Source organism: Mycobacteroides sp. PCS013, assembly GCF_049532645.1.
GTDB lineage: Bacteria > Actinomycetota > Actinomycetes > Mycobacteriales > Mycobacteriaceae > Mycobacterium > Mycobacterium gwanakae.
Window position 1 is genome coordinate 115,343 of sequence record NZ_CP150131.1, and the last position, 56,919, is coordinate 172,261.

General features: G+C 60.4%; 57 protein-coding genes, 1 tRNA gene and 3 pseudogenes (1 of these 61 running past the window's edge). 30 read left to right on the top strand and 31 right to left on the bottom strand.

Features of this window, described 5'->3' with window-relative positions:
* Positions 1-193: 193 nt before the first annotated feature.
* The 3 genes from RHO23_RS00525 (at position 194) to RHO23_RS00535 (ending at position 2,058) form a co-directional block, all read left to right on the top strand.
* A complete protein-coding gene (locus RHO23_RS00525; RefSeq protein WP_101312398.1) occupies positions 194-997 on the top strand; it encodes a GAF and ANTAR domain-containing protein in 804 nt (267 codons plus the stop codon).
* A gap of 185 nt (positions 998-1,182) precedes the next feature.
* Positions 1,183-1,743, top strand: a complete 561-nt coding sequence (locus RHO23_RS00530; RefSeq protein WP_423488519.1) for a hypothetical protein — start codon at positions 1,183-1,185, stop codon at positions 1,741-1,743.
* Positions 1,744-1,899: 156 nt separating this feature from the next.
* Positions 1,900-2,058 carry a DUF6307 family protein gene (locus RHO23_RS00535; RefSeq protein ID WP_193606334.1) on the top strand — a complete coding sequence of 53 codons (159 nt, stop codon included), beginning with the start codon at positions 1,900-1,902 and terminating at the stop codon, positions 2,056-2,058.
* Here RHO23_RS00535 and RHO23_RS00540 read toward each other — a convergent pair.
* Complete coding sequence (locus tag RHO23_RS00540; protein ID WP_423488520.1) at positions 2,055-3,326, bottom strand: fatty acid desaturase family protein; 1,272 nt, start codon at positions 3,324-3,326, stop codon at positions 2,055-2,057. The two genes, RHO23_RS00535 and RHO23_RS00540, sit on opposite strands and share 4 nt — an antisense overlap.
* A 942-nt stretch (positions 3,327-4,268) precedes the next feature.
* On the opposite strand from RHO23_RS00540, the gene arsC reads away from it, so the two are divergent.
* Entirely contained in the window at positions 4,269-4,610 is a 342-nt protein-coding gene (arsC, locus tag RHO23_RS00545) for an arsenate reductase (glutaredoxin) (protein ID WP_030094406.1), read from the top strand.
* 278 nt (positions 4,611-4,888) lie between these two features.
* Here arsC and RHO23_RS00550 read toward each other — a convergent pair.
* Positions 4,889-6,018, bottom strand: a pseudogene (locus tag RHO23_RS00550) (FUSC family protein); the annotation flags it as partial.
* Between the two features lie 171 nt (positions 6,019-6,189).
* Between RHO23_RS00550 and RHO23_RS00555 the strand changes: the two are divergent.
* The 4 genes and pseudogenes from RHO23_RS00555 (at position 6,190) to RHO23_RS00570 (ending at position 10,311) form a co-directional block, all read left to right on the top strand.
* Positions 6,190-7,080, top strand: coding sequence for a LysR family transcriptional regulator (locus RHO23_RS00555; protein WP_423489140.1), 891 nt, complete (start codon positions 6,190-6,192; stop codon positions 7,078-7,080).
* 156 nt (positions 7,081-7,236) lie between these two features.
* Entirely contained in the window at positions 7,237-8,421 is a 1,185-nt protein-coding gene (locus RHO23_RS00560) for an NAD-dependent formate dehydrogenase (protein WP_423488521.1), read from the top strand.
* A 144-nt stretch (positions 8,422-8,565) separates the two neighbouring features.
* Positions 8,566-9,020 (top strand): annotated as a pseudogene (locus RHO23_RS00565) (DUF4345 family protein).
* 10 nt (positions 9,021-9,030) lie between these two features.
* A complete protein-coding gene (locus tag RHO23_RS00570; RefSeq protein ID WP_423488522.1) occupies positions 9,031-10,311 on the top strand; it encodes an acetyl-CoA C-acyltransferase in 1,281 nt (426 codons plus the stop codon).
* Positions 10,312-10,379: 68 nt separating this feature from the next.
* On the opposite strand, the gene RHO23_RS00575 is transcribed toward RHO23_RS00570, so the two are convergent.
* From RHO23_RS00575 to RHO23_RS00620, 10 genes are read right to left on the bottom strand one after another with little or no spacing between them, the layout of a single operon-like run.
* A complete protein-coding gene (locus RHO23_RS00575) occupies positions 10,380-11,153 on the bottom strand; it encodes a mannan-binding protein (RefSeq protein WP_057966544.1) in 774 nt (257 codons plus the stop codon).
* Between the two features lie 20 nt (positions 11,154-11,173).
* Positions 11,174-11,842, bottom strand: a complete 669-nt coding sequence (locus tag RHO23_RS00580; protein WP_423488523.1) for a DUF3329 domain-containing protein — start codon at positions 11,840-11,842, stop codon at positions 11,174-11,176.
* A 46-nt stretch (positions 11,843-11,888) separates the two neighbouring features.
* Complete coding sequence (locus RHO23_RS00585; RefSeq protein ID WP_046252672.1) at positions 11,889-13,139, bottom strand: MlaD family protein; 1,251 nt, start codon at positions 13,137-13,139, stop codon at positions 11,889-11,891.
* Complete coding sequence (locus tag RHO23_RS00590; protein ID WP_423488524.1) at positions 13,136-14,461, bottom strand: MlaD family protein; 1,326 nt, start codon at positions 14,459-14,461, stop codon at positions 13,136-13,138. The genes RHO23_RS00585 and RHO23_RS00590 overlap by 4 nt, the downstream gene beginning before the upstream one ends.
* Complete coding sequence (locus RHO23_RS00595) at positions 14,461-15,579, bottom strand: MCE family protein (protein WP_046252674.1); 1,119 nt, start codon at positions 15,577-15,579, stop codon at positions 14,461-14,463. Before RHO23_RS00595 ends, RHO23_RS00590 begins: the two co-directional genes overlap by 1 nt.
* Positions 15,576-16,622, bottom strand: coding sequence for an MCE family protein (locus RHO23_RS00600; RefSeq protein WP_064407925.1), 1,047 nt, complete (start codon positions 16,620-16,622; stop codon positions 15,576-15,578). Before RHO23_RS00600 ends, RHO23_RS00595 begins: the two co-directional genes overlap by 4 nt.
* The gene (locus RHO23_RS00605; protein ID WP_046252676.1) at positions 16,615-17,673 is read right to left on the bottom strand and encodes an MlaD family protein; all 1,059 of its coding nucleotides are present in this window, start codon (positions 17,671-17,673) and stop codon (positions 16,615-16,617) included. The genes RHO23_RS00600 and RHO23_RS00605 overlap by 8 nt, the downstream gene beginning before the upstream one ends.
* Complete coding sequence (locus tag RHO23_RS00610) at positions 17,670-19,238, bottom strand: MlaD family protein (protein ID WP_046252677.1); 1,569 nt, start codon at positions 19,236-19,238, stop codon at positions 17,670-17,672. The genes RHO23_RS00605 and RHO23_RS00610 overlap by 4 nt, the downstream gene beginning before the upstream one ends.
* Complete coding sequence (locus RHO23_RS00615; protein ID WP_046252678.1) at positions 19,239-20,096, bottom strand: MlaE family ABC transporter permease; 858 nt, start codon at positions 20,094-20,096, stop codon at positions 19,239-19,241.
* Position 20,097: 1 nt separating this feature from the next.
* Entirely contained in the window at positions 20,098-20,955 is an 858-nt protein-coding gene (locus tag RHO23_RS00620) for an MlaE family ABC transporter permease (protein ID WP_046252679.1), read from the bottom strand.
* A gap of 431 nt (positions 20,956-21,386) precedes the next feature.
* Between RHO23_RS00620 and RHO23_RS00625 the strand changes: the two genes are divergently transcribed.
* Positions 21,387-23,777 carry a hypothetical protein gene (locus RHO23_RS00625; protein WP_423489141.1) on the top strand — a complete coding sequence of 797 codons (2,391 nt, stop codon included), beginning with the start codon at positions 21,387-21,389 and terminating at the stop codon, positions 23,775-23,777.
* Here RHO23_RS00625 and RHO23_RS00630 read toward each other — a convergent pair.
* Genes RHO23_RS00630 through RHO23_RS00655 form a run of 6 tightly spaced genes read right to left on the bottom strand, consistent with a single transcriptional unit; the run spans position 23,774 to position 30,071 of the window.
* The gene (locus tag RHO23_RS00630) at positions 23,774-24,919 is read right to left on the bottom strand and encodes a glycosyltransferase (RefSeq protein WP_423488525.1); all 1,146 of its coding nucleotides are present in this window, start codon (positions 24,917-24,919) and stop codon (positions 23,774-23,776) included. The genes RHO23_RS00625 and RHO23_RS00630 overlap by 4 nt on opposite strands.
* Positions 24,920-24,929: 10 nt before the next feature.
* Positions 24,930-25,541, bottom strand: coding sequence for a YdcF family protein (locus RHO23_RS00635; protein ID WP_217340651.1), 612 nt, complete (start codon positions 25,539-25,541; stop codon positions 24,930-24,932).
* The gene (locus tag RHO23_RS00640) at positions 25,528-26,532 is read right to left on the bottom strand and encodes a CgeB family protein (RefSeq protein ID WP_423488526.1); all 1,005 of its coding nucleotides are present in this window, start codon (positions 26,530-26,532) and stop codon (positions 25,528-25,530) included. Before RHO23_RS00640 ends, RHO23_RS00635 begins: the two co-directional genes overlap by 14 nt.
* Positions 26,529-27,827, bottom strand: a complete 1,299-nt coding sequence (locus RHO23_RS00645; protein WP_064407930.1) for a lipopolysaccharide biosynthesis protein — start codon at positions 27,825-27,827, stop codon at positions 26,529-26,531. Before RHO23_RS00645 ends, RHO23_RS00640 begins: the two co-directional genes overlap by 4 nt.
* Positions 27,820-29,004, bottom strand: coding sequence for a glycosyltransferase family 4 protein (locus RHO23_RS00650; protein ID WP_423488527.1), 1,185 nt, complete (start codon positions 29,002-29,004; stop codon positions 27,820-27,822). Before RHO23_RS00650 ends, RHO23_RS00645 begins: the two co-directional genes overlap by 8 nt.
* Positions 29,001-30,071, bottom strand: a complete 1,071-nt coding sequence (locus tag RHO23_RS00655; RefSeq protein ID WP_423489142.1) for a glycosyltransferase family 4 protein — start codon at positions 30,069-30,071, stop codon at positions 29,001-29,003. Before RHO23_RS00655 ends, RHO23_RS00650 begins: the two co-directional genes overlap by 4 nt.
* Positions 30,072-30,875: 804 nt before the next feature.
* Between RHO23_RS00655 and RHO23_RS00660 the strand changes: the two genes are divergently transcribed.
* The 8 genes from RHO23_RS00660 (at position 30,876) to RHO23_RS00695 (ending at position 37,840) form a co-directional block, all read left to right on the top strand.
* Entirely contained in the window at positions 30,876-32,342 is a 1,467-nt protein-coding gene (locus tag RHO23_RS00660; RefSeq protein ID WP_057968823.1) for a sugar transferase, read from the top strand.
* A 285-nt stretch (positions 32,343-32,627) separates the two neighbouring features.
* Positions 32,628-33,476, top strand: coding sequence for a glycerophosphodiester phosphodiesterase family protein (locus tag RHO23_RS00665; RefSeq protein ID WP_064410159.1), 849 nt, complete (start codon positions 32,628-32,630; stop codon positions 33,474-33,476).
* A gap of 201 nt (positions 33,477-33,677) precedes the next feature.
* On the top strand, positions 33,678-33,995 hold the full coding sequence (locus RHO23_RS00670) for a helix-turn-helix domain-containing protein (protein WP_423488528.1): 318 nt from the start codon (positions 33,678-33,680) through the stop codon (positions 33,993-33,995).
* Between the two features lie 760 nt (positions 33,996-34,755).
* The gene (locus RHO23_RS00675; protein ID WP_423488529.1) at positions 34,756-35,559 is read left to right on the top strand and encodes a hypothetical protein; all 804 of its coding nucleotides are present in this window, start codon (positions 34,756-34,758) and stop codon (positions 35,557-35,559) included.
* Positions 35,513-36,448 carry a hypothetical protein gene (locus tag RHO23_RS00680; RefSeq protein ID WP_423488530.1) on the top strand — a complete coding sequence of 312 codons (936 nt, stop codon included), beginning with the start codon at positions 35,513-35,515 and terminating at the stop codon, positions 36,446-36,448. Before RHO23_RS00675 ends, RHO23_RS00680 begins: the two co-directional genes overlap by 47 nt.
* Positions 36,449-36,620: 172 nt before the next feature.
* Positions 36,621-36,965 carry a histone-like nucleoid-structuring protein Lsr2 gene (locus RHO23_RS00685; RefSeq protein WP_423488531.1) on the top strand — a complete coding sequence of 115 codons (345 nt, stop codon included), beginning with the start codon at positions 36,621-36,623 and terminating at the stop codon, positions 36,963-36,965.
* Between the two features lie 43 nt (positions 36,966-37,008).
* Positions 37,009-37,233: a hypothetical protein gene (locus tag RHO23_RS00690; protein WP_423488532.1), complete on the top strand. Its 225-nt coding sequence runs from the start codon at positions 37,009-37,011 to the stop codon at positions 37,231-37,233.
* A 130-nt stretch (positions 37,234-37,363) separates the two neighbouring features.
* Complete coding sequence (locus RHO23_RS00695) at positions 37,364-37,840, top strand: YbaB/EbfC family DNA-binding protein (RefSeq protein ID WP_423488533.1); 477 nt, start codon at positions 37,364-37,366, stop codon at positions 37,838-37,840.
* Positions 37,841-37,871: 31 nt separating this feature from the next.
* On the opposite strand, the gene RHO23_RS00700 is transcribed toward RHO23_RS00695, so the two are convergent.
* Both RHO23_RS00700 and RHO23_RS00705 read right to left on the bottom strand, forming a co-directional pair.
* Positions 37,872-38,168: a WXG100 family type VII secretion target gene (locus RHO23_RS00700; RefSeq protein WP_423488534.1), complete on the bottom strand. Its 297-nt coding sequence runs from the start codon at positions 38,166-38,168 to the stop codon at positions 37,872-37,874.
* Complete coding sequence (locus tag RHO23_RS00705) at positions 38,169-38,471, bottom strand: WXG100 family type VII secretion target (protein ID WP_423488535.1); 303 nt, start codon at positions 38,469-38,471, stop codon at positions 38,169-38,171. It abuts the gene before it with no gap.
* Positions 38,472-38,592: 121 nt separating this feature from the next.
* Here RHO23_RS00705 and RHO23_RS00710 point away from each other — a divergent pair, with 121 nt between their 5' ends.
* Positions 38,593-39,948, top strand: coding sequence for a hypothetical protein (locus RHO23_RS00710; RefSeq protein WP_423488536.1), 1,356 nt, complete (start codon positions 38,593-38,595; stop codon positions 39,946-39,948).
* A 43-nt stretch (positions 39,949-39,991) separates the two neighbouring features.
* On the top strand, positions 39,992-40,882 hold the full coding sequence (locus tag RHO23_RS00715) for a pentapeptide repeat-containing protein (RefSeq protein ID WP_423488537.1): 891 nt from the start codon (positions 39,992-39,994) through the stop codon (positions 40,880-40,882).
* 32 nt (positions 40,883-40,914) lie between these two features.
* On the opposite strand, the gene RHO23_RS00720 is transcribed toward RHO23_RS00715, so the two are convergent.
* The 7 genes from RHO23_RS00720 to RHO23_RS00750 form a co-directional block, all read right to left on the bottom strand.
* A complete protein-coding gene (locus tag RHO23_RS00720) occupies positions 40,915-41,151 on the bottom strand; it encodes a helix-turn-helix domain-containing protein (protein WP_423488538.1) in 237 nt (78 codons plus the stop codon).
* A 788-nt stretch (positions 41,152-41,939) separates the two neighbouring features.
* Positions 41,940-42,437, bottom strand: a complete 498-nt coding sequence (locus RHO23_RS00725) for a hypothetical protein (RefSeq protein WP_423488539.1) — start codon at positions 42,435-42,437, stop codon at positions 41,940-41,942.
* Positions 42,438-42,451: 14 nt separating this feature from the next.
* Positions 42,452-42,907, bottom strand: coding sequence for a hypothetical protein (locus RHO23_RS00730; RefSeq protein ID WP_423488540.1), 456 nt, complete (start codon positions 42,905-42,907; stop codon positions 42,452-42,454).
* Positions 42,908-43,390 carry a hypothetical protein gene (locus RHO23_RS00735; RefSeq protein WP_423488541.1) on the bottom strand — a complete coding sequence of 161 codons (483 nt, stop codon included), beginning with the start codon at positions 43,388-43,390 and terminating at the stop codon, positions 42,908-42,910. It lies immediately after the preceding gene.
* A 441-nt stretch (positions 43,391-43,831) separates the two neighbouring features.
* A complete protein-coding gene (locus RHO23_RS00740) occupies positions 43,832-45,142 on the bottom strand; it encodes a hypothetical protein (RefSeq protein WP_423488542.1) in 1,311 nt (436 codons plus the stop codon).
* 19 nt (positions 45,143-45,161) lie between these two features.
* Positions 45,162-46,610 carry a hypothetical protein gene (locus tag RHO23_RS00745; protein WP_423488543.1) on the bottom strand — a complete coding sequence of 483 codons (1,449 nt, stop codon included), beginning with the start codon at positions 46,608-46,610 and terminating at the stop codon, positions 45,162-45,164.
* Between the two features lie 434 nt (positions 46,611-47,044).
* Positions 47,045-47,191: a hypothetical protein gene (locus RHO23_RS00750; protein ID WP_423488544.1), complete on the bottom strand. Its 147-nt coding sequence runs from the start codon at positions 47,189-47,191 to the stop codon at positions 47,045-47,047.
* A gap of 63 nt (positions 47,192-47,254) precedes the next feature.
* Between RHO23_RS00750 and RHO23_RS00755 the strand changes: the two genes are divergently transcribed.
* The 11 genes and pseudogenes from RHO23_RS00755 to RHO23_RS00805 form a co-directional block, all read left to right on the top strand.
* Positions 47,255-47,617, top strand: a complete 363-nt coding sequence (locus RHO23_RS00755) for a hypothetical protein (RefSeq protein WP_423488545.1) — start codon at positions 47,255-47,257, stop codon at positions 47,615-47,617.
* Positions 47,614-47,859 (top strand): hypothetical protein, encoded by a 246-nt coding sequence (locus RHO23_RS00760; RefSeq protein ID WP_423488546.1) that lies wholly within the window; start codon positions 47,614-47,616, stop codon positions 47,857-47,859. Before RHO23_RS00755 ends, RHO23_RS00760 begins: the two co-directional genes overlap by 4 nt.
* Positions 47,856-48,047, top strand: a complete 192-nt coding sequence (locus tag RHO23_RS00765; protein ID WP_423488547.1) for a hypothetical protein — start codon at positions 47,856-47,858, stop codon at positions 48,045-48,047. The genes RHO23_RS00760 and RHO23_RS00765 overlap by 4 nt, the downstream gene beginning before the upstream one ends.
* 182 nt (positions 48,048-48,229) lie before the next feature.
* On the top strand, positions 48,230-48,526 hold the full coding sequence (locus RHO23_RS00770) for a hypothetical protein (protein WP_423488548.1): 297 nt from the start codon (positions 48,230-48,232) through the stop codon (positions 48,524-48,526).
* Positions 48,523-50,772, top strand: coding sequence for a type IV secretory system conjugative DNA transfer family protein (locus RHO23_RS00775; RefSeq protein ID WP_423488549.1), 2,250 nt, complete (start codon positions 48,523-48,525; stop codon positions 50,770-50,772). The genes RHO23_RS00770 and RHO23_RS00775 overlap by 4 nt, the downstream gene beginning before the upstream one ends.
* 272 nt (positions 50,773-51,044) lie before the next feature.
* Entirely contained in the window at positions 51,045-51,794 is a 750-nt protein-coding gene (locus tag RHO23_RS00780; RefSeq protein WP_423488550.1) for a replication-relaxation family protein, read from the top strand.
* Positions 51,791-52,396, top strand: coding sequence for an MT-A70 family methyltransferase (locus tag RHO23_RS00785; RefSeq protein ID WP_423488551.1), 606 nt, complete (start codon positions 51,791-51,793; stop codon positions 52,394-52,396). The genes RHO23_RS00780 and RHO23_RS00785 overlap by 4 nt, the downstream gene beginning before the upstream one ends.
* A 93-nt stretch (positions 52,397-52,489) precedes the next feature.
* Positions 52,490-52,804 carry a hypothetical protein gene (locus tag RHO23_RS00790; RefSeq protein WP_423488552.1) on the top strand — a complete coding sequence of 105 codons (315 nt, stop codon included), beginning with the start codon at positions 52,490-52,492 and terminating at the stop codon, positions 52,802-52,804.
* A gap of 139 nt (positions 52,805-52,943) precedes the next feature.
* Positions 52,944-53,429 carry a helix-turn-helix domain-containing protein gene (locus RHO23_RS00795; RefSeq protein ID WP_423488553.1) on the top strand — a complete coding sequence of 162 codons (486 nt, stop codon included), beginning with the start codon at positions 52,944-52,946 and terminating at the stop codon, positions 53,427-53,429.
* Between the two features lie 58 nt (positions 53,430-53,487).
* The gene (locus RHO23_RS00800; protein ID WP_423488554.1) at positions 53,488-54,138 is read left to right on the top strand and encodes an ImmA/IrrE family metallo-endopeptidase; all 651 of its coding nucleotides are present in this window, start codon (positions 53,488-53,490) and stop codon (positions 54,136-54,138) included.
* Between the two features lie 25 nt (positions 54,139-54,163).
* A pseudogene (locus RHO23_RS00805) lies at positions 54,164-55,186 on the top strand (recombinase family protein); the annotation flags it as partial.
* Here RHO23_RS00805 and RHO23_RS00810 read toward each other — a convergent pair.
* The 4 genes from RHO23_RS00810 to RHO23_RS00825 form a co-directional block, all read right to left on the bottom strand.
* The gene (locus RHO23_RS00810; protein ID WP_423488555.1) at positions 55,073-55,339 is read right to left on the bottom strand and encodes a hypothetical protein; all 267 of its coding nucleotides are present in this window, start codon (positions 55,337-55,339) and stop codon (positions 55,073-55,075) included. The pseudogene RHO23_RS00805 and the gene RHO23_RS00810 overlap by 114 nt on opposite strands.
* 87 nt (positions 55,340-55,426) lie before the next feature.
* The gene (locus RHO23_RS00815; protein ID WP_423488556.1) at positions 55,427-55,777 is read right to left on the bottom strand and encodes a hypothetical protein; all 351 of its coding nucleotides are present in this window, start codon (positions 55,775-55,777) and stop codon (positions 55,427-55,429) included.
* 100 nt (positions 55,778-55,877) lie between these two features.
* Positions 55,878-55,953: transfer RNA gene (locus tag RHO23_RS00820), tRNA-Arg, on the bottom strand.
* 160 nt (positions 55,954-56,113) lie between these two features.
* Positions 56,114-56,919: the 3' portion of a hypothetical protein gene (locus RHO23_RS00825; protein WP_234798252.1), read on the bottom strand. The gene runs 610 nt beyond the window's last position; the window shows 806 of its 1,416 coding nt (coding positions 611-1,416); its start codon lies off the right edge, out of view; it ends in the stop codon at positions 56,114-56,116.

Below are 56,919 nucleotides of genomic sequence, written 5' to 3' on the forward strand. Positions count from 1 at the left end.
ATTCAGCGCGCTACGTCGATTCCCCGCACACCCAGATGCACTTGGAAGTATCCACTTTCAATGTCCGCGCTCAATGTTGCTAGTTGTTCGCGGCCCTGACGGGTAGTCTTGGAGTGACGAGCTTTCCTGGCGCGGCTAAGGGACCATGCTCTGGGCAGAGCTAGGGCCGAACTATTGAGCATGGGCAAGAGTAGTGGCTGATTTTCGCGAAGGAACGCCCGATCCGGTGATTGGGTCGACGAGTTCGGACCACGTCAGCGCCGACATTATCGATCTACGGAACGCTCTGGGCGATCTGGCGGGTCTGGTGGCAGGCAGCCAAGGGCTGCCTGAATTACTTGCGGAGGTAGCGACTTTCGCAGTGCACGCCATTCCGGGCGCTGATGGTGCCGGGGTGACGCTGTTGCGGGTGGACCATCCGGACAATATGGTCGAAGCGCTGGCAGTAAGTGCGCCGTTTGTCTCTAAGATTGACCATATTCAATACACCATGCTTCAGGAAGGCCCCTGCATCACAGCGGCACTGGAGCGCCGCACGGTACGTTCCGGCTCATTGGGAGGGGAGCGGATGTGGCCACGGTTCGGTCCGCGCGTAGGCAGGCTAGGTGTGCACAGCGCTCTTTCGTTACCGCTGCTCTTGCCGGGCCAGGTGGTCGGCGCGATCAATGTGTACTCCCACGGCAAGGACGTCTTCGATGAGCGGGCGGCGGAACTGGGCGAGCTGTTCGCCAAACCGGCCGCGGTGGCAGTACATAACGCTCAATTACTCGCTCAAGCAAGGGCTTTGGTCACGCAGTTGCATACGGCTTTGTCCACGCGACCGGTAATTGATCAAGCGATCGGCCTGCTGAGAGGGCGCAGCGGACGCAGTGTCGAGGAGGCGTTTACCCAGTTGCGGGCGATCAGCCAAGCCGAGCACCGCAAGTTGGCGGACGTGGCGCAACGCATCGTCGATGAGGCGGTTCGCCGGGCGCGCGCCCGGCGCTCGGCGCGCTGAATTCACCGCCTGTGGCCGGCAGCGGCGCCGCATTGCGTGTACCCGCGCAGGGTTGAGAGTGGAGTACAGCAACGGATACGGGCCCTGACCCGCACGCCCAAGTTCTCCACGGCGCACCAGCAATCGCGATTCACGGTATTGCCCGACTCGACAGCGCTCGGGAGCGCTTAGGGAGTATCCACCTCGTGAAGATCACTGCGGCGATGGCCGCGGATCTGGCGATCCTCACCCAGGCGTTGGATGCACCTGGGGTCAACGTCGCAGATAGTTTGCGTCAGTTGGCCGCAGATGCCGCTGCCGCGATACCGGACTATCTGGGCCTGAGTGTGATTATTTCCGAAAGCGATCTGCCGATCACCTTCACTCTCATGGCCGATGGGCCAGCGACCGTAGACATCCGTGCCTCGCTGCGCATAATGCTGTCGGGCGGACGGAACCGTCTTCCAGTCGCCCTCGTTCTGCGTTCTGGAGTGCCGGGAGCGTTCGTCGAACTCGCTGCAGACCTGGCCTTGCTCGCCACGCAACCACTGACTGACCTCATCTTTGACCAGGATCTCACCGAGGTAGACAGTGCGAGCGCCAACCAACTACAAGCGGCCACCGACATCAACCAGGCCATCGGATTTCTGATCGGCCGTGGCTACACACCCCATGTGGCCCGGCAGCATCTTGACGCCCAGGCCGTCCGCATCAGCACCAGTCGGCACGCCATCGCGCAACTCATCCTCAGCGAGGGAGATGGCTGACGCATGACTCACGCGCGGATTGCTCAAAACATCAGGCGTCACTGACGGTAATGACACAAACGCCTGGGCCCGACCGCGTGAGGAGTAGCGTTGACAGTGTCAGGCGGAGCATCCTTGCGGTGCTCGAAACAAGCCTGACTGAATAGGACAGAGATCATGGATTCTCAGACGACCTTCACCTCTCCTTACCAGAAACGCGTTGAACTGGTTAAGCAAGCGCTGATGTCTGCGTCATCGCTCGACAGTGATACCGCCGGCGAGCTTGCGGTTGAAGTTCTACGTGCCTTGAACTCAATTCCCGAAAAGGTGCGCTAGCGAGAGTATCTCGGTGATCCTCCGGTGTGCGGGCGATGCATCCCTTGATGCACCACCCTGATCGCGGATTTCAACCCCTGCCTGCGGGCCGTACTTGCCTGGCCGTCGGCCGAACCCGACCCGAATTCGGCGAACATCCGCTCGCTTCGGGTCTCTGGCGCGTCATCGGGGGTGTCGCGTAGATACTTGTCGGGCAGTGAGAGCTTAGCGATGGTACGCCACGTCCTGGCGTATTGCATCAGGAATGATCCTGTGGTGTAAGGCAAGTCGTACTTGTCGCATATGTCATTGACCCGGATGGCGATCTCGTGGAGCCGGTTACTTGGCAGATCGGGATACAGATGGTGTTCGATTTGGTGGCAGAGGTTGCCGCTCATGAACCGCAGCGCTGGTCCCGCGTTGAAGTTCGCGGCGCCGAGCAACTGGCGCAGGTACCACTGCCCTCTATGCTCACCGGCCATGTCGGTCTTGGTGAATTTCTCTGCGCCATCGGGAAAGTGGCCGCAGAAGATCACAGCGTTGGCCCAGACATTGCGGATCACGTTAGCGATAGCGTTGGCCGACAAGGTCGAGTTATAGGTCGCGGCGGGCGACAGTGAGGTCAGCGCCGGGAACGCTAGGTAGTCCTTGAATACCTGTCGGCCGGCCTTGATCCGGAACTCGCGGATCTGCTCAAGGGCGATCTTGCGGTTCGACTGGCCTGTGAAGAACTTCTCAAGTTCCAAGGATTGCAGGCCGATTCCCCACTCGAACCCTATCGCCAGGACAGCGTTGACAAAGAGATTGCCGAGGTGCAGCGGTGACCAGCGCTGGTCGCGGGTAACCCGCAGTACTCCGTAGCCCACGTCGTCGTCAACGCCGAGGATGTTGGTGTACTTGTGATGCATGACGTTGTGAGTCAGTCGCCAGTGCTTGGACACCGCGCTCATGTCCCACTCCCATGTTGAGGAGTGGATCTCGGGATCATTCATCCAATCCCATTGGCCGTGCATGACGTTGTGGCCGATCTCCATGTTCTCGATGATTTTGGCGGCGCCGAGCGTCGCCGTGCCAGCCCACCACGCCGAACGATGCGAGCTGGCCGTCAGCAAGACTCGGCCGGCCACCTCAAGTCCGCGCTGCGCGGTAATGGCGCAACGGATGTAGCGAGCGTCCCGATGACCGCGGGACTCTTCAACGTCGAGGCGGATCGCGTCCAGTTCAACGGCCAGGCTTTCGATATCGGCATTGGTCAGGTGGGCGAACGCCGGAACGTCGGTAATCGCCATAGTTCCCTTGCTTTCTGCCGAACCACTGCGCCCATGTGCACCTCCCGGCCCACGTCATCGACCGAAGTGCCGGTTACGTCCTCGGTGCGGGTTGGCGGACTGTTACAGGTTCTGCGCTTCTTTGGGGACGCGCTGAGAGGTTCATCCTCCTGCAGTGGTACCGCGTCTAGCTTTTCTGCTCGGTCTTGCCGCTGGTTGACGTGATCTTGGGTGGTGGTGACGTGGCTATGGATGGTCCCGGTCTTGTTGTGCTGCTGCGTTCGCATCCTTTGGGCCTGCCATGCCATCGCGATAGAGAGCACGAACAGCCCAACCGAGACGACGGCGATAGCAATGGAGATAGTGCTCATGTGGTGTTTCCTTGGATAGGTCGTTCATGGTCATTGATGTGAACGACTCTTCAACAGCCCTTGACTAGCTGCGTTCGCGCACGCCGTGGGTTAGTAGTAGTGGCGCCGGCCGCCAAGTGCGTGTCCTGTCCGTCTCGCGACCATCAAGACCACGCCGGAGCCTGCTGCAGCTTGGGCTTGTAGGTGATCTTCTTGCCGATGCTCATGTGGAGATTCCCTCGTTTGGGTGATCGCGAGCCGCGATGACGGCGCACATGGGTCGCTGGGTGCGTCGTTTCGCAGGGATCATCATGATTTTCAATCACTTCGGTGGCCGAAGGGTAGTCATGGCAGACCTCTGGCGTGCCTACGATCGTCGGAAGTGTTGGGTTGCGGAGCGAACGCTCCCGGAACTCCGTGGCGGACGGCGAAATTCTTCCCAGACCAGCTGAAGTACCCAGCTATCTGTGATGTTACGCCACCTTGGCCCTTCTACACATAGGTGGATCCTGCCGACGAAGTGTTCGAATGCTGCGGTGGGCGCGTTCCCACGTTTGCGTCCGGCCGGCGTTTCAAGGCCGAATTTGTCGGTAGCGCTAGGTAAGTTGACGCTGTGGACGCAACGATTTACCACAATCCCAGGTGCACGAAGTCCCGACAGGCGCTGACACGTCTCGAGGAGGCGGGCGCCACCGTGACCATCGTGAAGTACCTCGATGATGTACTCACCAAGGCGCAGCTGAAAAAGCTGATCAAGGATGCGGATCTCACTGTGCGTGAGGCGGTGCGCACCGGTGAGGCCGAATACAAGGAACTCGGCCTTGCGGACGCCTCCGACGACGCACTTCTTGACGCCATGGTTGCGCACCCCCGGTTGATTCAGCGTCCGTTCGTGGTGACCGCCAAGGGCACTCGCATGGCACGCCCGACCGAGGCCGTCGACGAAATTCTCTAGACCGGATGTCCTGATTCCGAGCACATCTGGCACGCAACGACCGGTTCGATGAATTGGCTGTTGGCACGATGGCCCATATGACTCCAGAATCTGCCAACGGCAGTCTCACGGGTGCACTGCGGGGCCTGGCCATCGGAAGGATCGTGTTGGGCGTCGTCTCCTTGGCTGCGCCCAACGTGCTCGCCAAGGCCAGCCGCGTCTCCGTGACACCCGAACTGGTCTACATGACAAGGATATTCGGTGTTCGCGCGGTTGCTCTCGGTCTCGGCTACCTGACCTCGCCCACCTCTGAGCAATTCCGGTGGCAGCGGCTCGCGCTGATGGTCGATGTCACCGACACCGTGCACGGCACCGCGCATCTGATCCGAGGCGACATTCCTCGCGTCAGTGCTGCCGCGTTGGTAGTGCTGACCGGCGGTTACATGAGCGTCGGTGCCACTCGTCTAGCCAAGGATCTGGCGCGGGTCTAGCGGCGCATGGCATCCCGTCTGCCTACCACCGCGGCGGCTGTCACCCCGGCGGCGACGCCGATCACGGTGTCCAGGCCGCGGTACAGGATCAGGGTGAACGGATCTGCGGGGTCGGCTAATTCGGTCATCAGCATCACCAGCGGAGTGAAGAAGCCAACCGCCAGCGCGTAGTGGCGAGCCATAAACAGCTCGGTGGGGAACAGGAGCGCAATCACCAGTGCGCCTGCCGCGACAGCCGGAAGGCCCAGCGTCATAAGCACTCCGGTGAGTATCAGGCCCGCTACAGTTCCTGCGGTCCGGTGGGCTGCCCGTGCCAGCACTCCCTGAAGTGCTCGATCTGACGGCCGTTCGACGTCGATCGCGGACAGTGGTACGGCAGCGGCGGCCATCGCCCAGTTGGCGTGATCGAAGCCCAGCAGCAGTCCGGTCCCGCCCGCTGCGGCGACCGCCAGCGCGTAGCGCAGCGCATGCATGCCGACATCGGGCGGGAGGCGACGACGCTTCACACGCGGCGTCGGGGTCTCGCCCGATGATCCGATGAGACCGATCAGAATCGACAGCAATGCCGTCGACAGGCACAGTCCGATGGCGCCCAGCGGGGCGATCAGACCCGCTGGCACGGTGGCCGTGGCGCCTGTGGCGAAGAGGAAGAAGAAGGGCCCCGTCGGCCGTAGGCGTAACGCGTCGGCCACCACCGATCCGGCCAGCGCGAATGTCACCTCAACCGCGACCAGCATCCAGGTTCTGGCATGCAGCGACGAAAGCATCACGCCGAGTGCGACTCCCACGCAGAGGAGAGTCCCCGCCTGGATCTGGTGACGTGCTCGGCGCCAGCCGGATTCGGCGCGGCCGTAGATTCCGGTAAAAGAACCGAAGACGATGTACACCAGTAACTCGGGCCGCCCGAAGACCAGCAGCACCACCCCGGGGAGAGCCAAACCTGCGCCTACCCGGAGTGCGTGCCGGTGATCGTGGCGATCCGGACGGGTGTGCTCCCAAGCCTTGGTGGTGATGATGGCAACCAGTGTGTGAGTTCAGCACTGGACCTGTCCAAGAGACATTGCCGCTGAGCCGATAGGCGGTACCGATCGCTGGTGGTAGAACGAGTTATGCAGTTCCGTCAGCTTGAATATTTCGTGGCGCTGGCGCGGGAACGACACTTCGCCCGCGCTGCGTCGGCGTGCTATGTATCCCAGCCGGCGCTATCGGAGGCAATCCGAAAGCTCGAGCACGAGCTGGGTGTCCCGCTGATCCTGCGGGGGTCGAACTTTGAGGGCTTGACTCCGGAGGGAGAGCGCCTGGTCCTTTGGGCACGAAGGATTCTCGCGGACCGTGACGCGCTGGAGCATGAGGTGACGGCCTTGCGCAGCGGACTCACCGGTGAGCTGCGGTTGGGTGTGGTGCCCGGGGCAGCCACCCGTGTGGCGCTGATGGCCGATGCTTTCTGTGCTGAACATCCGCTGGTGCGGGTACGGATCGAGTCCAGCCTGCGCTCCGCGGAGATCTTGGACCGCATCCGCCGGTTCGAACTCGACGCGGGTGTGGTCTACGACGACGGGTTGCAGACCGAAGGGCTCGAGCTAACCCGGCTTTACGAGGAGCGCTATGTGCTGGTGGCGGGCGAGGGGTTGCTGCGTGACGCTCCCGATCCGATCGACTGGTCGGAAGCGCTTAGTCTACCGATGTGCTTGTTGCACAAGGGTATGCGCGACCGCGATCGCATCGATGAGGCTGCTGCCGAGCATGGACTCGCTGTATCGCCTCGCCTGGAGGCTGATTCCGTCGCGACACTGCTGGCCCTCGTCGGGACCGGCCGCTGGGCGGCCATCGTCGCACGGACCTGGTTCGCCACCGTACCTGCGCCGGCAGGTGCGCGAGTCGTGGAGCTGCAGGCACCGCGGCTTGGCTCGCCGGTCGCGCTGGTGCGTACTGCGGGTGAGCCCGCGTCTCTCTTGGCGCGCGCACTGGCGCAGACGGCGGCACCGCTCGACCAGCCCTGATCGGCTCTGCCTATTGGGCGGTCGGAACTTGGTCTTGGACACCTCGCCACAGCGCGCCGGACACTGAAGATGCGTCGAAATGAACGCGTCGGATGACTGGAAAGCCATCTGCATCAGGAGAACTGGCGGCCATACGACCGCCGTGGAGGAGTGGTCATGGCGAAGATCTTGTGTGTGCTCTACCCCGACCCGGTGACGGGTTACTCGCCCGTGTACGCCCGGGATTCGATCCCGGTCATCGGCGGCTATCCCGATGGGCAGAGCCTGCCTACCCCGTCGGCCATCGACTTCACCCCGGGCGAGCTGCTGGGATGCGTGTCCGGGGAACTTGGCCTGCGGCGTTACCTGGAGGCGCAGGGGCACGAGCTAGTGGTTACCTCCGACAAGGATGGGCCCGACTCGGTTTTTGAGAAGGAGCTGCCCGACGCCGATGTGGTCATCTCTCAGCCCTTCTGGCCCGCATATCTCAGTGCGGAGCGAATTGCCAAGGCGCCCAAGCTGAAGCTGGCATTGACGGCGGGTATCGGCTCGGACCATGTTGACCTGGATGCGGCGATCAAGGCGGGTATCACCGTCGCCGAGGTGACGTACTGCAACAGCATCAGTGTGGCTGAGCATGCCGTCATGCAGATCCTGGCACTGGTGCGCAATTACCTTCCGTCGCACCAGTGGGTGGTCGACGGCGGCTGGAACATCGCCGACAGCGTTGAACGCGCCTACGACCTTGAGGGATTCGATGTCGGCATCATCGCGGCAGGGCGCATCGGGCAGGCAGTAATGCGTCGGCTCAAGCCATTTGACGTGCGGCTGCACTACTTCGACACTCGTCGATTGCCTGCCGAGGTGGAGCAGGAGCTGGGGCTCACCTATCACCCAGACGTGCACTCCCTGGTCAGCTCTGTGGACATCGTCGACATCCATGCCCCGCTGCACCCGCAGACCTATCACCTGTTCGACGCAAACCTGATCAATTCCATGCGGCGCGGTTCGTACATCGTGAACACCGCACGTGCCGAGATCACGGTTCGTGATGCGGTGGTCGATGCATTGCGTAGCGGACAGCTGGCCGGTTACGCCGGCGACGTCTGGTACCCGCAGCCGCCTGCCCCCGATCATCCGTGGCGCACCATGCCCCATGAGGCGATGACGCCGCATGTCTCCGGCACCACGCTGTCGGCGCAGGCCAGGTATGCGGCCGGAACCCGGGAAATCCTCGAAGACTTCTTCGAGCGCCGGCCCATCCGTGACGAATACCTGATCGTCGAGGGCGGCCAGCTGGCCGGAACCGGAGCCAAGTCCTACACCGCGGATGGCTCGGCCAGCCCCGGCGCCGGCACCTAGCCGACGCGTGGGCCGCTGTCGGGGACGGATTTCCTGACAGCGGCCCGCGTTCGCATGCACTCCAACACCGACTGGCATGGATCCTGCGGGATCTGGCACCGATTGGCAGTGTCAGGGCCGCGTCATCCTGGCAGCATCGCCTCCATGAGTCACAACGCGTCACTGCGCAAAGCGGCAGCCGGTTTTTATGCGGGAATCGGCATCTTCGCCCTCGTGAAACCCGCACTGGTGCCGCAGATGTTCGGCGGCGACGCACCGACCAGTGAATCGCGTACCGAGGTCCGTGCCGTGTACGGAGGGATCCCCCTGGCCTTCGCGCTGGCTCTGGCGCAGGCCGGTGATGATGGCCCGCGATCAGCGGGTCTTCGTGCCGCGGTTCGTTACGCCAGCTATGGCATGGGGCTGACGCGGTTGTTGTCCGGCGGGTTCGAACGGCGAGTGCAGCCCTGGCCCACAGGGTTTTTCGCCGCGCTGGAAATCGCTGCGGGCGCGGCACTCACCGAGCGGCCCAATTCCTGATGCGACGTGGGGCCATGGCGCAACCCGGGCCGATTTACGAACCTAGTACCCGTGTAAACAAAGAACTGACTCGCGAGTAAGCTCGCGGCCATGACCGCACCTGATCAGCGTCGCGCCGTCATCGTCGCGGGCGCGCGCACTCCCTTCGTCCGTGCTTTCGGTGACTTCACCCGCATCGACACCATTGCATTGGCCGACGAGGCCGTGCGTGGTCTGCTCGACAACACCAAGATCTCCTCGAACGAGATTGAGGCCATCGTCTGGGGCGGGGTGATCCTGCCGGCGGGTGCGCCGAACATCGCTCGTGAGATCGCACTTGATCTCAAGCTTGGGCACGGCGTCGAGGGACACACCGTCACCCGTGCGTGTGCCTCCGGCCTGCAGGCCATCACCACGGCGGCCGCCGCGATCGAGCGCGGTGAGTACGACGTGATGATTGCCGGCGGTTCCGACTCCACATCCAATGCCGGAGTCAACTTGCCGCAGAAGCTCATTCACGCGGCCGCCCCGCTGGCGCTGGGTAAGCCCAAGCCAAAGGACTACCTCGACGCCGCTCTGAGCCTGGCGCCGTTCACCGGACTGCTGCCGCGGCGACCCAAGATCGAAGAGCGGACCACTGGTGAGGTGATGGGGGAGTCCGCCGACAAGATGGCCAAGATCCACGGCATTACCCGCGAGGCACAGGACGAGTTCGCGGTGCGCTCGCACCATCGCGCAGCTGCCGCCATCAAGTCGGGACGCTTCGACCGTGAGGTAGTGCCCGTCAATGGCGTCACCCGCGACGGCCTGGTCCGCGAAAACACCAGCGTCGAGAAACTCGCAACGCTCAAACCGGTGTTCAATCGCGACGGCACGGTGACCGCGGGTAACGCCAGTCCGCTGACCGACGGCGCTGCCGCAGTGCTGCTGATGAGCGAGGAGAAGGCGCGGGCACTGGGCCTGCAGCCGCTGGCCGCCATCCGGTCCTGGAGCTATGTCAGCGTCGACCCGGCCGACGAGGTACTCATCGGGCCCGCCATCTCCATGCCGCGAGCACTGGAGAAGGCAGGGTTGACTCTTGCCGACATCGACTATGTCGACATCCACGAAGCCTTTGCCGCGCAGACTCTTTCGGTGCTGGAGGCCCTCGGTTCCAAGAAATGGGCGGCCGACCGGCTCGGGCGCGCCGAGGCCGTGGGCACACCCGATATCGACAAGGTGAATGTGCACGGCGGCTCGGTATCGATCGGCCACCCGTTCGGTGCCACCGGCGCCCGCATGGTTACCACCATGGCCAACGAGCTCGCGCTCAGCGGGAAGAGCACGGCGCTGTTGGGCATTTGCGCGGCCGGTGGCCACGGCGCCAGCGCCGTACTTGAACGCGTGGAGTAATCCTCCTAAGACGGAAAATGCCCGCCTACAAGCGTTGTCGCTCGTAGGCGGGCATCACCCATTGCGTTCTAGCCGCCGTACCCGGGCTTCAGGATCGGGGCGATGGCGCCAATTGGGATATGCGCTTCCACGGTGCCGCCATCCATCGAGTACACCCGCTGGCCGGGGGAGTAATCGATCGGGTAGTCGTGGGCGACTGGGTAATCCGGCATGTAGATGATCAGCTCGTCCGGTGTCAGCGCCCAGGCCTTGTACGCGCCGGAATACACCTTGTCCGGAGTCCACCGGTCGGGCGTGAACGGATAGGTCTGTGGGGTGTGCCCCGGCGCGGCCCGATCCAGTGCCTCGATGATGAACGGCTCGGCGATCGGCGGAATGGCGTTCAGATCGCCGCCCTTGAGAATATCGGCGAGCACCAGGCGCTTACCGCCGTCGTAGTTGAACGTCCGGTAGGCGTTGTTCACCTGCGGGCCGTTGGCGTGGTAGTCCTCGTGAAACACGATCGATGTGGTGCTGCCGTGGTTGAAGATCTGGAAGTTCTCCTCGCCATAGCTGTCCTGAATCATGTCAGCGCCCTTGGCTTTCCAGTTGTTGTACAAGTTGCGCAGGTACTCACGGATAGCGGGGTTGCTGTCCACCAATTCGGGGATGGCCACCTTGATATCGCGATCTGCCTTACGCGGCGAGGTCACCACGGTGTGGCAGTAGAGCCCGTCGAAATTGCCGCCGAGCTCGCCGCAGAAGGACTGCGCCGACGCTGACGCCAACGGCGCGCTGCTGATCGCCAGCGCGACGGCACACGCCCCGGCAACTCCTCGGACCAAGAGTTGAGAAATCCGCATGATGACCTTTCCTGGCCGACCTAGAGGTACGTCAGGTCGCTTGCGAGCCAGCGACCGTCGATCTTCACCATCGTGATCTTCATTCGATTCTTGTCGACACGTTGATCACGCACATTAACGTTCTTGACGCTCTGATCGACCATCATCAGTATCACGACTTTGTCCGTGGACTTGGACTCGATTGCCGAGTTCACGACTTTGCCCTCTGCTCCCGACTTGTTGTCGATGAGCAGCTGCCGCAATTGGATGCTTGCCTGGGTGAAATCGTCCTTGAACTTGCCGGTGGCTCCGTTGAGGATCTGCCGGAAGTTCTCGTCGATCTTGTCTGACTCGACGCTGGTCAAGACCTCTGTATAGGCGACCGCGACGGCCTGTGCCTGCTCTCCGGCCGCATCGATCTGGTGCTGTCTCCACACCTTCATGCCCACGACACCCGAGAACACCAGAGCCCCGACCAGGATTGCCGCGAAGGCTCCGATCGCGGCATAACGCACCCACGACGACGTTCCGGAAGAATCCGCATCGTCGTCGGCCTTGGGTGCGTCCGAATCAGACTCTTCTGCCGCGTCGACGTCGTTGGCCTCGTCGGTGTCGGTCGGGTCGGTTTCCGCGGAAGTGTCCGCGGCGTCTTTCTCGTCGACCTTGTCCGCCTCGGCGTCGCTTGTGGAATCGACGTCATCTTTGGTCATGGTGACCACGGTAGTAGCTCCTTGAATCTGATTCGCAGGTCAGGTGTCAGTTCGGCGGTTCGATCGGCAGTGTCGGTCCACCATAGGTGGTGGGTACCTGGAAGCGGCCCTTCGGTGTCGGGTCGGCCTTCTTACCCATATCGGCGCCCATGGGAGGTCCGGCGGTGTCGTCCCCAGCAGGTCGCGGCGCATTCTTGGCACCGCGAATCAGGACGGCCGGATCCGTGTCCGCGCAGTAGTTGGCGTAGAGGAACGGCTCGGGGTAGTCGGCGGCCGACAGCGGCAGCCGCGGTGTCGGGTAGTCGCAGACGTAGCGCGGGTACAGATCTGCAGTGGCCCAGATTCCGCCGTCGTGCATGATGCTCATCAGCGCGTCGAACACGGAGGCCCGATAGTTGGGGAACAGGGCGTTGAGGGCAGGAACGCGCAGGTAGAGCAGCCGTGAGGCGGTTGCGAGATTACCCAGCAGGGTCACCATGGTGTCGGAGTTGTCGGCGAACAGGTTGTCGACGGCGCCCAGGGTTTTGGGGGTTTGATCGACGAGGGTGCGGTAGCCGTTTTGCATCTTCTCGATGCCGCGCAGGGTGCGGCCCAGCTCGTTGGCGGTGGCTTGGATGCCCGAGTTCTTGTCGGCGGCCAAGGTGAGCACCACCCGGCTGGTCTTGAGCAGGCTGGTGGTCTCCGGCAGCACCGAATCCAGGGTGCTCAGCAAGAAGGTTCCGCCGTCGATGATCTCGGTGAGCTTGCGCGGGCCTTCCTTGCTCAGGCTCAGTTCCTTCTTGATGAGCTCCAGCTTCTTGGGATCCACCTGCGCCAGCAGACCATCGGCATCGGCCAACAGCTTGGCCAACGTCACCGGCACCTGCGCACCCTCAGAGATCACGGCGCCGTCCTTGAGGAACGGACCCTGATCCGAGACGCCTTCGAAGTTGATGTACTGCTCGCCGGCGGGTGACAGGCCGGTGACGCGCACCTTCGCGGATACGGGAATCTTGTACTTCGACTGGATCTCGGCGACCGCGTCGACACCCTGCGGGGTGATGGCCAACGACTGCACCGTGCCCACCTTGACGCCGCGCAGCGCGACATCCTGGTTGGGCAGCAGACCGCCGGATTCCGGAAGCTGAACCTTGACGCGGTACGTGCCCGAGAACGGGCTGATGCGCAGCGCACCCACCGTGAGGTAGGCGATCGCGACCAACAGCACGGTGGCCAGCGCGATGCCCGAGAGCAGCATTCTCTTGCGATGCCCGGCACGGATGGTGCCGACCAGGCCATTGGCGAGCGCGTTGATCACTGGCCCATCACCTCCGGTCCGGGGGCGGGGTCGGTGGCGGGAACGGGCGCCGGTGCGGTGCCGGGGACGGGGCCAGGAGCGGGCGCCGACGCGGGCTCGGCTTGTCCGGGAGGCGCCGGCACCGGCGCGCCCGGCGGCGGTCCCGGCACGCGCTCGATCACGCCGGGTTCGGTCGGGCTCGGTCGCATCGGGACGTCCTCGCCGTACACGCCCTTGCCCACCACGCGTTCCTGAAGACGCCACAGCGTGTACTTGAAGGAGCCGACCAGCTGAGCCCAGTTGTAGCGCTTGGGGCCGTGCGAACCGATATCGCCCTTGAACCCGGCATCGGGGATCGATCCCAGTACCAATTTGTCGATACTGACGCGTACCGAAATCGCGTTGCTGGGGGTGGATTTGATGAGCGTGGTGATCTGCCGGTTGAGGCCGTTGATATCGATCGTCGGGTCCTGCGCGATGTCATTCCACGACTTGGCAATCGTGTTCGCATCCTTGATGACGCTGTGTCCGCTGGTATCAGTGCCCGCGATCGACGGGAATTTCTGCAGCTGCTTGGTGGTGGCGCCGATCTGAAGCACCAGCTGCGAGAGCTGAGCGGTGTTGGCGGCGAGCGCCTCGGTGGCTGGATCGGCCTCTTTCACGATGTCGGTGAGAGTCTGGTTCTTGGTGTCGAGCTGGTCGGCCAACTGCGAGGTCTGGGTGAGAGCATCAGAGATCTGTGCCGATCGCGTATTCAACGTTCCCAGTAGGCGATTGGAGTCCTTGATCAGATCGCCGAACGCCTGGCCCTGATCGCCGGTTGCCTTACCGAAACCGTTGATGACATTGGTCAGGTTGCGTACCGCGCCCCCGTTGGAAACGAGCGCCGCCGAGCTGAGCACGGATTCCACCGTCGCCGCGGCCATCGTCGAATCGAGGCCGATGGTGTCGCCCTCCTTGAGGATGGGCGAGTCCGAGGTGGCACCGGCCGGGGGGCGAATCGAGACGAAGACGTCGCCGAGCGGTGTCGCGGAACGCAGCTCGGCGGTGCTGCCCTTAGGGAGCCGGACGCCGTGGATGATGCGCAATGTGGTGATCGCGGTGTAGTTACTCACCCGCATGTCGTCGACCTGGCCAACATCCGCGCCGGCCAGCTTCACCTTGGCGTTGTTCGGCAGGTTCAGGATGTTCGAGAACAGGGCGGTCAGATGGTAGCCGCCCGATCCGACGCCGGGGGCGGGCAGCGGGAGATCTCCCAGACCGTTGGTTCCACAGCCGGACAGGACGGTGGCCGCCAGCATCGCTGCCGTGCCCATCGCTGCCAGGCGCTTGCGTGTAGCCATCACTTTTGCCCCATCGCCGCGAGCCCGTCGAGCACATAGGAGAGGCCGAAATCGGGCCCATAGTCCTGCAATGTTCCTGTGCTGCAGCCCAGTTGGCGCAGGCCCATCATGTTGCAGATCTCCTTGGCTGTCTGGCTTTCGAACAGCAGCTTGTCTGTGAGGAATCGTGCGCGCAGCGACCCGTTGTCCTGGTCGATGATGTTGTAGAGGTTCTCCACGGCCAGCGGCGCAAGGTCGAGGGTCTCGGCGAGCTCGCGTTGGTTGTCCGAGACCGTCTTTAGTGCCGTATTGCCGTTGAGGACTGCCGCCTTGATGTGGTCGCGGTTGACTTCCAGGAGGTCGCCGGCCTGCTTCACCAGATCATTGAGCTTGCGCCCGGTGTTGCCGGTGCCGAGCGCCTCGTCGTCGATGATGTTGCTCAGCTGGTGGATGGTGGTGGAGAATTCGCGCAGCTTGCCATCGTTGGCCGCTGCGGCGTCGAACAGTGAGCTGACGTTCTTGATGATGGTCGTCATCTGCTCGCGGGTGGTTACGCCGCCCTCTGAGCTGAGCCGCAACGCTTTTGACAGCTCGTCAAGGCCTGACTTGATCTTGTCGCCGTTTCCGTCGGCGACTCCGGCGGCCGCATTGATGATGTCGCCCACCGGTCCCTGGCCGTTTCCGTCGCCCTTGAGCGATACCGACAATCTGTCGAGCATGCCCAGTACGCGGTCGAATTCCACCGGCGTCTTCGTCTTGTCGAGTCCGATGGTGTCACCGTCCTTGAGTGTCGGCCCACCCCGGTATGGGGGAGACAGCTCGACCTGGCGATCGGTGAGGATCGATGTCGACAGGGTGACGGCCTGCACGTCAACGGGCACCTTGACGTCCTTGTCGACGGTGAACTCCACGTCGACATACCCGGATCGGGGGGTGATCTTCGTGATCTTGCCGACTGGCATGCCCAGTACTGCAACAACATTGGACTCGTACAGTCCGGAAGCGTTGTCGAACTGAGCGGTCAGCGTGATGTGATCCAACTGCGACTTCACGTAGTACGCGCCCGCGCCGACGATCGCGGCGACCACTAACGCGATCGTTGCGATGACGGCGATGGCCTTACCTCTGCCGCTACTCATTTGCAGTCCTTGAAGTACTGGATCATGCCGAATTGCTTTGCGCGACCGCTGATTGCGCACATCCAGGAGTCGACGGCCAGGCCGTTGGGGGCATTGAACTCGATGGCGTTGCCAGTGCCCGTGGCATTGGTTACGCCGCGCAGCGCGACGGGCGCAACCTGCAGAATGCTGCGCAGCAGGTCGTCATGCTGGCCGAGCATGTCGGTGAGCTGATGCAGCGTCTTGAGCATGTCGTCGAGCTGCGGCCGGTTCCTGATGACGATCTTGCTGAGCTGCTCGACCAGGTTGGTGAGCGACTGCATCATCGCGTGGAAAGTGCCACGACGCACCACGAATTCGCCGATCAGGCTCTGCCCCTGATTGATCAGGGTTCCCACGCCCTGCTGCTGACGGTGCAGCGTGTTGGTGACCTTTTCGGTGCTCTTGAGCAGCGTGCCCAACTGGTCTCGTCGTTCGGCGATGATTCCCGACAGTGTCTGGATGTTCTGCATGGCCTGGGGGACCACCTCGGGCAGCCCGTCGAGCTGTTTACCCAGAATGCTCAACGACTGAGCCACCTTGTCGAAATCGACCTGGTCGAAGGTGTTCGTCACGTCCTTCAGGGTCGCCTGCAAGTCGTAGGGGACCTCCGTGTGGGCGAGGTCGATTGTCTTGTTGGGCAACGACCCCGGTCCTTCCGGGCGCAGGTCCAGGTATCGGGAACCGAGGATCGTGGTCACCCGTATCGCGGCCTTGGTGTCCTTACCCAGCTTCACGTCATCGCTGACCGAGAGCTTGGCCTCGACGTGATCTCCGACCAGCTTCATGCTGGTGACCGTTCCCAGCGGGATGCCCGCCACGGTGATGGGCTGACCGGACCGCAGCGATGCCGCCTGCGCGAACTCGGCGGTGTAGGTGGTGTACCCGAAACCGATTGCCTTGACAAGTAGCATCCCGCCCACGAGTGCGCCGATCACCGCGATCGCGATGAACCCGAGCCAGGTCTTGTTGTAGGTCTCGACCGGCCGGTTCTTGATCTTCTGCCATCTCGTTTGTTCAGCCATTGGCCAGGTTCCTGCATCGCGGGGTGTGCTGGGTGACGTTGCCGGGTGTCGCCGCGTTGACGATGATCGGCACCACGTCGTTGAGGCCCGGGAAGAAGCCGGTGATGTTCAGATCGCAGATGTAAGCGTTGCCGTAGGCGCCGTCACCGGTGATACGGGCCAAGCCCTTGAGCAGCAGCGGTAGGTTGCCGCCGAGGAAGGCCAGCTTCGGCTCGATCTGCACCATGTGCTTGGCGAAACCTGGTTGGCGCGTGATGAGTTCATCGAGTGACGGGTAGACCTCGTCGGTGATCTTTGACACCCGCCGCAGGGTCTGTGCCAGTGAGCCCACCGAGTTGACCAGCTCCGGACGGCGGGAGTCGAAATCCGCCACGACCTTCCGGGTGTTCGTGATGGCCTTGTCAAGACTGTCATTCTGCTGCGCCAAGTTTCCCGTCACTGTGCTCAGGCTGGTGATCACATTGCCCAGCACCTGGTCGCGTCCTGCGAAGGTCTTTGTCAGCGTGGAGGTTTGGTCGACCAGCGAGGTGATCGAGGCCTGATCACCCTGCAGGGACTGGATGACGCCCTTGGTGAGATTGTCGGCCTGCTCCGGTGAGAGCGTGCTGAACAGTGGCTCGTATCCGTTGAGCAGCGTGGTGACATCGAAGGAAGGATCGGTGCGCTCCAGCGGAATCGTCGACCCCGCCGCCAGCACGTTGGTGTCACCGGTCTTGCCGAGCGACAGGCCCAGGTACCGCTGACCGACGATGTTCTGATACGTCACGGAGGCAAGGGTGTTGCCGTACAGCTTCTGGTCGTTCTGGACGACGAAGTCGACCTTGGCCTGGTTGTTGTTGACCAGCTCGATCTTCTCCACACGTCCCACGCGTACACCGGCCATGCGGACGTCATCACCGTCTCGCAACCCGTACACATCGGTGAAGACCGCCGAGTACGCCGTGGTCCCGCCCGCCACATCACGGCGCAACGTGGCATACACCAGCCACGTCAGCACCATCGCGACCGCCATGAAGACGACCAGCGCGATCAACGGACCACGGAACTTCATTGGGATCCTTCCTTCGCGAGCGAGACCGTGGTGCCCCGCACGACCGGGCCGAGCAGCAGCTGTGTGGAGGAGCTAGCAGGCTTATCGGTGATGACACTGAGCTGAGTGCGTTCCACCGCGCTACCTACCGGGCCCACCGTCCCGCCGAACGATGCCGGTGCGATCGGTGCGCCGCCACCGTCCCGTGCGCCGGGAGCAACCGGTGCGGCCGGCAGCGGGGGAGGTGGTGGTGGCGGCGGCTCCAGGAGATCGGGATCCGCGGTCCCGGGGACGCGCGGCACCGGCACCGCCTGCCACGGTGGCAGTGGGGGGTTCGGGTCGGTCAGGTTCGGGCCGCCGGGCGGCACCACGTACGGCGGGCCGACCGCGATCAGATTTCCGTTGGGGCCCACTACAGTTCCGCGTGGTGGCTGCAGGTCCGGCGGCACCTTGTAGTTCTGGGGAAGCAGTTCTTCCGGCAGGTCTGGACGCACCACGAGCTCGGGTGCGGTGAAGCAGCTGGGACCCTTGAGCTCGCCATAGCGTGGGCAGTCGGCTCGCGTGTAGCTGTATCCGGGAGTCAGCGAGAGGTTCACCCGCATGTTGCCGGTATCCACGTCGGACAGCCAGGGATTCTCGAACCATTTCTGATTCATCTGGTTGATCTTCTGGAAGATCATCTGGAACTTGCCCGCGTTGTTCGAGAACGTGCCGAGGACGGGCGTCAGTTCTGTGGTGATGCCGATCAGCTGATCGGTGTGATTGTCGAAGGCCTGCCGGGTGGTGCCCACCGTCGTGAGGCCGCCGTTGATCAGGCTGGTCAGCTGTTCGCGTTTTTCGACAAATGTCTGCATCGGTTTGACGGCCTGGTGCAGCGAGTCGAGCAGTTCGGGTGCGGTCTGCTTGAGCCCCTCGGTCGCGTCGAGCAGAGCCTTGACCGTGGACGGGCCGGTGTCGGTCACCACGATGTCGTTGAGCTGGGCGATGAGGCGGTTCAGCTGCGCACCGCCGGTAAGGAGCTTGACGCGGCGGTTGTCGGTCGCGGCTCCCAGCGCGGCCAGGATGCCGGTGGAGTGGTCGTCGCGGCCGCGACCGGTCGCGGTGAGGACATCGCGCAGCTTGCTCACCGTTGTCTGGAACAGAACGGTCGGCAGCTGGGTGTCCTCGGCGATGTGTGCGCCCGCGCGGATCGGAGCACCCTGCCCCCGGTCCACCAGCTGCACCGAGGACACCGCGAAGACGTTGCTGGGGACAACGCGAGCGGTGGCGGTGCTGGGGATGGACTTGGCGTATTGCGGCTTGAGGTTGATGTGCACGAAGTTGGGCTGGCCGTTGGCGGCGGGTGTGACCCCATCGACCTCGCCAACCAGAACACCGTGGTACTTCACGTCGGATTTCTGGGGCAGCCCGTCACCGACGTTGTTGAGATCGGCAACCACACGGACGAAGTCGTTGAGACGCCCCGTGGACTTCAGCATCATCACGCCGGTGACCAGTGCGGCCACCACGATCATCGCGACGCCGGTGCCCAGCAGGAGCTTCTCGGATGGTCCACGGCCGTCCGTCTCAAAGGAATTCGCCGCCATCTAGCCACCCAACCTCGCACCTGCGTCGACGCTCCAGAGCGCCATGGTGAGCAGCATGTTGACGATGATCACGAGTGTGATGGCAGCGCGCATGGCATGCCCCGCAGCTACGCCCACGCCTTCGGGGCCGCCGCTGGCGTAGAAGCCGTAGTAGCACTGGATGGTCGAGGCGAGCCACACGAAGATGATCGCCTTGATGACCGAGTAGAAGATGTCGATGCCACTCACGCCGATACCGAAGTAGTGCAGGTACGAACCGATGGATCCACCGCTCATGATCCCCACCATGATCTGGCAGGACAGGTAGCTGACGGCAAGGCACGCGACGTACAGGGGAATGGTGACCACGGTGGCCGCCATCAGCCGGGTGGTCACCAGGTAGGGGATGGGCCGGATCGCGATGGAGTCCATGGCATCGATCTCTTCGGAGATGCGCATGGCACCGAGCTGTGCGGTGAAGCGGCAGCCGGCCTGGGTGGCGAAGGCGATCGCGGCCATGATCGGGGCGAGTTCACGGGTGTTCACCAAGGAGGAGATGATGCCGGTGGCCGGGCCCAGCCCCAGCAGGTCCAGGAAGTTGTAGCCCTCGATGGCCACCAGTCCACCGGCGATGATGCCGAGGACGATCATGACGCCCGCGGTACCACCACCGACCACGAGAGACCCGTTGCCCCAGGCGATATCGGACAGATGCCGCAGGAATTCTTTCCAGTAGTGGCGCAGCACAATGGGTACGCCGGCGATCGCGCGGAAGAAGAACGCGACCATGTGACCGAGCCGGGTGATCGGCTTCTGCGCCTTGTTGTAGATGCCGACGAAGGGCCGTGCAATCGGGGGCACATAAGTTGATGCGGTCATGTCACAGCCCCGTCCGCGGGAACATCATGATGTACAGCTGGCTGATGGCGAGGTTGACCGTCATCAGCAGCAGGATCGATTCCACGACGGCCGCATTCACCGAGTTGGCGACACCGATCGGGCCGCCCTTGGTGGACAGACCCTTCTGGCAGGCCACCACTGCCACGATGGCGCCGTAGATAACGGCCTTGATGAGGGCCAGGATCATGTCGCCGGGGGTCGCGAAGGCGGAGAAGGTTGTGACGAAGCTGCCCGGGGCGCCGTTCTGCCAGTAGACATTGAATAGGTAGGCGCCGAGGAATCCGACGAAGCACACGACTCCGGTGAGCGCGATACCGATCATGATGGCGGCGGCGAAGCGGGGGACGACGAGTCGCCGGATCACCGAGACGCCCATGACCTCCATGGCGTCGGTCTCCTCGCGCATGGTGCGCGAGCCGAGGTCGGCGGTGATCGCCGAACCCACGGCCGCGGACATCAGGAGAGCGGCCACGAGTGAGGCAGCCTGCCGGATGATGGCGATGCCACTGGCCGCACCGGCCAGTGATGTCGCACCGACCTGCCCGGCGAGCAGTGCGAACTGGATGGAGAGCGTGACACCGATGGGCAGGGTGACCAGGATGACGGGCACGACGGCGGTGCCGGCCTGGAAGGCGCCCTGCCTGACGAACTCCTGCCACTGGAATTGGCCGGTGAACAGGTCGATGAAGAACCACTGGATGGTGCGGACTCCGAGCATGAACTGCTCGCCGACGGTCTTGAGTGATTCAAGGGGGTGGCGCTTGACGTATCCGGTCGTCCAATCCTGGATCGCCGCAACGCCATCAGTGGTGGCGCGGCGCTCGTCTTGTGTGGTCATCGCAGGTGGCCCGCGCAGACGCAGCTCAGAGTGGTTGCGGCTACGGCAATCAATGCGGCTCCCTGTGTGACCTGGAACACAAATCCCAGCAATCTACGAGTACGTCTCGGACATCATGGGCTATTCGGTTCCTGGATACATGCGAAACGCGAAAATGGATTCAGGCGTGAACGTAAATTGACGGTCGTCTACTGGGGTTGTAGTACCCCGATGGCCGCGAGGTTTGCTTGTTTGCTTCGGCCGTCAAGTTGCTCGCCGTAAACGCTTGTTGACGTCTCTAGCAAACTTTCGTCAATCACTTTGCGTGAGCAAGGCCCCTCCTTGCGCTGCTCGCAGCGACCGGGGCCGGTCTGGGCACGCAGTGTTACCAAACAAATCGCAGGTAGACACGATTTTCAAATAACGACTATGAGGTGGGTCACACGTTTACAGTGCTGCTCACGTTTCAGGTTTCCTCAAAGGAGAGGGTTGCGGTTTTGTCCAAGCGGCATCGAAAGTCATCCAAAAAGGTCGTCGTCCAACGCACCGTGACGGCGGCCGGCGCCGTCGCCGCGACTGCCAGCTTGGCTTTTGTCGGGCCCACCGCGCAGGCGGCCGCGGCGGCACCGGACTACAAGGGCGCGGTCACCGACTCTAAGGACGCGCTCAATAACTACTTATCCGGGACTAATGCGATCGGATCGGCTGCCGGAGGCGTCTGGAACCCCATCGCCCAGGGATCCGGAGGGCTGCTCCCGACGTTCGGGACGAGCCTTACCCACTCCAATCTGACCAGCATCGCCGACCTCCCGGATGTGCTGCGGAACCTCGCAAGCACTCCGCTCCCGACGGCTGTTCCGGGAGTCATTCCCGCGATCAAGATTCCCGGACAGGGTTTCGTCGACCTGCCACTGCCGACGACCATCCCGGGCGCCAACCTGCTCAATGGTCTGGCCAACGCGCTTGACGGTGTGTTCAACAACCCCATCATCGGGCCCATCGTCAACCAGCTTCCGCCCCTGAGCGACATCGTCGACGGACTGATCGCCGAGCAGGACAAGTTCACGGCGGGCTACAACTGGCCGCTGCTTCAGGCCAGCGGCCTGACAACCATCACCAACACCTTTGTGCAGACACCGAGCGGGCTCAACATCAAGATCCCGGCCTCGCTGGACCCGCTGGGCATCTTGCCCGACTCGGTCCGAATCCTGCCCGATGGCACCTTGCCGAACGTGACGGCCTGGGTCCCGATGGGTGCGGGAAACTACACATTCCCGCTGGGGATGGAGACCGGATGGTGGGCGACCGCGCCCACCTTGGTGGTCGACGGCGGTGCCGTGAACGTTCCGCAGACCGTGCTGTCGATTCCCATGTGGGCCAACGGCATCAAGGCTCCACTGGGGCTGGGGCAGGCAGGCCAGTTCAATGCACATGTCCTCATCCCGACGCAGAACGGTATCTACTCGCCGGTCGGCACGACGTTGTCCAACTTCTCCGTTCCGATGCTCGGCCTGGGTATGACGAATCTCAATGTGACGACCGGAAACTACCTCGGCACCAACGGATTCAATATCAACAACGGGCAGAACGTGATGGTGTTGCAGACGCCGTTCTCCGGGGCGCTGCCGATACCGATCGTCTATTCCCTGGGTGGCTTCAACATGGGGACCGAGGGCATGGGCTTCACGCTGCCATCGCTGTTCGGTGTTGGGCTCATGCCGACATTCCAGATCGGCACGGCACCGGGGGCCAACACGCCTCTGGGAATCATCCCGCCCAACCTGATTCCCACGGGTGGCATCGTGCCAACCCAGCTCATCACCGTCTCCGGCCTGATCAGTACCGCGCTCGGAATACCGGACCCGACAGTCGAACTCGCCAAGGCTCTGACTCCGCTGTACAAGGGTTTGGTTACGCCCGTCATGACACCGATCTCGGACATGCTCACCGCGCAGTACGGGAATCTGTTCAATGGTGCGGCGTCGAACACCCTGCAGGCCTCCAAGTTCTACAAGGACGTGATGACGCAGCTCGCCAGCGTGATCGGTGCGGCTCCCGCGCCGCTCTCGTCTCCGGCGCCCAACACCTTGGCGGCCACCGATACGCCCGCACCGGCGGCCACGCACGTCGAGGCTTCTGCGCCGGCGCAGAAACTGGGCGCTGCGACGGCACCTGAGGCCAAGCAGCTTGAGGCTCCGAAACTGGATCTCACCTCGAACCTCGTCGCCGCCAAGGACAAGGTTGTCGAGAAGGTCGCGCCGGCGCCGCTTTCCGCATCCGCATCCAGCGCTTCGGAATTGAGTGCGACGCCGATCGGCGAAGCGGCAGCTCAACCCGCTGCCGCTGCCGCTCCCACGCCGGATGTCGCGAAAGAGGCCCCCAAGGCCGAGGCGAAGGAAGACTCGAAAGACAAGGAGAAGCCGGCGAAGCCGGTCGTGAAGGAGAAGCTGCAGGACAAGGTCGATAAGGCGAATAGTGCGCTGAAGGATTCGGCCAGTGGGTCGATCAAGCAGACGAGGGGTGCGATCACCTCTACGGTGACTAACACGATCGAATCTGTGACGTTTACTCAGTCCGAATCCAAAGCTGCTGAGGCGAATAAGGATTCAGGCACGTCGTCGGTGACCAAGAGCGACTCCGATAGCGGGAAGCATCATGAGGATTCCTCGGGTGCGTCCAACAAGGTGAAGGTCAAGGTGGCCTCGCCCAGTGAGTCGGGTGGAAAGCATCGCGCGCCCGAGGCGTCGTCCGGTGGTGGTTCGAGCGCGGGCGGCGGTTCGGAAGGTTCGGGTGCCCATGGCGGATCGTCGTCAAGTGCAGGAAAGCACTCGGCGAGCGACTAGAGGCGCACGGCTCCCAGCACGATATCGGCGATCCGGGAACGGAACGCCTCGGGTGAGAATCCGCACGCCTGCGACCGGATGGCGCTGGTGTCGTAGTCGGCGGGGTTGAAGTCCCGCATCAGCTCGGCGAGCTGTGCTATGACGGCGTCATCCGGGCCGGCCTGTACGTGTTCACCGGTAATGCCGGGCTCCACGGTGTCCAGTGCACCTCCCGCGCCCAGCGCCAGGACCGGTGTTCCGCACGCCATTGCCTCGACGGGGACGATCCCGAAGTCCTCCACGCCGGGCATCAACAGGGCGCGGCATCGCCGGTACATGTCCAGGAGAACCTCGTCGGATGCGGCGCCGAGAAAGGTGGTCTCGGGCCCGGCGATTTCTTCTAGGTGATCGCGGAATCGTCCCTCGCCCAGCACCACTAGGCGGCAATTGGCCCGTTGCGCGGCCCGGATGGCTAGGTCCGCACGCTTGTACGGAACCAGCCTGCCCGCACACAAATAGAAGTCCTCGCGGGCAATCGACGGATCGGGAGAGAACCTGTCGATGCGTACGGGTGGGCTGATCACTGTCGACGGCAGCCCCCACCAATCGCGAATCCGCTCCGCCACGGCATGTGAGTTGGCGATGACATGCGATAAGCGGGGTGCTGCCCGCAGTTCGCCCCGGCGCGCGAGGTTCCCCAATGCGGACAGGGCGATTCGTCCTGCCCGGCTTGCCATCTCGTGATCACGAAATGCGCGGTCCCATGCCCAGCGGGCCGGGCTGTGCACGTAAGCGATGACGGGAGCATCGGTGGCGAATGCCGCCTGGGTGGCGAATGAGTGATGACTGATCAGCACCGCGTCGAGGTCATCGCCGAGCGGGAGCTTCCTCAGGGCGCTGGGAACCAGGGGGAGCAGTGGTGCGTGTGACCTGCGTCCGGTAGCACTGTAGGCATTGTCCAGCCAGGTCCCTGAAATCGGCGCGTGCGGTGCATCGTCCGGCCGGCCGGCGGCCTCCAATACCTGCTGGCGGCAATGGGGTTCCGTGATCGGCGCGAAGACTTTCGCCTGCGGCCAGGCCTTCATGAATTCGGCGACCACCAATTCCGAGCCGCCGAACTCGGTGAAACGTTCATGGACGATCGCTATACGCGATGAGTTCATAGTTCCCTCCTCAGCATCCGGGGGTCAGAAAAGCCTTGACGTAACTGCCGGACTGCCGGATGAACATCCACGACCAGAAGGCAACTCCGGAGGGAGTGGGACTAGCGACCATGGTGAGCTCCCCGTCGAAACACTTTCCGACGATGTAACGAGCACGCGAGACGTGTGGCGTGAAGGTGATGACGATGATGTGATGCCAGCCGAGTTCCTGTGCCTTGGCGCGTATTTCCTGGGCTTCGCCCTCGGTGGTCCAGGGGTCTGGGATGAAGCAGCTGACCGTGAATGTGAAGTGGCCCTTGCAGTACTTGTCCATGTTGCGGTCATTGGCTCCGGTCGACTGTGCGATCAGCAGGTACGGTGCGTACCCGCGTTTCGCCAGATCCAGCCCGACGTCGAACCGCTCGTAAGGAGTGCCGCCCAATACGACGATCGCGTCGGCGGGCCGTAGCGGATCGGTCTGCGGGTGCATGTACACACGCCAGCCGGCGGTGACGAACCCCGTCGTGAGCACGGCGATCGCGATCACGGCCAACAGGACTCGCCTGCGCCACCGTGGTCGCCGGTCGGCGGTAGGCACTGCGGGCTCATCGGTGGGCATTTCCGTGGCGTCAGTGGAGCTCATCGGCGATCTCCTTGGCGCGGTCGACGTAGCGGTGCGATTCCTGCGTCACACGAAGGTGGCCTGCCCCCGCGATCTTGGCGGCTTGCGCCGGATGGCAAGCACACCACCGCAGGATCTCGCCAAGTTCGGCCTCGTTGGAGAACAGCAGACATTCGGTTCCCTCGTTGAGTAGCTCGCTGTGTTCATCGGTGCGTTCCCCGACGAACAGCCCACCGCACGCGGGTATTTCGAAGGTCCGGCAGGTGTGCGTGTCGCGGTTGTCCGAGTTCAGCAAGACCAGGTTCGCGGTGACGGACGCCACGGTGGTCGCGAAGTGATCGCCGTAGACGGCGCCACCGACTGTGGCTCCGGTGGCCTGCAGCGAGGGCATGCGTCGCCAGCCCGGACCACGAACAAGAAGATTCTTCCCGTGCTCGTTGCCGAGTCGGGCGATCATGTCGGATCTGTCCGGGCGTCTGGCTCCGATGAACCCCACAAGATACTGCCGTGCAACCCGTTTGGCGCACGGACGATGCCACGCGGGGTCGTAGGCGCTGCGTACGAACTTCACTCGGCGCGCGCCTCGGTCTTGCAACTCGGTCACGTTGTGGCGTTTGGTGGTGACCACCAGATCCCACTCGCGTTCGTGTGCCAGGTAATCAGTCGTCGTGTTGTAGGGATTGCCGACATCATCGGGGCTGTAGTGGACGCGGACCGCTGCCGGAACCTGGAGTAGCCGTGCCTGGTCCAGGTGGATCGATTTGAACCCGAAGAGCATGTCGGGAGTGAAATCTCGCGCAATGGCATCGATCTGATCATGCACGGCGTTCTGCACCCAGGATGCCCTCCGGCGCATGGCCTTTGAGTACACCCAGGCCGGTGACAGCCTGGCAGGCAAGGTGACTCTGGTGGTGTCCACCACGACCACCTCATGGCCCGCCTGGCGGAATCCGTCCGCCATCGACCGGGCATTACTGCCCACCCAATCATCTCCGATAAAGAGGATCTTCATCGCACAACACCCTCTTGCTCCGATTCAGCCTCGATGAGCACGCCTCGTTCCCGTCCTGCCAGGTGTTTGATGCGGGCCAGATACCAAATGGCTACTCCGAATTCGGCGCCGATCACGCCGCCAATCAGTGCCCACACGGAGTGGCTCCAGGATGCTGCGATCAGCCCGGCCACCGACGCCGCTGTACCGACCACCGACGCTATGAGGACACCATGCATGTCCTGACGTACCGGTAACAGCGCGGTGCTGATGTACGAGCTGATAGTGCTTGCCGGAAGAATGAGAAGCTCGGCGCGCAGTAGGCCGACGGCCCCGAGGAACTCGCTTCCGAAAATGAGGTGAACTATCGGTGCGGCGAGCACCCAGAGTAGGGCTGCTGCGAGTATGGCCACCGCGACGGCGCCGCGTAATCCTTGCAAGCCGGTGCGCCAGAAGTGTTCGTGTCCACTGCGTTTCGCCATCCGGGGCAGCAGCACCAATCCGATCATATCCAGGAGAGATTGCATTGCCCTGACCAGACGATCACTCGCCGAGAACAGGCCCAGCGATACGGCGTCGAGCATGGCGGAGTAAATGGCTGGTGCGCCTTGCCCGTATCCGGTGGTGAGAAGTCGTGAGGTGGCGATCGGCCAGCTGGTGCGGAGGATGCGGCCAGGTGCGTAGGGGCGACACAGCCCGCCGAAGGTGCGCAGGCTGTCCCACCAGGTGCCGGCGACCGTCAGAACTGAGGAGCCCAGCAGGCACAGCACCGCGGTGGACGCGTGTGGGGAATGCGGTAGTAGCACGATGAGAAGAACGAGGTAGGCGATGCGCCCGGAGCCCTGGTAAACCGCGGATGCGACAAACCGCCCCTGCCCAATGAGCAGCCAGTCATCGGAGGTGGCCCAGAGCCCACCGGCGAAGAGTCCCAACAGAATCATGTGCACATACGGGGTCGCCCCGGCTATCCAGCCGACGCCGAACGCGGCGCCGAGCACGGCCAGGGTGATCAACCTCAGGGATAAGTAGTCGGTACGCACCTGCCGGAGTTCGGCGGGGGTGTTGCGTAGGGCGGGCACTTGAGCCGCGAGGAACGGTGTCATGCCCAGGTCGACGACGATGGAGCCGAAGAAGTACGCCGCCATCCCCACGGCCAATAGCCCCATTCCCGCCGGGCCCAGAATTCGGGCAAGTAGTGGCACGGTCGCGAATGTCACGACGTATTGGCCGTACTTACCGAAGACAACGGCCCCGAAATCCCGGGCCAGTCGTAATGCGCGGGGAAGCGTTGCGCTGTTTCGCGGTCCCCTAGACACTGCGCTCTTCTAACGATGCAGTCGCGCGACGGTTGAGGATCTGCGCGAAGAACGATGCGACGGTCTGTGCCGAGTCGGCGATATCGAATTTTCTGGCCCGAGACTGACCGGCTTGCGCCAATCGGATTCGAAGGTCACGGTCTTCAATGAGACGGTCGAGGGCATCGGTCAACTGATCAGCGTTGCCGGCGTCGACCAGCAGCCCGTGAACTCCCGATTCAATAGCCTCAGCGGGACCGCCGGGCTGGGTGGCGATGACTGCGCAGCCCGCGCGCAGCCCTTCGACGACGACCTGTCCGAAGGGCTCGGCGATGACCGAGCAATGCACCAGGATGTCGGCGGCGGAGAGGATGTCGGAGGGGTCGTCGAGATGCCCGGTGAATGTCACCGGCAGCTGCAGTTCGCTTGCCAGGTCTTCTAATTCGGTTCGAAAGGAATCCTCGCCGAAGAAGGTGCCGCCGACGAGGTACACGCGCTGAGGCTGAACGCTGGTGTTGGCCAGCGCCCTGAGGAACACGTCTTGTCCCTTCCATCGCGTCAGTCTGCCGACGACAGCGACAACGGTCTCGGCGGGCGGGCGCTGGGGCGGGTGTTCTGTGTCGAGTGTCCGCAGAAAATCCAGCCCGGGGTACGCCACGACGCCCGGGCGCCGCCGTGGCCGGAGGGAGTTCTGGGTGGATCGGCTGTTGGCGATGTACCCGTCGGACACCATCATGCCGATCATTCGGATAAGGAATGCCAGTGTGGCACCGAAATATTCAGCTGATATCCGATCGTGAACGTGCCAAATCAAGGGAATCCGCGCTCGTTTGGCCGCAACGGCAGACATGATGAGAGCTTTTGTGCTCCCTGCGATCAGCACATCGGCTCCGTGCTCCCGCACGACGGCTCCCAGATCCCACCCGAGCCGAACCAGTGCCGCGGCTCCGGTCAACCTGCGCAACCATCCGGAACCGTCAATGGTGACGCTTCGGCTATCGAAAGTGTTGGCCAACAATGATGTTTGTATGCCTTGGGATTTCATTGCGCTGACCATGGGGCCGTCTTCGGTGTAGATCACGGACGGTTCGACCGTGAACTCCGCGGGTACATTGCGTAGCGCCGACAGCAAGCGCGAAGTTGCCAGTTCCGCGCCGGAGGGCGCGGCCGTGTGGGCGACGAATACTGCCCGGATCACGCGCTCAACTCCGAATACACGGCATGGTGACGCTGCGCGGCAGCCGCCCAGGAGAACGACTCGGCATGTCGCCGGCACTGCTGCGCACTGGGGAGCATGCCATCGAGTGCCGAGATGAGGCGCGCCCCAAGTGCTTCGGCGTTGTCAGATGGCACGATCAACGTGGGGTCCAGACCGCGTACCGCATCGGGGAGTCCGCCACAGTCGGTGACCACGGCAGGTCTGCCGGTGGCTAAGGATTCGAGTGCGATCAATCCGAACCCCTCAAGAGCCACGGATGGTACGACGGTGAGGTCGGCAAGTGTGTAGAGCTGTGTCAGGGTGGGGTCGTCCACACGTCCGGTGAATTGGATGCTGTCGTCCAGACCCGCCGCTGACACCTGTGCTCTCAGATCATTCTCGGCGGTGCCCGTGCCCACGATCATCAGGCAGGCATCTGGATGCGCGGATACGACGGCCGGCCACGATTCGATGAGGCGGTGAATTCCCATGCGGTGTTCGAGCCTGCGCACGCAAAGCACCGTGCGCCGGCCGGTGGGTGCCTCCAACGGTGGTAGCAGTCCGAATCGGTCGAGGTCGACCCCGGGTGGAATGACTTCGATGCGATCCGCCGGTATCCGATAGTCCTCGATCAGAACGTCACGGAATCGATCCGACAGGACGATCATCCGCTCGGCGCCGGTGTACCGGAGGCGCTCCACGACGTACTTGGCATGGGAACGGAAGGCTCCGGCTCCTGCGAACCTGCTTTCTGCCGCCCAGGGTCCGTGGAAGTGCACAACTAGGCGGCTGCGGGTGCGCCATCCGGTGGCCGATGGTCCATACAGGCAGAAGTGGCGATCAAGAATGCCGGGTTGTCGCAGCCCGGATCGATCGTTGAACGCGGTGAGAACCCGCGTTCGAGTGGACCCGCCGGTGGCGCCCCAAGACCATCCACCGTCAGAGGGCACCCCGAATGCGGCGGCCGACAGTTCGATGTTGTCCCGGTGGCGGAGCGCGGTGAACAGATCGGTGAAGTACCGATTCAACCCGCCCGGCAACGAGGAGAACCACTCCGCGCCGGTCATGTGCACTCTGATGGGCGCCATATCAGGCCTCATCTCTGCTGCTGGCGATCTTTGCTATCGGTGACGGCTGCGGCCTCGGTCCGACGTCGCGCGTCGTCCATCGCCACGCATGTGTTCGCCGACATGCGTGGTCCGCCTTGGGGGCTCGGCCCCATCCCTCATGTTTGTTCAATGTTCAACCGACTCAACATGCACGTGCACGTGGCCGCCGATAGGTTCGTATCCATTGATGCTCATAATGCCTGAGTAGGCCAAATAATATTACCGAGTAGCGCGATGCTCTTCGGATGCGAAATTCATGTGCGCAACGACGTCCGATGCGCCTAGTTCATGCCGCCAGGCAGCCGACTCGTCTCTAGCCTGCAACACACCGTGGGTGCTCCGCAACCTGAGGCAGGGGTTTCGCTCATTGAAAGTTGGGTTTGGCCTTGCCTTTAATTTGCCCGCAACTAGCGGGTGTGTGGTGCTTGAGATAACGCTGTGGCAGGCTGGGGAGGACGCGTACCGCGTTGCCTGAATCATCCTGAACTGGTCATGTTATGGAAATGTTACTTGCCGGTGAGCGTTGTGTGATTGGCGTGAAGATTAGCAATAGGTGGCGGTGGGAGATGTTTGTTAGATGATTCTTATTTCCCTGCAATAAAACTTTCATTTGTGACGTTGCGACCCGTGAAGTAGCGTGACAGTCATCACGTGGCGTGTTTTTGGTCGTTATGGAAACCTCTACACGTAAATAGGTCGGGCTCAATTGCCTAAATCGTCCATACGAATCAGCCGATATGAACGAACGGGTCAAGTGCACTTATGGATTTGAAGAGCGTCGTTAGTGACGGAATTCAACGGAGGGTAGAAGCACGCCCTGGGGGGCTGTTCTACCTGCACCGACGATGGGCGCCGGCGGCTGACCTGGTGGCCATCGCCCTCACGTCACTGGTCTCGTATCAGCTCGCGCATCATCTGCTGTCCGGGCGCCAGGACCTGGGCCGCTGGTATGCGGCAACGGATGTTGTGATCGCCGTCACGTGGTTTGCTGCACTCTCGCTGCACACGGTCGGCCCGGGAAAGGCGTTGCGGGCTGTCTTGCAGCAATGGCAGACGGTCGTCAGTGTCACGTTCCAGCTATTCACGATTGTGCTGCTCACCTATCTCATCTCGCGTATCGAGCTGATCGATATCCGGCATTTGGCGATCGAGATACCGCTTGGACTGCTGGGCATACTCGTAGCCCGGTATGGGCTGCGGCGTATCTGGGGCTCGGCGAGCCGGACTCCGGTGCTGCTGGCGGGCGATCACGACGCTGTGCGGGAGATGATCACCGCCTTTGGCCGTCACCGGGGCAGTGGCTTCGAGGTTGTCGGCGCGTGCACTCCTGGAGTTGATCATTGGCTTGGCGGACAGGCGATCGAGGTCGGTGATCACCGCGTGCCGATAGTCGGCGACGACCGCCACGTGGTCGAGGCCGCGCAGCGGACATCGGCTCAGATCGTCGCGGTCGCGATGACCAATGACCTTGGACGCAAGGAGCTTTCAGTGCTGGCCTCCGAGCTCGGAGATCTGGGAATCGAGCTCGCGGCATCTCCTGGGGACGTGGACGAGACCGTCGTGACGACAGCGGAGCGGGGTTTGGAGCGGGTTCATATGCTGGAGATGCTCGCCCCGGGCCATCGCCGGGCCCGGTCGATGTCGAAGGAAGCATTCGACATGGCGTTCGCAGCGGCCGCCATTCTGGCCACCGCGCCGGTGATGCTCGCGATTGCCGCGGCCATCAAGCTCACCAGCGCCGGGCCGGTGCTCTACGTGTCTGAACGAATCGGCTTGGACGGCGTGCCATTTCGGATGATCAAGTTCCGCAGTATGTACACGGGCGCCGACCGCGATACCGCGGCGATGATCGACTCGGCAGGAAGTACGCCCGTCTTCTTCAAAGCGAAGGAAGATCCCCGCATCACCCCGGTGGGGGCGTTCATCCGGAAGTACAGCCTCGATGAACTGCCCCAGTTCTTCAACGTGCTGTTCGGTGACATGAGCGTTGTCGGGCCGCGGCCGCAGGTGCAGCGGGAGGTCGACGCCTATGACGAGACGATGCGGCGACGGCTCCTGGTGAAACCGGGTGTTACCGGCCAATGGCAAGTCAGCGGCCGTAACGATCTTTCCGTCGACGAATCTATCCGTCACGACATCTCGTATGTCGACAACTGGTCCATGGGGCTCGATATACGCATCATTTCCCGGACTGTCGGCGCGGTGGTGCGCAGCGAGGGCGCCTACTGATACTCGGTCGATGGCCCCTAGGGCTTCCCGAGTTTTGGTGTGCAGCCTTGTGGCGCACGATCTTTCGAGCAGGCCTTTGCGGACCGAACGGTCACCGCATTCAATCGGTAAATGCGTGTTAGCGCCAGAACACATCGTTGACAGCATGACACGCTGTGTCCTATCGTTTTGTGTGTGTTTGGTGCCTGGTCATTAACCTCTGGTTTTGTGGTCGCGGTAATTGGAGTGGCTGGTTGTGGGCATGTCCCTGCTGACGAAGGCCGGCCCGCGACATTTGTTGAATCGCTGGCACCGTCAACGGGTGGCGAGCTTCCCTCGGACATCAGACCGATGCTGATTGCGCATCGTGGAGGTGCCGGCGATTATCCGGAGAACACCGTATTGGCAATAACTAACGCTGTGAAATCGGGCGTCGGTGGGATGTGGGTAACCGTACAGGTCAGCAGCGACGGGGTGCCGGTGCTCTATCGCCCGCTTGATCTGTCGAAATTGACCGATGGCAGTGGGCCGGTCAATTCGAAAACGGTACAACAATTGAAAGCACTTAATGCGGGATGGAATTTCGGCAAAATCGATATCAACCCGTATCGCCGACAGGCAGTGCAGATCCCGACGTTGGAAGAGGCGATTGCCGCCATCCCGCCTGGTATGCCCCTATTTCTTGACCTGAAGCAGATTCCGGCGGGGCCGCTGGTAGACGCGGTTTCCGCCGTATTGGTCAAGACCGGTGCGGTGGAGCGGTCAATTATCTATTCCACGGACGCAGACGTCACCGCGCTCGCGGCCAAGAGCGGCTTGGACATTGCCGAAAGCCGGGATATGACCCGGGAGAGGCTCTTGAATATGGCACTGAATCACCGGTGTGCACCCGCCCCGAGCATCGGAAGATGGGCAGGCTTCGAGATGCACCGAGATGTCACGGTGACTGAGAAATTCACCTTGGGTGCGGGGGTGTCTCAAGTCAGTGCTGAACTGTGGGCTCCAGATTCTATTGAGTGCTTCAGTTCGCTGCATTCCGGTATGAAAACAATAGGCTTCTCAGTGAATACGGAAGACGACTTTCGTTTGGCGCGCAAAATTGGCTTGGATGCCGTGCTCATCGACTCACCCCGAGCGGCCAAGGATTGGCGCTGACGGAGCGACGAGTAGTCGTGCAGTTTCTCAGAAACGTGCGTTGAAATGCCGAACCGTACAGTGCACCTACGCGAAACCCTTTCAAGCCGTAGTTCAGGTTTCGCTCGGTTGTTGAGATCGGGCTCTGTCGAGAAGTTGGCGAAGAGGCCAGCTGCGGAATCTGCGCAGGTAGAAATAGCAAAACCAGAACAGTATCGCGAGATGCGCAAACTCGGCGCGGCTGAACGATATGAGCTGGTGGCGTTGTATGAGGCTGGAGCTTCTGCGCTCGAACTGGCTCGAAAGTTTGAATGCCATCGCCAGACAGTCTCGCGGCAGCTGAAGAAGGCTGGTGTTGAGCTTCGTGAGCAGAGGAAGCTGACGCCGGAACTTTTGAGCCGTGCTAGGGCACTGTACGAACAAGGCCATACGTTGGCGGAAGTTGGTGTTGTGGTTGGCGTGGAGGCGAGTGCAGTAGGCAAGGCACTCAAGCGTTCTGGGTTACAGCTACGTCCCGGTGGTCGTAGATCGGTGGTCTGATTCAAGCGGCTTGATCGCTTACTGCTTGACGCCTTCCGCTTCCATCTCCGAGCGTGCCAGCTCAAGGAACAATTTGGTGAGCATCTTCAGATCTGGCTCTGGTCGTGCGAGTGCTCGGACGGTTATGGCTCTGCCATTGGGCATGATGGTGGTGCGGACACCGGTGCTTGATCACCTTGCGTCAGTCTTAGGCGCGGCCTGCGACTTGGGGAAGTGATGGATCGTCGAGATGCACGTTGCCTCGGAGGGTAATCAGTGCAGATTCAGTCTTGTCCGATGCAAGCAGATAGTACATGTGCAGGTTCAGTTGATCTCTGGAACTCAGGTAGGAAACCACCTGTCGGCGTGTTTGCCGTAGGAATCCGAGACGGGCACGTTGGCCCAGGTATTGGTCGGCGCTAGTTCTTGTCATCTGTCTATTTTTGCGCCAACTGGCTGAATGCCGTGCGTCTCACCTGCAAATATGCCCTTGGAGGCCCCGTATCCATCGTGTAGATCATTGCCGCCGTGAGTTCCGGCGTTACTGCGGGTATGACGGTGTGTGGCACCCTCCGGCGTCGCGCAACATAGATTATGTGGAAAGCGTGACTCTAAATGTTCTCGATTGGATTGATGTAAAAGCTGATGTCGGATCTATTTTTGTCTGATGAGAGACCATCTTGAGGTTGGAAGAATGATTAACCTATTTACAGCAAGGCCGGCCTGTGTCATGCTTGAGGCATAAGCAGTCGTCCGACTGGAACTGGAAGGAGGCGAAACCGTGACTGATGCAGCAGAAGTGAAGGTGTCAAACCGAGGAACGGGTTTTCCCGTGCTGTCGCTGCCGGATGCAGCAAAAATCATCAAAGATGCGGGGAAGTACGGCAAGGCTCACACGGCCACAGCGCTTGCTGGTTATGCCGGTCATACGTCAGCGACAAGTGGGCCGTGGAAGCAGAAGGCGTCTGCACTTCGTGAGTGGGGACTGATCTCAAGCGGAAGTGGTGATTCGGTCTCACTTACGGATCGGGCAATGAAGATCGCCCATCCTGAGAGCCCGGAGAAGGAAAGGGCGGCTCTGCTTGAGGCATTCCGTGGCTCGAGCCTCTTCATGAAGTTCTACAACGACTTCGCGGTTAACAGTGAACTGACGCTCGCTGGTATTGCAAGCAAGGCGGTCAACGTCCACGGGGTTTCGGTGTCGTCGAAGGACAAATTCACTAAGTCGTTCGTCGACAGCGCCGTGGCTGTAGGACTGGCGGAGCGGGTTGGTGCCGATCGTGCGAAGACACTGCCGATGCCAGGCTTAGGCGATCAGGTTGATCCAGATCTAGACGAAGATGCTGAGGATGAAGAACCGGTCGATGAGGTACCAGTCAAGCGTAAACGGAAGACCGGTACTCCAGCCGTCGACCAAACGTGGGACCTTGAACATGGCTCGATCAGCTTCTCGATAGTTACAGATAAACCCCTTGCGGCGGCTACCTATACAAAGCTCGCCAGCGTTGTGACCGCAATCGAAGCGCTAGCTGGCGAGCTTGGCCCGGATGAAGGTGAGAAGCCTCGCGATGGCACTTCCAACTAAGGTTTGGAGCAAGTACGAGCTGGACATTCGAAACCTGGGAGAGAACCGCGGCGGCGTAGACGCCAGTGATGGCTTTCTCGAGAGTCTCGACTTGGTCGATGCAAGCAGCGGTTTGACTGTGAGGGGTCAAGCACTGTTCTGGTACCTTTTCGCGGCGCCCGATGCGGAAGCTGCTAGCTCGACCATGCACTCGGCATTGCTTCAGAACCCAGAGTGCCTTGCAATCTGTCAGTCGCTTTACGGTGTGCCACGTGCTCAGAAGCGTAACGCCGAGTCGGTCCTGAGAGCTCAACGCCACGATGCAGGACTTACTGACCGTAACCTAGGTACGCTCCTTACGATACTGAGTGACTACGAGATCATTTCCTATAAGCGCGGCCTCATTGAGGTCCTCAATCCTGTTATCAGCGAAGGCTTCGTCCCGCCGAGCGTCTTCATAAGCAGGGACACGCCGTACTCCAACATCATGTGGATGACGCGCGTGTTGCGGGAGTGCGCTGGCCACATCTACTGGATGGACAAGCACTTTCAGCCAGCTGCGCTCGACATGATCGCGGACGTTGCTGACGGAAATCGCGTCAAGGCAATTCATGTTCTATCCCTTCGCCTGGAGGGTAATTCAAGTGCCAAGACCCGGCGGAGGTATGAGGCTCTAAAACACGAGCTCGAGCAGAAGGGCGTTGCGCTTGAGTGGAGATTCATTGACTCGCAACTGGTTAAGGCTACGCACGATCGATGGGTCATCGGGCAAGACTCTGCGAGAAACGTGCCTGACGTCGGTACTGTCCTGTCAGGGAACCATTCCGAGCTTTCCAGAAGCGATCAGGCGAGCGTCCTTAACCCGATCTTCGAGAGATACTGGGTTCAGGCAGTCGAGTTCCAGGCGTGAGCAAGCATCGGTAGATCGAAACAGGGGGCAGTGCATTGTGCTGGAAGGACGAACAGGCTTGCACGGCAGGGCAAAACGCCGAATTGGGCATAACACGGCGATTCGTTGAATCCCACAGCTATCGTTGGGGTACTGATATCACCCAGTAACTCCACGCATAAGGAATCCTCAAATGGCCAAGAAGGTCACCGTAACCCTCGTTGATGATGTCGATGGTGAAGCTGCCGCCGACGAATCGGTTGAATTTGGTCTCGATGGCATCACCTATGAGATTGATCTTTCGTCCAAGAATGCCGAGAAGCTACGCAAGCAGCTCTCTACGTGGGTCGAGCACGCTCGTAAGGTGAGCGGTCGTCGTCACGGGCGTGGTGGCTTGGGTTCGGGCCGGAAGCGGCCAAGTATCGATCGTGAACAAAGCGCCGCGATCCGCGAGTGGGCCGGCAAGAACGGCCACGCCATATCATCGCGTGGCCGCATTCCTGCTGAGGTTATCGACGCGTTCAACGCCGCGAACTAACCCACCCCGCGCGGGTGCCGTCAAGCGTGAGCTAGGAGATGCGATGGTGGACTGGCACCCTGTCACCTTCTCGACCAGGATCGTTGCCGAAGCCTACCTCCCGGAACGAGGCTCCATCCTTGTGCGCTTCAAGAATGACGGGGTCGAGTGGGAATACAAGAACTGCTCACTGGAGACATGGCAAGCATTCACCGCACCTGGCCAGTCTCGGGGCCAGTTCATCCATGACGTCCTTGATCACAAGTCGCACGGCGAATGGCGTGGATGAAACACTCGGCCCGGGGCATCTTTCAACTGCATTCGATTCGGTTGATGATCAAGACCGAATAGTCTTGGAGATAATCAAATGCTCTCCTTGCGACTCGGCTGGAACCGATAGTTGCTAGTAGCGTCAGGATATGGACTTCGACGTTTCGGTAGATGTGGATGCGGCACACCGGGTGGCGGATTGGCTAGCTGATGCTGTCGGCAAGATCGAGGGAACTGCTCGTGTGGGTGGGCATGCGGTATCGGGTGGCGTGGGCAAGGTGACGGTGTCTGCGCAGGGGCGTTTGTTGCGGTTGGAGTTGATCCCGCAGTCTGCGCCGCCGCGTGCGGATCGGTTGGCGGCGTGGATCGAAGCCGCGTATGTGCAGGCGTGTGAGTCTGCGGTGGCGCAGGTGCGTGAGCAGATCAAGAAAGTTACTGACGCTAACCCGGAGCTCACGGACATGTTCGATCAGCTTGACCGCGATTTCGGGAAGCTGTCCACGACGCTGCGGGCACCGAAGCCGCGTGCGGTACGCGAGCGCGAGCAGCAGGCTCCACCTGGGGATTGGGAAGAGCAGGAGTGGAATCCGGGGGCAGATCCGTTCGGGCGCAACCGAAACCGATAAAGCGCACGAGATGCCAGCGGTGCCTGCTGGTTTAGTGTCCCCACATTTTCAGGTTGGCGTTAATGGCGCTGCTGTAGTTTTCGTGCGCGGTTTTCGCGCCTTCACGAATCTTGCGCAGTCCCTCTTGCAAATCTTCAACCCCGGAGCGCCACTGGGCTTGCCAGGCTTTATGAGCGCGTTCGGTTTCCCCGGTCCACGGCATTGTGCCCACATAGCCGTCGATGAGTTCGACGTTGGCATCGGTGCCTTTGGTGAACTGATCCATATGGGTGATCAGCGCATCGAGAGCTTCAAGATCGACTTTGTAGGCATCATCGTCGCTTCCCATCTATAGCCCCTGTTCGTCAACGGTTTTGAATGTCGTGGCCGCTCCGGTCACTTGACCGAGCACCCAATCCAGCGCGCCCGTGATCGTGTGTAAGCCTTGTTGCCACTGCTGCCAACCATCATCGAGCTTGTCAGCGGCGGTGCCGGTCCAGGACCCGCCGACTACTTCGTCGCCCTCGGTTTTGAGCCGGTTAAACGATCCTTTGATTTCGGTGTTCACCGCGTCGATGTCGTTGACTGAGCCGATCACGCCCGCGTACTGCACATAGAGCGCATCGCCGGAACTGTCCCCTGGTACTGCCATCAGTGTGCTCTCCGCCCCTCGATTTTGTGGTGTCTGCAAACTAGTCGTGTTGCCTGATGCTGGTTTACGCTGACCTGAGCAACAGCCAGTCTAGAACCGGATATGAGGGGGTGCGCGGGGTATGGCACCGATCAATGTTGACCCCGCGATGTATTACGCCGCCTCCGAGAAGGTCTGGTTCGCGGGCCAAAACTTTCAGGCCCTACTGAAAAGTATGCGCACCAGCATGTCGCAGTCGGCGGGGATGGCGGGCTCGGATAACACTGCTAAAGAGTTCAGCGGCGGCTATGACCAGGCCGTTAAAGACACGGTGACGATTTTGGCGGGGTTGGCCGATATGGTCAACAACACCTCGGGCATCATCAAGGTCAACGGCGATAACCACAAAGCCGCTAACCAGGCGGGAGCCGGAGCCGCAACTCCGCAAGCACAGCTTCCGACACAACCCACCACGCAACCGCCCGATGTTCCCTCCGCATACGGCGGTGGGGGCGCACAACCCACAGGACTCGTGGGCAAGGCATGGCATTTCATCGAAAGCATGGTGGGCTACGTCTGGCCTGATGGTGACCCACACCTTTTGAATTTCGTAGGGGATGTGTGGACTGGTCACGCTGCCGTCGCCGGGGACGTTATGGGGTATTTGGACCAGGGCAAGACGATGCTTGCCGGGCAGCAATCCCCCGAAATCGGTCCGGCCACAGCCTATCTGGACGACCTCAAAAATAAATGCAGTCAGGTCGCCGCCACATGCCGCGAGTTGGGCACGAGCTGTAAAGATCTCGCTACCGCTATCGAGAACGCCCACAAAGAGCTGATTACCGAGCTAGAGAAATTCGCGGCCGAGTTCTTGGTCGGTGAAGTCGCGTCGCTGATTCTGATCGAGGTCGGCGGCGAATTGTTCGGTAACGCACTACTGGCTGTACGTGCCAGTGCCGTCGCCCGCCGCTGCGCTTCCATTATCGAAAAACTTATCGAACTAGGTCGTGCTGCCGCGCGTGTAGCCAAAGCGGCTGCTGAAAAGATCGCCCACCTACTCGGCAAGATTAAGAGCGTCGTCGCAGCTTTCGTCAAGCGTTCCAATGTCGACCGTAACGTGGATGCTCTTCTTAAGTACACCAAGCAGGCTCTCGACGATTTTGACAATGGAACCATCGCTTTTAGTAAGCCTCAGATGGATGCGTTAAAAGACCACCCCAATCTCTATGAGGCATTCAAAGGAAATGTACTTGATGCCCGCGTGAAGGATCTTGTCAACCGCGATTCGACTTTAGAAGATCTCGTTACTACCAAGCAGTTTAAGTATGGCCCAGATTTCGTTAACACTAATCCAAAGGCTGGCGAGTTGCCTTGGTATGATTTAACAACAATGAAGAGTTGGGCAGCGCACGCCAAGTACGAAGCCACACACGGCGGACCTGGTGGAGGAATTATTTATGATGCGCCAGAAGGAGTGATTTTTGTCCCGCCAAAGTAAGGAGTTGCAGACTCGCTGGGAACCAGAGAGTGCCGAGTACGCGTTGGATGCCCTGTTGCGAGGGCGCGCAGAGTCGCCGTACGGTACACATGATGGGAGGGTAGATCTGCGTGGCCTTACCATTGAACAACCCGAACGCGTTCGCATCAGCGATGATCTTGCACGCATAGCGAAGATATTCAAGTTCGAGAAGAAACTCAATCGGGGTATCGACTTTAGCCATGCAGCCCTGCCTGAGTGGCGCGTGCATGAATCAACCTTCGAAGATTGCGTGTTTGATAGTGCCAGATTGATCTCTCTGCGAACGTACTCTGCAACCTTTAATGCCTGTAGCTTCAGAAACGCAGATCTGAGAGAGGCTTCACTCGGTGCGCCGGTAAAAGAGAAGGCACAAGGAGGCGTATACACGTCATGTGACTTCACTGGAGCCGATCTGCGCAATGTCAGCACGGAGGATGGGGCGTTTTCGCGCTGCGCTTTTACGGGCACACGATGGTATGGAACTCGGATGCTCACCGCAGTCTTTGAAAATTGCGATTTCCGCGATGCCGAGATTGCCGAGGTATTCTTTGACGGGCGAGGTTTTGGTAAGCGCGGCCCTTCTGGTTTGGGTAAGAACAAGCTAGAGGGCTGCGATTTCTCTACCGCCAATTTGCACGGTACTAGCTTCCTTGCGATCGACTTTAGGAACGTCATTCCACCGATGGCCGACAGGTACGTGTTGGTGAGCGATTTTCCCCGTCGGGTTGAGATTGCAACAGATCGCCTGACTGCGAACGGCACCCGCGAGGCGCAGTGGTTGGCCATGCGATTTAAGGCCGAGTTTGTTGCTGCGGCGGCACTGCCTGCCGATGCGGTAGGGATGCTCGATTTTGGAGACCTATCAGCGGATGATGCAAGGTTACTTGCCGCCGTATTTGAGCTGAGCCACTAGGCGCTACTCCGCTAATTCGCCTTACGAGCATCTCAGTCGGAACTCGCCGACTTCTCCGGTTTCGCCAAGAGCTCCCGAGCGTCGATTTCCAGGATGTCGGCCATGCGTTCGAGTGATTGCAGCGTCAGGTTGCGCTCACCACGTTCGACCGCACCCATGTAGGTGCGGTGCACGCCGACGTGATCGGCGAATGCTTCCTGACTGAGACCGCGTTCCTTACGGTATCTGCGCAGGTTGCGACCCACGATCTTCTGTAGTTGACCCTCCATAACGAAGTGCAACGTTTCCGAAATGCTACTTGTAGGTCTACATACTTATAAGTAGCATTCTGGTGGTTGGGGGTACCTGCGCGGGGTTTCGGATCGACGCGAACGGAGGTGGGCGTATGAGCGGCGGCGGATTCGCGCTGCCATGAACCTAAACACCATGGTCAAGGGGCGCAGAAGCGGGTGTTTCTGCGCCCCTTGTTGCATACCGAGCGGGCCACCCAAACGGTAACAATGCGATACGGCAAGGCGACTGCATGCGGCGTGCCCCGACACCGTTCGACTTCCTCATCAGATTGGCAGTCCGGTCAGCGTCAGTCTGGGGGCGATCCGAGCCTGACACCCTATTGCTGTTGAGCGGTGGCGAGGCGCTCCGAAGAATGATGTAAGACATGGAGCTTCAAGAATTCAGCCGCTGCGAATTGAATTCAAGTTTTGTCAGACATAGTATATACTGATATATTGAGCTCTCTCAATGTCATGAAATGCAATGAAAACCACATAATTTCACTATTAGGCGAACTGCCTGTTCCGGTCTGTGATCTGATAGATCCCGACTTCGATATCAGAGATGAGGCGCTGGCATCGCTCAGTGCATGGCTTGCGCGCTGCCGGTCCTACGGTACGCCTGGAAAATATCTTGGAACGTTAGTTATATGCGAGTCAGTCCATAATTCTACTGAATCACTTAAAAAGTATGCGATCGACAATCTTTGGTGTGATTCACCGCTTATCGCACATGCATTGGGGTTGGCTCCGATAAACTACTCAGACACGGGGTACGTCATTTCTCACGAATCGCCGGAATCGCAGGAAGGCTCGTGACTGTCTTCATAAGGCTCGAAGCGTCGACGATCGACGTAATATATTGCTAATTCTTTTTCGTCGTCAAGAACACCGATTATCATATCTAAAGGCTCACGAAAATAGGTGGATCCAGGATTATCGACAGATGACTCGATCGGTTCGGCAAGAAGGTTTACAACTACGGCAGGTTCACCATATGCGGGGCGCCTTTTGTTCTTAAGGCCTTGCTTCCATCGAATCAATTGACCTTCGCTAAGGTTCACTCGACGAATTAGGCATTCATAAAGACCTAGCAGTAGATCGTTATAGTCGCCGCCAACTCGCGCCTCTGACTCCGCCAAAAATTCCTTAAGTACGACTTCACTAAGCCTTTTGAATAATTCTGGGTTGGAACGAGCGAATTCCAAAGTCTCGATAGCCCCTGGCGGCAAATCGACATCTACGCCCGCAAGCTTCGCTTCCGCCGCCTTTGATTTTGACATTACACGCACCTAAACTATATAGATTTAGTCGAATATTGAATAGAATCCGCCACTTGCTCATCGACATCGCCAGACGGGAAGGCCTTGTTACCGACCGTTTTGTCGTTGATCACCCGATCAACAAGGAAAACGGCCTCGATTTGTCTGTCCAATTCGGTGCTGATGGCGCTGTAGTCTATATTGTTCCGCATATCACGTACCAAGAACTTCAGTACTTCAATCTGTGCCTTCTGCTCCAAGATATGCTGGTTCATTTGCGCAACCCTAGGTGCAAGCATCGCAGCATTCGCATAGATGCTATTTATCCCTGGACGGTCTCCGGGCAGCGGCCCCCTGCGCCTCACTTCACTGACGTCCGTCTCACTCCTTTTGGGAGCGAGACGAGATGCGTCAATCAAGATCGCTCCTGCCAATATGAAGGCTGGGATCGCTAACAACCCAACCACGGCCAGTAGAATGGTTGCCGCCATCTATCCCATCTCCTTACGAGGCTTGGCAAGCCTGAACCACAGAGCACAGCACGCAAGCATAAACGTAATCAGCGCCATGGCACCGCTTATAATCACTAATCGATCCACAGTTCCGAATGCGCTGGCCACCTGATCTGCGCTGAGCAATTCCATCTTCTCAAACACATGTCCGGCCGCAAGCATGCCGGTCAGTAGGAATCCAACAACCGTGATAGCCCATTTCATGAATGGTATTATCCGCTGCGCAATTCGCAATGACCTCATGGTGTCTTCTTGTACATATTTTACGTCATCTAAAAAGGCCCAGCACAGTGCGAGTGAATACGAAATTAGCGCACCATTTGATATTTCCGAACCTACCACATTATGCAATGTAAGCGCTGATGCAAAAATTGCTGCGGTGACGGGAAGCGGAGCGAAAACGACCCAATCACGAAAGAAATCGTAAACTATGCGGTGGTTATCTTTCGTTGTACTTACCATATTGACGACCCAACCATGCTGGGGACATCAAAAAATGGCATCTTGCTGAGTAATTCGGCAAGCATAAATAGACGAACGGGCTTGGCAGGAGAAGTTACCTGCACCTTGTACCTCCCGCCTTGTCATGGAGCTCACCTGTCGGGACCAACCATCTCGCGATCCCGAGTGAGATCGGCACGGCTAGCCTCTGGACTCTTTACTTAGATCATTGACCTGCGATTGTAATCGCTCAAGGTGCACCCGCATGGGGTGATTGCCCCGTTCTGGTAAGAGGAACCTCCCACAGATCCGCCCGATAGCTTCGCTTCAACCTCTACAGACCACGATCGATACCACCAACCCCAGCCCGTACCGATCCGGAAAGTACTCCCAACCCCGGCCATCGACCATCTTCCAGCGCATTTTGGGAACTGCCTGCCAGTGGTTGGGCAATGTCGAACCTCACTGCGCAGCACGAACACCGGACCGGCTTCGCACTGGTTCTGTAGACAACGACAGGACATCCTCCGCGATGAGCCTGTCGTTTCCGTTCGTCGTCCGTACTAGCCGGCCGCGGTCGCAGTAGTCGTTGTCGATGTATTCATCCTTACGGCCTTCCTCGCTGGCTTCGCCGATGCAGCTTGGCCGGATGAGTGAGATGTAGCCGTCTTCGATGGATCGGGTCATGGCGGCGGATGGGCCATCCTCCTTCTCCCAGATGTGGCTGTCGTTGAGTCGCCAGAGCGAGACGGGTTGGATCTCGGTCTGCAAGAGGCGCTCTTCGTCGCCGTAGTAGGTGGTGGGAGTCTCGCGCCGTTTGGAACATTGCCAGCTGGCCATCGATGCGTGGAAGTGCCCGTCGGCACCCCACCAGACATCGGTTACCGAGCTGCCCCAGTCGTCGTCGGTAGTGGCGGCCCGTGGCTTGAGTGCTGAGAGATCAGTTGTGGATAACTTTTTGTCTGCGACAGGCAGTAGCGCGATCTCGGCGTGTTCGCTGCACGCACCGTATTGCGTGAACCCTTGCCGGGCTATGACTACTTGTTCGGAGCTGCCTGGCGAGTTTGAGGCAGTAAGCAGCGATTCGGTTCTAGAGCCGAATGCCAGTTTGGTTTCCTTGCCTGTGGTCATGGACAGGAGTGACAGCTTCCAGCGCGGCCCGCCGCTCGGAGTTTTTAAGTACGACCTGGTGACAATGGCTGACGATGTGCCGACAAGGAATTGATCAGAAACGGTAGTGGATAGCGGAATAGACACTCGCTGTCCACTGTTTCCGAGATCGAGCTTTCTCACTGCCACGTGACCGCTATCGAATGCACTATCGATGACATCAGAACGCATATAGGTCTTGTCGGCAGGAATCTTGATGCTATCGGGTATCTGAATAGCCACTGTGACAACAGCATCGCCGTCACTGGCGGCAATGTCGATGCAGCCCTTGCAGGGTATGCGCTGTATGGAGCCTGTATAACTGTCAACCGATATCAGGGTATCGTTGTTAAAACTCTCATTTGGCTTCGCGGCAAGAATGAACGCCACATGGCGGCCGGTGCTGGTCCAGACAATTCGATTGGTTTGTGCGGAGAAGGCTCCGGGTACGCGAGCTAAAATCGCATCACCTCGAATGAGTACGAACTCGTCTGCAGTGTAGTAAGCATAGGCAATGTGGTGGGTAAAACCAGTCTTTGTTCGGGAGGCAACAGTCCCGCCTGCCACCGCGCTAACCAGCACCATGAACAGTGAAACCAGCAATAGCAGCTTCCGCACTGTCATGACACGTTCCGCTCTCGCATCATTTGCATGTCTTGCGGTCAGGTCGTGACCACGTGAGGTCGATGTGCTGCTCGAAGCTGACTTTGTAGTTTGAGCAATCAGATTTGCTACCGGTATAGGCGCTAGCAGTGATAGTAAACGGGCTGTTTCCGGCAGAAATGTCGTTATAGACGGTGCCGTGGCTACTAGCGGTGTACAAGCGGAGTGTGAAAGTGCAGCTGTAGCGTTTGGTGATTGCTCCGAGTGTGAATGTCTGCGTATCTCCTGGGCTTAACGAGACGGTGTTTTCAGTAAAATAGTCCGGGCCAGCCAGCCGAACGCTTGAGGTGTCGTACATTTGTTGGATGATCGGCGTTGCAGCGTCCAGATTGACACCGATTTTTACGTTGGCCTCAGCATTGCCCTGCTTGCCGCCACTGAAAAAAGTTCCCGTGTAGGGCGCGCCGCAGTTCTTCTGTACGGATAGCCGGACAATACGGATCGTTTCATTAGCCGTATTGCGGACGGTAAATGTGGTGATGCCTTTGTCAACTGCGATGCCGTGAAATTGTTCCGCAAGTTCATTAGGAGTCTTACCTACGAATGTTGTGGGATCAGCCTGGAGCGGCTCTTCAAGTGCGAAATCAACATCGCCGGGAATCATTGTCAATGGTGACACATTGACAATGGCCAGCGGCGACCACTCTTTTGAGGCTGGGACACCAGTGAGGTTGGGTAACGCGATGGGTTCTACCGACGGTCCCGCCTGTGCAGAAACGCGAGCTTCTGAGCGCGGCCATATGCTCACCAACACAATAACGACAACACCAATTATGGCGACACCGGCAAGTATCGCTAGGGTCCAGGGTCTTGAGACAATTCGCGCACCAGGCGCTGACGGTTGTTCCTCAGACGGCTGTTGCGCCGGTGAGGTATGCGTGGCTCGTACTGCAGCTTCAACCGCTTGTCGGCGAATTTCAGGTTTTCCGAGCTGGTCGACGATGAAATCTATGTATGTTCTGCGGAAGTTGTGGATATTGCGCGAGGAATTGTCGGAATCCGAGGGCTCGTTAAGTTGTGAAGGACTTATACCCGTTGCTTCTCCCGCGAATTGACGCCGTTTCATGATGGGTATCGGAGCGTCTCCATCAAGGCGAAGCATTGCGCCAACAAGCCACGCGACTTGCTCAGGATGCTGCATTATCTGTGTCGGACCGCGTTGCTCCTGCGCCCACGCCGGTCGATATTCGGGGTGAAGTTGACGCAAGATCGCATACAACACCTCGGGCCGATCAAAGTCCAGGTTTTCTGTAGCAAGTAGGCGGCTCAAAAGGTCTGCGAGCGGTCCCAAGTTTCGGACTAGGGCGCAGTCGGGATTGCCATCATCACCGAGGATGCCTCCGGCGTGGCGCTTCATGTATGTGGCGAGGGATTCCGCTGCCTGTTCGGCAAGAACTGGTATCGCTGAGTCTGTTTCCAATTCAGCCACGCACCCCCGCTTGTCCGCTCCCGTTCTAGGCAGAGACCTGAGTGTATCCGGCAGCACCGGTGGAACTACGGAATTCCTGGCTCCAACTAGCTTCAGGCAGGCCGTGCACACGGCCATTCATGGGCGACTCGTCCCGACATTCTGTCCCCTTAAATCCATCTGCGCGCCCACGCATGCCCGCCCCCGGTCTTCCGGGAGCGGGCTTTTCAATGTCCGCAGAGCACAGCAAATAGGGCATGAAGTTGATTTGCGGACTTGCGGAAACGCTCGCGCATGCGCGCATGGCGAGCAAAAATGCCGTTCTACCTGAACGTATGTGCAGGTAGAAAAGTTTTTCGCCAAGGGGCTGGACCCGGCTCATTTGCGGGTGGTACTTGGTTGAGCAGTACCAGTAGCAAACCTTTAAACAAGCTCGAGGAGGTGTAATGCAGCACTTAAGGCGGGTTCTTCGCGCCGAACGCGACGGTGCCGAGGCCACCCTTGGCCGCCCACTGATCGATCCAACGGCTTTCGCCGCAGACGTTCTTGCCCACGGACTCGGCGAAGCACTCAACCGAGAGCACGACCGCATCAACTGACACCCAGTCACCCACAAACTCCGAGAGCAACCCCGCTCCCGAAGAAGAACAAGAAAGGAAACCGATATGTCTATGTTGGAACCCTCGCGCTCACACCTGGCGCTTCCACCCTTGTCCCCGCCGTGGGACCGATTCGATGCCCGACTGAACCGCGCAACCCGTCAGCAGTTGGCCACGATTGAGGCCACGGTGGCGATCAAGCAAGCAGGCGTTGATGCGGTTGCTGAGGTGCAACGCGCCAAGATCGATGTGGTCACCGCAACCGGTGGCTATGCCATGCAACGAGCGGCACTGGTTGGGCAAATGCAGCAGCAGTTGGCGTTGGCCTGCCCCGTGTCTTCGGGCGATCTCGATTTCTTGAAGAGCCTGACCATGGTCGCCGTCGGGCAAATCGTGGCCGACACCGCCGCCAAGGTCAACCGGCTATGAGCCAGCACTTCTTGGTGACGCTGCTGGTGCTGGTATCGATAGCGGCGATCGGACTGTTCGCGCTGGCCCTGCTGCTCCGGTGGCGGGATCAGCAAGTCGTAAACCATCAGGCCATGGCGCATCACCGACGCCTTGCGGCGATTCGTCACACCCAGCGACAGGCTGAACAACGCATTGATCACCTCACGCTGACTGCGATAGAACACCTGCTGACCACGACTCGTGGAACTGATCTGCAATGACACCCATCACCAGCTGGGCAGACAAGTTCGTCAGCATGTGCGTCGGCATCCTGTTCGGTGCGTTCGTGCTCTATTGCGCGGTCCAGCTGATCGCTTCGATTTGGCCGTGGCTGGTAGCCATCGTGGGCACTGGTGCGCTCGTTGCCGGAGCGGTCGTTGTGTATCGGACAACGCAAAATCGGTGGTAGTACCAAGCGCTTTCGCCCCAAATGCGGGCGGTCCTATCGGTGTTGTAGTAATTGCAAACTCGCTTGTCCGTTGCGAATTCGCAATTCATAGTGAAATGCGGACGCGTTGCGAAAAGGCAACGCATAGACGCGCCATATTCGGCGTCAAGCCCATATCAATGAATTCGTCAAGGAGGTGCACTATGTCGAAAACCAATCGTCCTAATTACCGTCGTGCCGATCGCGAGGATCGCAGTCGCAGGCATCACCGCCAGGATCGCCGCATCGTGGTACGCGGCGTACGCCGCGATCCCCCGGATCTACGCAAGCTCTCGCGTGCCGTCATCGCACTGGCGCTGGCAGAAATGGAAGCCGAAAGCAACCCCGGCACCAATTCCGAGACTGCTGAACCCATCACCACCCAGCAGGACATTGCTCAACCGAACGATGCCTCTGAGCTGGTATCGGATGCATCCGAGGATGGCGAGGTGCGCTCATGACCGTCACCATCGCAGAAGCGCCGGTGGCTGCTGATGGGCTGGTGTGGCAGATGGTGATCTGGCCGCTGCCACTGCGCGAGTTCGCGGCGCTGGGTCTGGTGCGGCATTTCGCCGCTCAGGCTCATGCCCCGCAACTCATTGTGGAAACCCGTGCTGATGTGACCGGCGTGACCTATCTGTTGGGTTGTCCGCAACAGCACGCATCCGCAGTGCGGGCCACGGTGGAGCAGCTGGTGCGTGGCGCGGTGGTGGTGCCGTTTGAGGCCAGTAACCGTGTCTCGGTGAATACGGCACGCCGCGTGGTGCTCTCATCAGCAGTGCGGCCCCTGGAACCTATCGATCCTGTGGCCTCCACGCGATCGGTGCTGCACGCATTGACCACCGTGGACAGGGGCGAGCAGCTAGTAATCCAGCAGGTACTCGGGCCACGAATCACACCCCGCACCGCACCGAAACAGTCACCAACACACGGCCAATCCGTGATGTCCAAGTTGTGGCTGGGAGTAGCCCAAGACCGCAGCACCGAATCGCGGCAGGCACTGCTGAAAAAGATCGGACAGCACGGGTTCGCATCGGCAGTACGCATCGGTGTGCAGGCTTCCACTGCTGAGCGTCGCCGCACCCTGCTACTTGGACTCGCCACCGCATTGAGCACGGCGAATGCCCCTGGGATACGGGTGCTGCTTAAACCTGATGCTGCACAACGCCTCAACGATCCGAAACCGCCCAGGTCGTGGTGGGTTCGCGTCAGCCGCTTGAGTGCCGTGGAAACTGTGCGGTTGTCGGGGTGGCCGGTGGCTGATCGTGACGACGAATCATTTCCCGGACTACCACCCAAACATCCGAAACCGATCCGTCCGTCTGCGGCAATGCTTGCCGGACAGCAGGTGTTGGCGAGTGCGAATGCACCCGGTGCCAACGGAACGCTTGGGTACAACACGCCCGATCGGACGCGCCACACCTGGCTCCTTGGACCCTCCGGCACCGGCAAATCCACGCTGCTGCTCAATCTGATCGTCCAAGACCTCGAAAACAACCGTCCACTGGTGGTGATCGAACCGAAAGACCTTGTGACCGAGATCCTGTCACGGATACCGGCGCATCGGCTCGATGACGTGGTGTTGCTCGATCCTCTCGATGACGCGCCCGTCGGGATCAATCCATTGCACCGCGGCGATGGTGATCACCGCTCTGCGGATGTCGTGGCAAATGCTCTGTTCGCCACCTTCAAGGCCCTGTACCGCACCGGCAGCGGTGACGGTTTGGGGCCGCGCAGCAGCGACATTCTGCGGCACTGCCTGCAGGTACTGTCCAGCCGCCCGGATGCGAGTTTGGTGATGCTGCCGCTGCTGCTGACCAACCCTGGCTTTCGCCACTCGATGACCCGTGGCGTTATGCAATCCGATCCGTTCGATGCTGGCCCGTTCTGGCAGTGGTTCAACGAACTATCCCCGGAGGCAGCCGCGCAAATCACGGCGCCGCTGTCGAACAAGGTGCGGCCCTTGTTGGATCGGAATCTGCGGGCCGTGTTGGCACAGCGCCAGCCGCGCTTCAACATTCGGGATGTCCTGACCGACAAAAAGGTTCTGTTGGTGCCCCTGCAAAAAGGCGTCCTCGGACCAGAGATCGCACAACTGCTGGCCGCGATGGTGCTCGGTGAACTGTGGCAAGCCATCTGCGAACGCACCGCCATCCCCGAAGCCCAGCGTGATCCGATGATGATCTACGTCGACGAAGTCCAGGAATTTCTGCACCTGCCCACCGATCTGGACGACGCACTGGCCACTGCACGCAGCCTCAAGGCCGGGTTTCATCTGGCGCACCAGTTCGAAGGCCAACTGCCGCGCACGATGACCGAAGCGTTCCGCAGCAACGCCCGCAACAAAATCTGCTTCCAACTATCAGTCACCGATGCGAAGACCATGGCCGCAGGCCAAACTGTCCTGGCACCTGAAGATTTCACAACCCAACCAGCACACCACATCTACGTCAGCCTCATCCGGGACAACTCGATACAACCTTGGGCATCGGGAATCACGCTGCCGCCACCACCAGAAACCAGCGCCCCTGCCGATATTCGTCAGCGCAGCCGCGCACGGTATGGGCAGTCCCGCAGCGAGATTGAGGCCGGATTTGCCGCGCTGCTCGAACCGACCGACCCAGAGCACGGGACTGGCGATGGAGGCGTGAGTGATTCAGCAGGCGATACCGGTGCGCGGCGTGGGCAGAAAGCGAGGCGACCATGAACCAACCAACAGATCAAACAGGCAGGCACCGGCTACCCGAGACTGATCGTGCCGGTGATCGGATCGGTGATCAGATCACCCCGACTCACATACCCACTGCGAGCGCGGCAAATGAGGATTTAAGCCCCGCGAAACACTCTGATGCCTTTGACATTCAGCGTGCCTCTTCCGCAGCTGGGGATGGACATGACACCACGAAGCGGATCGGGAAATATCGACTGCAACAGCTAGCCGATCAGTTAGGCGAGCGTGATCGCCTCATTCTCGAAGCAGTGGCTGAACATCGCTTCCTGACCACCACACAACTCGCAGAGTTGTTGTTCACTGACCTGAGCCCGATCTCCCAGCAGCGCATTCCGCAACGGGTACTGGCACGACTACGACGCACCGGTCTGCTGGACACATTGCCCCGCCGTGTTGGTGGAGTGACGGCAGGCAGCCAAGATCTGATCCACTACCTAACTGAAGCCGGGAAACGGCTGCTGGTACTCGGTGGCAAGGAACCACGTGGCCGCAGTTGGCATGAACCATCAGCCCGATTTGCAGAGCATCACCTGGCGATCGCCGACGTACGCATCGCGCTGGAACTCGCACACCGCGCAAAGACACTCGAACTCGTGCGCTACCAGATCGAGCAGGATGCCCGGCGACCCCATCTCGGTCTCGGTGGTGCCCGCCTGGCGCTCAAGCCGGATCTGTATGTGGAAACAGCCACCGATCCAGACGGCACCTATGTCGATACCTGGTTTGTCGAAGTCGATTTGGGAACCGAATCCATCCCGACGCTGATCAGCAAATGCCACGACTACGAGCAGTATCGCCGCCAAGGCATCGAACAACAACAGGGCGGCTTCCCCTGGGTGCTCTGGCTACTTCACGGCAAGAACGCAGAACGCATCGAGCGGCGACGAACCGCACTGGCCAAAGCGTTGGCTGCCGACAAGACCCTGCCCGCCAGCCTGTTTCAGATCCTCACCCCCGACCAACTCATCCCCACCATGACGAAAGGAGCCGCCCTATGACACATTTCAACAAACCCACCCACGAGGTAGCACCGAATCCCATCCCACCGAGGTACCGCACGATCCTTGCCGATCCACCCTGGGACACTCACCAACGCGGCAACCGTGGTGCCATCCAGCACTATCCGCTCATGTCTCTGGATCGGATCAAAGCCATGCCCGTTGCCGACCTCGCCGCCGATGACGCGCATCTGTGGCTGTGGGTCACCAACGCCACCCTGCGTGACGGTTATGACGTCATGGCCGCATGGGGATTCACTCCACGCTCTCCGCTCACATGGTGTAAACCGCGCCTCGGACTGGGCAACTATCTGCGGAACAGCACCGAGCACCTGCTGCTGGGAACCAGAGGATCTGCGCCCGTGCGGTTTCGTGCCCAACCCACGTGGCTGTTCGCTCCGGTGCAGGATCACTCGCATAAACCCGAAGAGGTGTATGGGGTGATCGAACGCCTCAGTGACGGACCCTATCTGGAACTGTTCGCCCGCCGGCCCCGTCACGGATGGCACGCCTGGGGTAACCAAATCGACTCCCACATCACGATTTCCGGCTATCCGGTTCCTTCCGACAAGCAGCACGAGAAACGGCAGCGCCCCGCATGACAGGGGTCAGACGGATGTCCTCGTTGGTGTCCTGCGGCTGTACTTGTGACGGCATCCCGCCATCACCAGCCGCTCGCACCAAGGAGGTACGACATGTCCACGCCAGAAAGCGGTCTGAAAACCCTTGCTATCCGGCTCGACCCCGCAGTGCACGCGCAGCTGAGTTTCATCGCTCAATTACGCGGGCAGACCATCAACGACGAAGGCATTGCCGCCATCATCGATCACGTCCAGCGGGCCAAAAATGACCCGGAACTGCGGGCCAAAGCCAACACGGCCCAAAAGGAGATCGAACGCGATGCGGCAGTCAAGAACGCCGCCATCGCCAGCATCTTCACCGACAACCCCACCGGCAAAACCACGCCACCACGGCTACGACGCACCGGTGAGGCCACCAAGGACAGCTAAGCACCTCCACGCTGCACTACTAAACCGGGCAGGGGATCGCCACCGTGCGATTCCCTCCCGGTGCCCTCACTCCACCATAAACACGCACCAAATTGCCGCCCATTCACCACTGCCGATCAGCGAAATACGCTCCATAGCAATGGCTTTTGCGTATTCAGTAGGATCGCCGGCCGTTGCCAATTCGCATAAGTGGCGGTATAATAGTGAAAAGGTAACGGAGACAAGAGAAATGAATATCGCTCAACGACGCCAATTGGCCAACCTGTTGAAAAACAGACGCCAAAAGTTGGGTCTATCGGCCAACGAAACCGCGCGTCGTGCCGGGATCAACCAAGGCAATTACTGGCGCATCGAAGCCGGTGAGATCGCTAAACCCAATGCCGAAAAGCTGGGTGCCATCGGCCATGTCCTCGGTATCCCTATCAGCGAACTGTTTTCCGCTACCGGCTGGATGCCGCCAGCGGAATTGCCTGCGCTGCGGCCATACCTACGCACCAGATATCACCTGCCGCCTCAAGTCCTCGCCAAGCTCGAAGCCTCTGTCACCGCCATTGCCGGCGAATACGGCATCAGTATCGAGCGAGGCCCCGCACGCGGCGAAGACGAACATCTACACACTGAGTAGGACTGCTGCGCAAGCAGATAACAGAATCCAACGCTCACTGGAAAGGAGGAAACCCACGATGCCCACACGCCCCACGACACAACCCGTCCATCATCTCAGCGTGCTCGCATTGTTGCGGGCCTGCGTCCCGCCACGTGATGACATAACCTTTGACGAAGCACTGCAAATCGCCGAACGTCAGGCCACCAAACTCCTTGAACTGCACAGCATCACCGATGGACCTGTCCCAGACGCAGTGATCACCGGTATTCCGCATATTCGCATCATCAACACCACCCGACTCGGCAACACCGCTGCCGCTGACGGTGCCAGCATGTGGGATACGAAAACACGCCGCTGGGTGATCATGATCAACCGCGCCAACACCGTTCAGCGGCAACGCTCCACGCTGGCGCATGAGTTCAAACATATCCTCGATGACCCCATCGACAACCTATACAAAACAACACGCCGATTGACCAACTCACGGCAGGCGGAGCACGCTGCCAACTACTTCGCCGGATGCCTGCTCATCCCACGCGAGTTTCTGCACCGTGCATGGCATGGCGGCATCCGAAGCCCCGCCGTACTGGCCAAGCTGTTTCAGGCCAGCGAGCACGCCATCACCGTGCGACTCCGACAAACCGGGCTAATCGACCACATCCACCGCGCTGACCGCGCGAAAGACTTCAGATCAGTTAGCACACAGGAGGTTTCGCATGGAGTATGACACGAGCAAGCTCACTGATCTGCTGATGGCCGATAGCCAGATCAATACACGCGCGGCAGCGAAGATCGCCGTGTCATATCCACGGGTGTCTTCTAAGAAGCAGGCTGAAAAAGACGGTGACCCGGATGGTTACTCGTTGCCTGCCCAACGCGAAGCCAATCGCCGCAAAGCTGCCACGCTAGGAGCGGTCGTAGTCGAGGAATTCGTGGAGCGTGCCGAAAGCGCCAAGTCAGCTGACCGCCCCAAACTGCAGGAAATGCTCAACTACATCCGCCAACACGAGGTGGACTACGTCATCGTCCACAAAATTGACCGCCTGGCGAGAAACCGGGCCGACGATGTTGAAATTAGCCTCGCTATCAAACAGGCTGGAGCAGAACTGGTTTCAGCCACCGAGAATATCGATGAAACACCCAACGGTATGCTGCTGCACGGCATCATGAGTTCGATCGCCGAGTTCTACAGCCGCAACCTGGCCGTCGAAGTCACCAAAGGCATGACTCAGAAAGCCAAGATCGGAGGCACTCCAGGAAAAGCTCCGCTCGGCTACCTGAATGTTCAGAAGATCACTGCCAATGGTTCCCAGGTTCGCACTGTTGACATTGATCCAGTTCGCGCTCCACTGATCACTTGGGCTTTTCATGCTTATGCCAGCGGTGACTGGACTCTCAAAGCTTTGGCTGCTGAGCTTGAACGGCGCGGTTTGACCACCCGGCCAACACCGAAAACCCCAGCACGACCAATCAAGTACAACAGCCTGCACAAGATCCTGACCACCCCTTATTACAAGGGGATCGTTGTCTTCAGTAAGGCGACATATCCCGGCAAGCACAAACCGCTGGTCGATGAAGTGACCTGGGCCAAAGTGCAAGAAGTCTTGAGCTCACACGCGACAGGGGAGAAGCAGCGCGAGCATCCCCACTACCTGAAATCGTCAGTTTTCTGCGGAAACTGCGACAGCCGCCTCGTGATCACCAATGCCAAGAACCCGTCCGGCACCGTCTATCCCTACTTCATTTGCTTGGGGCGGCACCAGAAGATCACCGACTGTGAGCAGAAAGCTGTGCTCATAGCGAAGGTCGAGCAGCAAGTTGCTGACCACTACCGCACCGTCCAGCTTGACCATGAATCGCGCGGCCAGATCGAAACCATGCTCCGCGATGAGATGGCCACCTACCGCACCACAGCCGAGATCCAGCACAAGCAACTATCGCTGCAAAAAGATCGCCTCGAGCGCGAGCGCACAAGTCTGCTGCAGGCTCACTACGCCCAGGCTGTGCCGCTCGATCTACTCAAGGCTGAACAAGACCGCATCGCTCGCAGCCTCGCCGAGATCACCGAACGCCTGACCGCCACCAACATGGAGTTCGAACAATTCGAGCGTGCCCTGGCGAGTGCTCTCGATTACGCCATGAACTGCCACCGTGCGTACATCGGGGCAGCCCACGTTGTCGGCGGCAAGCAGATCCGCCGTCTGCTCAACCAAGCCATCTTCACCAGGCTCTACATCGACGACGGAGATATCCACGGCGATCTGGCCGAACCATTCCGCACTCTGCTCAGTGACGAGCTTGCAAACGCTGCTCAGCAGCATGCAGCGAACAAGGGGAGAGGTATGGCTGATGACGGTAAGCGTCACTTAACCAGCGACAATAGCCCCGGAATATCCCTCACGGAAGCACTGGAGAAAACAAACAAAAAACCCGACGACAGTGTCGCGAGTTTGAAACTGACTACTTTGGTGCCCTCGGCAGGATTCGAACCTGCGACACCGGCTTTAGGAGAGCCGTGCTCTATCCCCTGAGCTACGAGGGCGGGGGACCTGTGTGAATAGGTGTCTAAAACTCTAGCGGTTCGGTCGGGATGCTCTGGACGTCGGCTGGTGGCGAGTCTGCTCTGTTGCAGGCGGTGCGTGTGGGGCCTTACGTGTCCAGTGGGGCTTGTGTGACTGGGCGGCGGATAGACCGGCGCCTGGTTAGGCTGTGGTGATTTTTTGACGGCGCCCGTGGAGGTAGTGGGCGATAGCGTTGCGGCCCAACGCGAATCCGATCATCACAGCGTGCTGACGGGTGGGGCTGTGGGCGGTCATGCGTCCGCCGTAGAGAGTGCGGTCGAGGGTGTTGTTGAGTGATTCGGCGTCTTCGCGCCAGCCGTAGCAGCGGTCATAGATGCTCTCGCCCGTATCGGTCTTGGTGTGCTGGCGAAGGTGCTCGGCGCGGTTGTAGCCGCGTTTGTCGTCCTCGTCGGTGTTGTCGAGGCGACGGGACTGGACGGTGCCGCAAGTGGTGGCGAAGTCGATGTACCAGCGGTGGGTGCCGCCTCGGTTGCGGCGCGAGTAGATCTTGTCGACCGGCAGCGGCTCATAGGTCATCTCGCCGGTGTCGATGATGCTCCGTTCATGGAGGCGGCCGTCGAGGGTCCAGATGTCGTGAGTATCGCGGCATGTGCACGTGATTTGGGTGAAGAAGGTGGGTTTGGCGGTGCCTGAGTGTGGTGGTACTAGGACGATCAGGCCCTGTTTCATGGCGTGGTTGATGTGCGTGCCGCGGAAGGCCCCGTCGTAGCAGATACCGTCGACGCGCAGGTCGGGGTGGGCGATGACATTGTCGAGCATGGTGATCGCGATGCCGGCCTCGCCCTTGTAACCCTTGCCATGTGGGACGGGTGCGGTGTCGAGGATGGCACGCAGGTTCCGGGCGTTGTCTGGCCGGGTGGACAGGGTGGCGAATTTGGCACCGTAGCGGAATTCGGGTGCGCCGTCACCGTTTTGGACTTCGCTGT

What these genes read in the sequence shown, in the direction of transcription:
- RHO23_RS00765 (WP_423488547.1), top strand. Translation starts at nt 47,856, where the DNA reads ATGACACCCATCACCAGCTGGGCAGACAAGTTCGTCAGCATGTGCGTC.
- RHO23_RS00735 (WP_423488541.1), bottom strand. Translation starts at nt 43,390, where the DNA reads ATGGTAAGTACAACGAAAGATAACCACCGCATAGTTTACGATTTCTTT.
- RHO23_RS00615 (WP_046252678.1), bottom strand. Translation starts at nt 20,096, where the DNA reads ATGACCGCATCAACTTATGTGCCCCCGATTGCACGGCCCTTCGTCGGC.
- RHO23_RS00595 (WP_046252674.1), bottom strand. Translation starts at nt 15,579, where the DNA reads ATGAGTAGCGGCAGAGGTAAGGCCATCGCCGTCATCGCAACGATCGCG.
- RHO23_RS00770 (WP_423488548.1), top strand. Translation starts at nt 48,230, where the DNA reads ATGTCGAAAACCAATCGTCCTAATTACCGTCGTGCCGATCGCGAGGAT.
- RHO23_RS00685 (WP_423488531.1), top strand. Translation starts at nt 36,621, where the DNA reads ATGGCCAAGAAGGTCACCGTAACCCTCGTTGATGATGTCGATGGTGAA.
- RHO23_RS00600 (WP_064407925.1), bottom strand. Translation starts at nt 16,622, where the DNA reads ATGGCTGAACAAACGAGATGGCAGAAGATCAAGAACCGGCCGGTCGAG.
- RHO23_RS00800 (WP_423488554.1), top strand. Translation starts at nt 53,488, where the DNA reads ATGCCCACACGCCCCACGACACAACCCGTCCATCATCTCAGCGTGCTC.
- RHO23_RS00725 (WP_423488539.1), bottom strand. Translation starts at nt 42,437, where the DNA reads ATGTCAAAATCAAAGGCGGCGGAAGCGAAGCTTGCGGGCGTAGATGTC.
- RHO23_RS00790 (WP_423488552.1), top strand. Translation starts at nt 52,490, where the DNA reads ATGTCCACGCCAGAAAGCGGTCTGAAAACCCTTGCTATCCGGCTCGAC.
- RHO23_RS00605 (WP_046252676.1), bottom strand. Translation starts at nt 17,673, where the DNA reads ATGAAGTTCCGTGGTCCGTTGATCGCGCTGGTCGTCTTCATGGCGGTC.
- RHO23_RS00775 (WP_423488549.1), top strand. Translation starts at nt 48,523, where the DNA reads ATGACCGTCACCATCGCAGAAGCGCCGGTGGCTGCTGATGGGCTGGTG.
- RHO23_RS00620 (WP_046252679.1), bottom strand. Translation starts at nt 20,955, where the DNA reads ATGACCACACAAGACGAGCGCCGCGCCACCACTGATGGCGTTGCGGCG.
- RHO23_RS00560 (WP_423488521.1), top strand. Translation starts at nt 7,237, where the DNA reads ATGGCGAAGATCTTGTGTGTGCTCTACCCCGACCCGGTGACGGGTTAC.
- RHO23_RS00590 (WP_423488524.1), bottom strand. Translation starts at nt 14,461, where the DNA reads ATGGCTACACGCAAGCGCCTGGCAGCGATGGGCACGGCAGCGATGCTG.
- RHO23_RS00795 (WP_423488553.1), top strand. Translation starts at nt 52,944, where the DNA reads ATGGCTTTTGCGTATTCAGTAGGATCGCCGGCCGTTGCCAATTCGCAT.
- RHO23_RS00535 (WP_193606334.1), top strand. Translation starts at nt 1,900, where the DNA reads ATGGATTCTCAGACGACCTTCACCTCTCCTTACCAGAAACGCGTTGAA.
- RHO23_RS00555 (WP_423489140.1), top strand. Translation starts at nt 6,190, where the DNA reads ATGCAGTTCCGTCAGCTTGAATATTTCGTGGCGCTGGCGCGGGAACGA.
- RHO23_RS00710 (WP_423488536.1), top strand. Translation starts at nt 38,593, where the DNA reads ATGGCACCGATCAATGTTGACCCCGCGATGTATTACGCCGCCTCCGAG.
- RHO23_RS00705 (WP_423488535.1), bottom strand. Translation starts at nt 38,471, where the DNA reads ATGGCAGTACCAGGGGACAGTTCCGGCGATGCGCTCTATGTGCAGTAC.
- RHO23_RS00580 (WP_423488523.1), bottom strand. Translation starts at nt 11,842, where the DNA reads ATGACCAAAGATGACGTCGATTCCACAAGCGACGCCGAGGCGGACAAG.
- RHO23_RS00575 (WP_057966544.1), bottom strand. Translation starts at nt 11,153, where the DNA reads ATGCGGATTTCTCAACTCTTGGTCCGAGGAGTTGCCGGGGCGTGTGCC.
- RHO23_RS00720 (WP_423488538.1), bottom strand. Translation starts at nt 41,151, where the DNA reads ATGGAGGGTCAACTACAGAAGATCGTGGGTCGCAACCTGCGCAGATAC.
- RHO23_RS00700 (WP_423488534.1), bottom strand. Translation starts at nt 38,168, where the DNA reads ATGGGAAGCGACGATGATGCCTACAAAGTCGATCTTGAAGCTCTCGAT.
- RHO23_RS00570 (WP_423488522.1), top strand. Translation starts at nt 9,031, where the DNA reads ATGACCGCACCTGATCAGCGTCGCGCCGTCATCGTCGCGGGCGCGCGC.
- RHO23_RS00660 (WP_057968823.1), top strand. Translation starts at nt 30,876, where the DNA reads ATGGATTTGAAGAGCGTCGTTAGTGACGGAATTCAACGGAGGGTAGAA.
- RHO23_RS00690 (WP_423488532.1), top strand. Translation starts at nt 37,009, where the DNA reads ATGGTGGACTGGCACCCTGTCACCTTCTCGACCAGGATCGTTGCCGAA.
- RHO23_RS00670 (WP_423488528.1), top strand. Translation starts at nt 33,678, where the DNA reads ATGCGCAAACTCGGCGCGGCTGAACGATATGAGCTGGTGGCGTTGTAT.
- RHO23_RS00540 (WP_423488520.1), bottom strand. Translation starts at nt 3,326, where the DNA reads ATGGCGATTACCGACGTTCCGGCGTTCGCCCACCTGACCAATGCCGAT.
- RHO23_RS00635 (WP_217340651.1), bottom strand. Translation starts at nt 25,541, where the DNA reads ATGAGCTCCACTGACGCCACGGAAATGCCCACCGATGAGCCCGCAGTG.
- RHO23_RS00610 (WP_046252677.1), bottom strand. Translation starts at nt 19,238, where the DNA reads ATGGCGGCGAATTCCTTTGAGACGGACGGCCGTGGACCATCCGAGAAG.
- RHO23_RS00730 (WP_423488540.1), bottom strand. Translation starts at nt 42,907, where the DNA reads ATGGCGGCAACCATTCTACTGGCCGTGGTTGGGTTGTTAGCGATCCCA.
- RHO23_RS00655 (WP_423489142.1), bottom strand. Translation starts at nt 30,071, where the DNA reads ATGACCGGCGCGGAGTGGTTCTCCTCGTTGCCGGGCGGGTTGAATCGG.
- RHO23_RS00740 (WP_423488542.1), bottom strand. Translation starts at nt 45,142, where the DNA reads ATGACAGTGCGGAAGCTGCTATTGCTGGTTTCACTGTTCATGGTGCTG.
- RHO23_RS00695 (WP_423488533.1), top strand. Translation starts at nt 37,364, where the DNA reads ATGGACTTCGACGTTTCGGTAGATGTGGATGCGGCACACCGGGTGGCG.
- RHO23_RS00785 (WP_423488551.1), top strand. Translation starts at nt 51,791, where the DNA reads ATGACACATTTCAACAAACCCACCCACGAGGTAGCACCGAATCCCATC.
- RHO23_RS00640 (WP_423488526.1), bottom strand. Translation starts at nt 26,532, where the DNA reads ATGAAGATCCTCTTTATCGGAGATGATTGGGTGGGCAGTAATGCCCGG.
- RHO23_RS00755 (WP_423488545.1), top strand. Translation starts at nt 47,255, where the DNA reads ATGTCTATGTTGGAACCCTCGCGCTCACACCTGGCGCTTCCACCCTTG.
- RHO23_RS00630 (WP_423488525.1), bottom strand. Translation starts at nt 24,919, where the DNA reads ATGAACTCATCGCGTATAGCGATCGTCCATGAACGTTTCACCGAGTTC.
- RHO23_RS00760 (WP_423488546.1), top strand. Translation starts at nt 47,614, where the DNA reads ATGAGCCAGCACTTCTTGGTGACGCTGCTGGTGCTGGTATCGATAGCG.